This window comes from Arthrobacter sp. zg-Y844 (assembly GCF_024385465.1).
Classification (GTDB): Bacteria; Actinomycetota; Actinomycetes; order Actinomycetales; family Micrococcaceae; genus Arthrobacter_B.
Window position 1 is genome coordinate 1 of sequence record NZ_JANFLS010000004.1, and the last position, 57,229, is coordinate 57,229.

Here is a 57,229-nt window from a genome sequence, read left to right on the forward strand (position 1 = left end):
GCCGCCGCGCAGGACTGATGTCCTGCGCGGCGGCCGCGCTTCTCCTGCTCTCCGGGTGCAGCGGCACAGCCGCCCCGGAGACCGGACCACTTACAACAACCACGACGACGGCGGCCTCCCCGGATTCCACGGCCCCCGCGCCAAGCCAGCCTGCAGCCCCGCAGGCTGACTCTCCTCCGGTGCTGGCACCCTCCGCGCCGGTGTCCTTAACTATCCCTGCCACCGGCACCGAATCCCGGCTCCTGCGTCTAGGACTGCGGGAGGACGGTTCCTTGGAAGTTCCGCCGGAGCCTCCCGGATCGCCGGCGAGCTGGTACACGGGATCGCCCACCCCGGGGGAGCGCGGGCCCGCCGTGCTGCTGGGACATGTCAACGCCACCGGCGGGGGCGAGGGAGTCTTTGCCGGCCTGCGGAACCTGGTGCCCGGCGACCGGCTTGAAATTGCCCGGGAAGACGGGACCACCGCGGTCTTCTCGGTGGACCGGGGAGAGCAATACGGCAAGGACGAGTTCCCTACGCTCGCGGTCTACGGCAATACCGCCGGTGCGGAGCTGCGCCTGATCACCTGCGACGGTTTTGACCCTTCCACCGGAACCTTTGACGACAACTACGTTGTTTACGCCAGTCTCACCCGCTGAACCTGCCCCCCAACCGAACCAAGGCCCGTGCTAGGGTCTAGTGCCGTACGTATCTGTTGGCTCGGGGGGACCATCACTTACTCCTTCCGGGTCCTTGCTGACATCCTGGGGGAGTCTTGAAACACTGCACGTCCTGCGGCGCTGAACTGCAGCCGCATTGGAAATTCTGTACCAACTGCCAGGCGCCTCAGCCGGCACAGTCGGGCGGCGAAACCACCGCACCTCAGGGCACGGAAGCCAATGCGGCCCCGAATTCCGGAACGCACCGCACCGACTCCCCGCAGGACGCAGCCCCGCAGGCAGCCTCCCCGCAGGCAGCCTTCCCTCAGACCGAGCCGCAGGCCGTCGACTCCCAGAGTCCGGCCGAGCAGCCGACGCAGCGCTTCGACCAGGCTCCGGCCGAGCAGCAGACGCAGCGCTTCGACCAGGCTCCGGCCCAGCAGCATCCGGCCCAGCAGCACAGCGAACAGCAGACCGCAGCCATGCGCGCTCCGGGAGCACCGACTTCAGTTTTCGACCCGCCCTTTGTCTCGCACGCCGCATCCCAGCCCGGCACCGGCTACGCCGGCTCAGGTCACGCCTCCGGAGGCCCGGAGGCAGGCGGTCCTAACTCAGGCGGTCCGACTTACGGCGCTCCCAACGACGGCGGCCCCGCCGGCCCGCAGGGACCCACCGGACCCGGCGCGCCGTCGTCGGGCGGCAAGAAGCCTTCCCGCAAGCTGACGATCATCCTGGTCTCCGTACTGGCACTCCTGGTCATCCTGGGGCTGGCGGCGTTCTTCATCGTGCAGAACATGGTCCGCGGAGGTGCCGGGTCCGCCGAAAGCGCAGCCGACAAGGTGGTGGAGGCCATCGAGTCCAAGGACATCATTGGACTGGCCACCATGGTGCCGCCGGAGGAACGCGAACCGCTCCAGCGCATCCAGGAACAAGTGATGGACAAGGTCGAGGAATTCGGCCTGGAGGAAGCGATTAACAAGGTCGCCGACGAAGACGCCGACGTCGACGACGAACTGACTTTTGACGGCATCAGCATCACCTTCGAGGGTGTCGATCCCGAGGTCACCGAGATCGACGACTCCACTGCGCTGATCACGTACACCACCGGTGAGGCACGGATCCAGCTGGATCCGGCGGAAACCACCGGAGCCATCCGCTCCGGTCTCGAGGCAGGCGGCTACGAAGACGAAGAAAAGATCGATGAAACCGTCCAGCTCAACGAACTTGGAGCGGACGGCTCTCCGCTGACCCTGGTGGCCACGGAACGTGGCGGCCGTTGGTACGTGAGCCCGATGTACAGCATCGCCGAAATCATCAACGAGGGTGAAGGGAATGACCGCGGCAGCGTTCCCGAAACAGCGGGCGGCAGCGACAGCCCGGCTGCAGCAGCGCAGGCCGCAGTGGAGGCGGTGCCGGAGGTGGTTTCCGAGGGAAGCCTGGAGCCGCTGGCCGGGACGCTGTCCATCCACGAAGGCAGCCTGCTGTACCTGTACCAGGACCTGTTTGACGACATGATGGCCGGGGCGGGCGGCGAAGAGCTGAACATCAGCGACGTGCGCTTCACGGACGGTGACAAGGACGGCGACCGTGCCGTCGCCGTCGTCGAGAACATCACCGTTGAAAGCGAATACGGCGACAAGATCACCCTGACCAGCGATTGCATCGAAGGCGAGCGGGAGTCCGACAGCATCTGCTTCGGCGATTCCGGTTACTCCATTGAGCCCTCCGTGGAGATGCTGGGCGGGGCGAAGATCATGAGCCTGGCCACCATCGAGGAGGACGGCAAGTGGCGGGTGAGCCTGGGACACACCGTCGCGGACTGGATCATCAACTGGACCGATTCCCTGACCCGTGAGCAGGCCCTGGCCCTGATGCAGCTCGCGAACACCGAGGACGCCACCGGAGATATCAGCGTGGACGAATCCACCGAGGTGGAGTTCAACTCGGCCGGCTTCGCGGTCCTCAACCTGACGGTGGACGAGGACATGGCACTGCAGGCAGAAGACGGCGACTTCGGCGACATGCTGGTGTACTCCGAGGACGGCAAGGAGCAGATCGCGGACCTCGGATGGGGCGATGAGGTCGAGGCAGGCAACTACAAGCTCGTGGTCTTTGCCGGCCCGGAATGGCAGGAAGAGTTCGCTGAAAAGGGCACGGACTTCGAGTACTCCGCCGACCTGACCCTGGTTGAGGGGAAGGGATACGACTTCTCGAAGGGGTCTTACTCTGACTCGGATTACTCTGCGGGCTCAGTGCCTTCCGGTTCGTACATCAGCAGCGATTACGGTGTGCTCTCCACCGGTGCCTCGTCAGAGTCCGTGAAGAGCCACACCCTCTCGAGCACCGACGTCGAAGCCGATCTGGAGATCAGCGCACTCGGGTCAACGACTTCAACGATCGTGATTGGGGTCACGCTGGACGGTAAGGAAGAGAAAGTTGAAATCCCGGCAGGGGAGCGGACTGAATACTCCATCGCTTACCCCGCTGACGGGAAGGACCACGAGCTGAAAGTCCAGATACTGTCCTCGACTCCCGAGAGCGACTTCGCTCTTGTGAGCTATACGGTCGCGGTCAAGACGAAGTAGCACCGCTTCCCGGCGGCGGTTCAGCCCGCCGCCGGGTCTGCCGGACCACCGGCGTAAATGATTCTTGAAGATCCAAGGAAGGCGTTATGAAATTCTGTCCCGAATGTGGGAAACAACAAGAACCGGGGGGCCGGTTCTGTGCGGAGTGCGGGTATGCCATAGGTGCCGCGCCCGCTTCTGCAGCCTCCGCGCCGGGTACGGAACCTGCCGCCCATCCCGCAGCACCAACCGCCGGATCGGTGGAAGACCGGCAGCTCGCCGCAGTCGGGGCAGGTCAGCACGGTTACGGCCAGCCCGGCCAGCCCGGCCAGGCCTACGGCCAGGGTGGGTACGGTCAGCCGACCCAGCAGCGTCAAGAGCAGCAGTATCCGGGTAACCCCGGCTACGGCCAGGCCCAGGCGCAGGCTTCCTCCGGCACCAAGCGTCCGTCCCCCTTTGCCGGGGTTCCGGTCAGCGACTACGTCCGGGACGGCATCGCGTTCCTGGCCCTCTTCGCCTCGCTGTTCATGACGTGGACCATCAGTACGAGCAGCTACGACGACGGCACCAAAGCCGGTGCCCGCGTCGACGTACTGCTGATTACCCTCCTGAGCATCCTGTCCCTGGGCATCAGCTACCTGTGGCGCGGCGGCGTCTTCGGCCCGACGGTCGGCTACCGGAAAATCCAGGACATTCGTCTACTGGCCAACCTCCCGTACATCATCCTGGTGCTGGTGTACTTCGTCCTGAGCCTGGTATCGGGCTTCGGGGATGACAGCTACCGCTACCTGGGCGGCGCCGTCGCCGTCGGACTGGCCGGTGCCCTCCTCGCTGCACAGCCCCGGAAGGGTGAAATAGCCCCGGGCGACGTCGATCATGCCCGCCACCGGCGCTGGCTGTTCGTCATGCTGGGCATTGCGGGCTTTGCCGCAGTCGTCACCATCGTGCAGATCATCCTGTTTGTTATGGACGCGCATGACTACTACACAGGCGCCGGAGCGTGGCTGTTCCTGATTGCGCAGATTGTTGCTGCGCTCCTTGCAGTAGGGGTCCTGGGGCTTGTTGCCCTGAAGGTCTTCCGCGGCTCCGACGCCTGGCGCTTCGCCGGTGCGGCACTCGGTGTGGGCGCGGCTTTCCTCACCATGCTGGCACTCATGGGTGTGGATTCACTTGGGGAGGGCTTCTTCCCGGGGGTTGCCGGGTTCTCCACCTTCTTCTGGATGGCCTTCGGCGCTGCGGTTTCCGCTCCGTCCGTCGCCCGCACCACGCACCGGACCGCAGTTGCCCCTGCGGACCGGCTCACTGCCCTCCGACCCCTGCTGCTCCTGACCCTGATCCTGGCGTCGGCCCTGGCCGTCTTCATGGTGGTCGGGCTGGTGCAGACCCTGTTGGAGGACCTCGACGGCGTCGCCACGTGGTCCGTGGGCCTGGTCCTTGCGCTCCTGCTGGTGGCTGCCACCGTAGTGGTCCGGAAGCTTGCCGCCCGTGACGAGCGGTCCGCCTTCGTGATGGGCAGCGTGTATGCGGGTGCCCTGTTTGTCCTGTCGCTGATCCTCATGATCCTTTTCGAAGTCCAGGACCTGGATTATTCGACGACGCGCACCGCGCCGTTGCCGATCGGAACGGTCATGTCCCTGATCATGGTGCTGACCTGGGTTATGCCCTTCGCGGTTCTGGCCGTGCTTTGGCTGGACAAGGCTGCGCGGGCACACTTCAAGTCGCTGCCCGCTTCCGGAAACTCGGGCACCGGTTTCGCCTTTGAAGGGGCTCCGGCCCGTGCACAGGTTCCCGCCATTCCGACGCCGGCCACTTTCGTCGGGGCTCAGCAGCCGCAGTTCCCGCAGCAGGGCCAGCCCGCTGGACAGCCCGTTCAGCAGCAGGCACCGGTTCAGCCCCAGCAGCAGGCGCCGGTTCAGCCCCAGCGGGCTCCCGTGCAGGAACCGGTGGTGGAACAGGCTCCCGTCCAGGCGCCCCAGCACGCAGCTCCCGTCCAGGAACCCGTGCAGACTGCGGTAACCGAGTCGCCGGACCAGGACCAGGACCCGGACCAGGGCCAGGACCAGGACGAGGAAGTGTCCGAGGACACCGTTCGGCGTACGCCGGCCGCTGACCCGGATGCCGCCCTCCTGGCCGAAGCTGCCGATCCGGCCACACCCCTGGTCCGGCTCCAGGAGCTGGCTACCCACCCGCGGGCCCGGGTAGTCGTGGCAGCCAACCCGTCCACCTACCCGGCACTGCTGACCTGGCTGAGCCAGCTCGGCGATCCGGCCGTGAACGAGGCGCTGGGCCGCCGTCGGTAACCGGCCCTTAGTAATAGGTATGAAGCGGCGGCCGACGTCGTTGGTACGGGTTATCACTGCCAACGACGCCGGCCGCCGGCCTTTAACTTCCACCCGCTCAAGGATTCAGGGGCGCTCATGAAAAACTCCGCAGGCCCTGGCGCGAAGCGGCGTGCAGCAGCCGGCATCGTGGGGGCCGCAATACTGCTCTCCGGGTGCTCGACCGCCCCTGCCGCGGGACCGCCGTCGGGCAGTACGACGACGGCGTCGGCGGCCAGCCCCGATCCCACCCCGAGCCCAACCCCCACGCCGTTACCGCCCCGGCCCTCGGGCTGGCTCGCGGAGGTAACCGGCGACGCCGGACGCCTGGCTATCCTCGGTGACTCCTTCGCCGCGGGAGAGGGGGCCGGCGATTACCAGCCTGCGGTACCCGGCGTCCGGGATTCCTGCCACCGCAGCCTCCACCCGCCCGCTGCGGAACTGTTTGCCCCGCAGAACATCGCGAACCTCGCATGTTCCCGGGCCACCACCGGGCACCTGACCGCTCCGCAACGACTGGCCGCCCTGGATCCCGGAGCCGGACCGACTACCGACCCCGGCACGGTCCCGGCGCAGCTGGAGCAGCTGCAGGGCTTCGAACCGACCTTGGTGGTGCTCTCGGTGGGCGGCAACAACCTCGACTTCGCCGGAATCCTGCAGGCCTGCCTGCTGGAAACCACTCCCTGCAGCGATGACCCGCAGCTGGCCGCCCACGCGGCGGAGCAGCTGTCCGGCCTCGAGGCCGACCTAATGGACGCCTATGCCAGCGTCGCGACGGCCGTCCCTGCTCCCGTGCTGGTGCTTCCGTACCCCCAGCTTTTCGATGAGCCAGACGGCGACTGCGGCCGGCTCAGCACGGAGGAGCAACGCTTCGGCCGGGACCTCATCAATGACTTGAACGCCGTCATCCGGTCCGCCGTGGACAGCTCCTCCGCGCCGAACGTCTACTACGTGGACGCCGTCGAACAGGCCCTGGCCGGACACGGCGCCTGCAGCCCGGAACCGTTTGTCCATGCCGCGGATGTCTCCGGGCTGCTGCAGGCCGCCGATTCGGTTACCGCCAGCCAGGAGCTGCTGCACCCCACCTCTGCGGGCTACCGTGCCATGACGGCGGAGCTGGTCCGCTGGGCCGCAGGGCACCCCGTGCCGCAGTGAGCCGCATCACGGCAAAGCCCGGCGGCTGCGTAATACTAGGACTGCCGGCAAGGACGCCGGCCAGCAACGAGAGGACGGTCGCACCGTGACGGAACCCCCGCAGCAGACCCAGGCATTCGCAGGATTCGCCACGCTCCGGGTGAGCGAGGGAGCGGACCGGGTCCACGTCCAGCTGCACCGGCCCGAGGTCCGCAACGCCATTGACGCGGCCATGGTGAAGGAACTGCATGCGGTCTGCGCCGAACTGGAGCGGCAGCCGCGGGTCCTGATCCTCTCCGGTACCGAGGCCGGCGGAAAGGGGTTCTTTGCCTCCGGGGCGGACATCACCGAGCTGCGCGAACGCCGCCGCGATGACGCCCTGGCCGGCATCAACTCCGGCCTCTTCACCCGGATAGCCGCCCTGCCGCTGCCGGTCATCGCCGCACTGGACGGATTTGCCCTGGGCGGCGGAGCGGAACTGGCCTACGCCGCGGACTTCCGGCTGGGCACACCACGGCTGAAGATCGGCCAGCCCGAAGCAGGGCTGGGAATCATGGCGGCTGCCGGAGCCACCTGGCGGCTGAAGGAGCTGGTGGGGGAGCCGCTCGCCAAAGACATGCTGCTGGCCGGACGGATCCTGTCCGGGGAGGAAGCACTGGCCGTCCGGCTGATCACCGAACTCCACCACCCCGCCGGCCTGCTGGCCGCCGCCCACGCGCTCGCGGACCGCATCACCGCCTCCGATCCGCTGGCCCTCCGCCTGACCAAAGCGGCCTTCGCCGCCCCGCGGGAAGCGCATCCGCTGATCGACAACCTCGCCCAGGGAATCCTCTTTGAATCCGAGGCCAAGTTCGACCGCATGCAGGACTTCCTCGACCGCAAGGAGAATTCCCGTGGCCCTCGAGAGCGCTGACACCGGCACCGTTCCGGCACGGGTAGGGGTGCTGGGCGGCGGACGCATGGGAGCAGGTATTGCCCACGCCTTCCTCCTGGCCGGAACGGAGGTGGTGGTGGTCGAACGGGACCGGGAAGCCGCCGACGCCGCCCGCACCCGGATCGCCGGGTCCCTCGCCAAAAGCGTGGAACGCGGGGATACGGACGCAAGTGCCCAAGAGCTCGCCGACCGTGCAGCCTTCGCCGTGGATTACGGACAGTTTGCGGTCTGCGGCCTGGTGGTGGAGGCGGTACCGGAGGACTTCGCGCTGAAGTCCGCGGCCCTGCGCGCTGTGGAGGAACAGCTTGACGACGGCGCCTGGCTGGCGACCAACACGTCCTCGTTGTCCGTGGACCGGCTGGCTGCGGGTTTGAAGCGGCCGGAGAACTTCTGCGGCCTGCACTTCTTCAATCCCGTGCCGTCTTCCCGTTTGGTGGAACTGGTCCTCGGCGCCCGGACGTCGGAGCAGCTGGCCGCCAGCGCACAGGAATGGATCGAAGCCCTGGGCAAGGCCGCCGTCGTCGTCCGCGATGCGCCCGGCTTCGCGTCCTCCCGGCTCGGCGTCGCCATTGCCCTGGAGGCCATGCGGATGGTCGAGGAGGGGGTGGCGTCCGCCGAGGATATCGACGCCGCCATGACGCTGGGCTACCGCCATCCCACCGGCCCGCTGCGCACCACGGACCTGGTGGGACTGGACGTCCGGCTGGGGATTGCCGAGTACCTGCACTCGACACTGGGGGACCGCTTCGCGCCGCCGCAGATCCTCCGGGAGAAGGTGGCCCGCGGCGAACTCGGACGGAAGACCGGGCAGGGTTTCTTCAGCTACGAATAGCTTCGCCCGGAGCCACCGTGTCCAGGAAGGTCCGGACCATGGCGGGGTGGTCCAGCGCCATGGCCACCGAAATCACCGGTGCCGGGGCGAGCAGGCCGTGCACCGTGTCCTCGCCGGCGATTCTCCGCCGGTCCACCAGGGTCTGGCCGCGGCTGTGCCCGGCAAGCTCCACCCGCACCGGGTAATCCTCCAGCACCACGGTTTCCGGTGCGGCAATCAGGCAGGCGGCACCGGCGTCGCCGATGGTCATGGGGTCCAGGGTGCCGTCATTGGCGCTCACCGTGGGAAGCGGCTCCGCGCCCAGGACACCTCCGGCCGCCCGGGTCCGGGCACCCAAGGCCAGCAGCGAACCCACGAGCCGGGCACCGGGATCCGCGGAGGCTTCCAGCTTTAGGTACTGCGGCGCATCGAGGGTCGCGAGCATAAAGACGTCCAGCCCGTACATGGTCACGGGAACACCGCTCTCCAGCACCACTGCCAGCGCCTCGGGATCATGCCAGGCATTGAACTCGGCATGCGAGGTGGCATTACCCATCCCGGCGGATCCGCCCATAAACACGATCCGTTCCAGCTTCCGGGCCGTGAGCGGGTAGGCCCGCAGGAACACCGCCAGGTTGGTCAGCGGGCCGATGCCCAGCAGGGTCACCGGTTCCGGAGACTCTTCGATGGTGCGGTGCAGCAGTTCGACGGCGGCCAGGGGTGAAGCCGATGCGCTGGCGGCGGGCAGCTGCAGCCCGCCGATCCCGTTGGCGCCGTGGAAGGCGTGTGCATTGCGGGGCTCGTTGATCAGCGGCCGCTCCGCCCCGCGGGCCACCGGAACGTCCGGCCGTCCGGCGAGGTCCAGCACGTCCAGGGTGTTGCGGAGCACCTGGTCGACGTCGGTGTTCCCGGCTACGCAGGTCACGGCGCGCAGGTCGATGCGCGGGCTGCGGGCCAGGAAGGTCAGGGCCAGGGCATCGTCCACGCCGGTGTCGACGTCGGCAATCACCGGGATGCGGCGCGGTTGATCGGGGGAGGAAGAAGAATGCACGGCGCCGTCTTTCGCTTAACCTGCTGGAAATTACCTGACAAGGTAACCAGAGAATTAAACCCTGCGGTACTTCATGAAGGGGGAAGGCATGCCGACCACGCTTCCGCGGGATACCGTCGCCGTCCTGGGCGGCGGTGTGCTGGGACTTTCCACTGCGGTGCAGCTGCTGCGCGGCGGTGCGGACGTGCTGCTGGTGACGGAAGCGGAGGTGGGCAGCGGAGCCTCCGGGCGCTCGCTGTCCTGGCTGAACGCCGGCGGCGGTTACGGCGAGGATTACTACCGGCTGCGGATGGCCGGTATCGACCGGTACCGGACCCTGCTGGCGCAGAACCCCGGCATCGAATGGCTTGCCTTCGACGGCGGCCTGTACTGGGATGACGACCCGTTCGTTGTCGTCGAGCGGCACAACGGTCAGACCCGGCAGGGCTACGACGCCCGGATGCTGGAACGCGAAGACGTTCCGGCAATGGTGCCCGGCGTGGACCCGGGGGTGTTGCCGCACCGGGTGCTGGTCAACCCGGGCGAAGGCTGGGTGTCGCTCCCGCACCTGGTCCGGTACCTGGCCGAGGAATTCACGATGCGCGGCGGCACCCTGATTGAATACGCCGGCAGGTGCACGGTTACCCGCGCGGTTCCGGGCGGCGCCGGGCCCGACGGCGGCATCAGGGCGCGCGGGATCCGCACCGCCGGCGGGGAAGAATACGGGGCCGACGCCGTCGTCGTCGCCTGCGGAGCCGGCACCCCCGCAGTACTCGCCGAGGCCGGCGTCCACCTGCCCGATGCCTCCGACCCGGCCATGCTGGTGATCAGCGAACCGGTGGACCACGGACTGCGGGCCGTGCTGAACACGCCCCGGATTTCGCTGCGCCCGCACCCCGGCGGACGGCTCGCCATGGATTCCACCTGGTACTTGGACCGGGTGCAGCGCCTGGAGGACGGCAGCTGGAGTGTGGATCCCGAGGTGTCGGCCGAGCTGGCGGCGGAGGCGAGCCGGGTGCTGGCCGGGCATCCGGAGGTGGTGCCGCAGAGCCGGCAGCCGGGGTTGAAACCGGTGCCGGGGGACGGCGAACCGGTGCTCGGTGAGCTTGCCGCGCTGCCCGGCTGCTGGACCGCCTTCACGCACTCCGGGGCCACGCTCGGCCTGATCGCCGGGGAGCTGGTGGCCGCGGAAATCCTCACCGGCCGCCGGCACCCGCTGCTGGAACCGTTCCGGCCCGAGCGTTTCACTTTCGGCTGGGACTCCTAAGCCGACGGGTTTCTAGGCCGGTTCCTAAACGGCGCGCGGCGCGGCCAGCACCGGAGCGAAGGCCAGCTCCGCGGCGCCGACCAGCAGCAGTTCCGAACGCAGCGCCGCCCGGCGCAGCAGTACCCGCCGGCCCAGGCCCGCCACCGCCTCGGCGGCAACGGCGTCGGTCAGCCGCTGGGGGTTGGAAGCAAACAGGGTGCCGAGGAAACCGCCCAGGACAATCGTGTCCGGATTGAAGATGTTCACGAAGTTCGTCAGGGCCACTGCCAGCTGATCCAGCTGCCGGTCCGCCTCGGCGCGGACTGCAGCGGTCTGCTGTTCGGCCATCGCCGCGTCCAGCGTGTCCTGGTCCGCACGGTCCAGGCCCAGCACCTCCAGCAGTCCGGCCAGGTTCACTTCCGTTTCCAGGCAGCCGCGCCGGCCGCAGTGGCACCGTTCACCGTCGCTGCGGACCAGCGTGTGTCCGAGCTCGCCCGCGTAGCCGTCCGCTCCGCGCAGCGGCCTGCCGGCGACGATGATCCCGCCGCCGATCCCGCTTGCACTGCCGTTGAGGTACACGGCATTGTCAGTGTCTACGGCGGCACCGAAGAGACTCTCGGCCACCGAACCCAGGGTGGCGTCGTTGCCGGCGAAGACCGGCAGGGCCAGTGCCTCGGCCAGGGGAGCGGCCAGCGGCTCGTTCCGCCAACCCAGGTGCGGTGCCAGCAGCACCTGGCCGTCGGAGGTGCGGGTGAGCCCGGGAACGGCCACGCCGACCCCGGCAATCCGGTCCATTCCGGCCAGGTCCGGAGCCATCCCGGCCAGCACGGCGCGGGTGATGCTTACCGTCTCGGCCACGCTCGGCCGGGAAACCGTGTCGTGGCGGACCCGGCGGTGTACCCGGCCGCCCAGTCCCACCAGGCCGACGGTCACGGCGTCGACGTCGGGATGGACCACTACGGCGGCCACCCGCTCGTTGGGGTGGACCAGCGGGCTGGGCCGGCCGACCCGTCCGGCGGGCGGATCCGTCTCGTAAGCCAGCCCCATGCCGGCCAGTTCGCCGACGAGGGCACCGATGGTGGAGCGGTTGAAGCCGGTAAGCCGGGTCAGGTCCGCGCGGGAGAGCTGCCCGTTCCGGTGCAGCAGGGTCAGGATGCGGGAGAGGTTGGCGGACCGCAGGTTATCGGTACCGCGGCCTGCCGGTGCAGGGGCGCTGATAATGCCGCGTTCCACGTCTTTGTTTCCTCCCCGGTTACTGGTCATCCTCCAGCCTACCTGTCGACGTCACGATTTGGTTGGGGGCGGCAACAAAATATCCTCCGGCAGCCCGCACCGCGTGCGGGGCGGAAGCTTTTTCGTCCGGGAACCATTGACACCGGACCGCTGCCCGAATATGTTGTTGCTTCCAACTAATACTTGATCTGGAGCTATCGTGACAATGACGCCATCGCCTTCCGACCGCTTTACCTTCGGCCTCTGGACCATCGGCTGGACCGGAACCGACCCCTTCGGCACACCGACGCGGGCCGCACTGGATCCCATCAAGGGCATGCACAAGCTCGCTGAACTGGGCGCCTACGGGGTGACCTTCCACGACAATGACCTGGTTCCCTTCGACGCCACGGCGCAGGAGCGGGACATCATCATCAAGAACTTCACCAACGCCCTGGCCGAAACCGGCCTCAAGGCACCCATGGTGACCACCAACCTGTTCACGCACCCGGTGTTCAAGGACGGCGGCTTCACCTCCAATGACCGCTCCGTCCGCCGCTTCGCGCTGCGCAAGGTGCTGCGAAACATCGACCTCGCCGCGGAGCTCGGCGCGGAAACCTTCGTGATGTGGGGCGGCCGCGAAGGCAGCGAATACGACGGTTCCAAGGACTTCTCCGCAGCCTTTGACCGCATGCGTGAGGGCATCGACACCGCTGCCGGCTACATCAAGGAGAAGGGCTACGGGCTGCGCATCGCCATCGAGCCCAAGCCCAACGAACCGCGCGGCGACATCTTCCTGCCGACCATCGGCCACGGCCTGGCATTCATCGCCCAGCTCGAGCACGGTGACATTGTCGGCCTGAACCCGGAGACCGGGCACGAGCAGATGGCCGGGCTGAACTTCACCCACGGCATCGCCCAGGCCCTGTGGTCCGGCAAGCTGTTCCACATCGACCTCAACGGCCAGAAGTCCATCAAGTTCGACCAGGACCTCGTCTTCGGGCACGGCGACCTTACCAGCGCCTTCTTCACCGTGGACCTGCTGGAGAACGGTTTCCCCAACGGCGGACCGCGCTACGAAGGCCCGCGGCACTTCGACTACAAGCCCTCCCGCACCGAGGGCTACGAAGGCGTCTGGGAATCCGCCAAGGCCAACATGGACATGTACCTGCTGCTCAAGGAACGTGCCCTGGCCTTCCGCGCCGATCCCGAGGTACAGGAAGCCATGCAGTACGCCGGCATTACCGAGCTGGCACAGCCCACGCTGGCTGCCGGTGAATCCGTCACGGACCTGCTTTCCGATTCCGCGTCCTTCGAGGACTTCAACGCCGACGCCGCCGCGGACCGCGACTTCGGTTTCGTGAAGCTGAACCAGCTTGCGCTGGAACACCTGATGGGTGCCCGCTAGGCTACCTGCGCACGACGCGCAAAACATCACCGAATCGTGCTGCCGCCGGGCCCTGGGGGACCGGCGGCAGCACCCGTTGAAAGGCTCGACATGCCACTCGTTGCCGGAGTCGACAGCTCCACCCAGTCCTGCAAGGTAGTCATCCGCGATGCCCAGACCGGCGCGCTGCTGCGCGAAGGCACGGCCCGCCACCCGGCTGGTACCGAGGTGGACCCGGAAGCATGGTGGGCAGCCTTCCTGGAAGCTGCGGCGGCTGCCGGGGGACTGGACGACGTCGACGCCGTCTCGGTAGGCGGGCAGCAGCACGGCATGGTCTGCCTGGATGAAACCGGTGCCGTGGTCCGCCCGGCCCTGCTCTGGAACGATGTCCGCTCCGCCGCTGCCGCGGACAAGCTCGTTGCCGATGCCGGGCCCGACGGTGCCCGGTACTGGGCCGACACCACGGGCTCGGTGCCGGTGGCCTCGTTCACTGCGACGAAGCTGCGCTGGCTGGCCGAAAACGAACCGGAAAACGCCGCCCGCACCGCCGCCGTCTGCCTGCCGCACGACTGGCTGAGCTGGCGCCTGGCCGGTTACGGGCCGGGCAGCGGTGCGGAAGGGCTGGCCGCTCTGACCACCGACCGGTCCGACGCCTCCGGCACCGGCTACTGGTCCCCGTCCACCGGCGAGTACCTCCCTGAAATCCTGGAGCAGACCCTCGGCCACGTGCCGCAGCTGCCCCGCGTCCTGGGCCCGCTCGAAGCGGGTGCCCGCACTCCCGCCGGTGCGCTGATCGGGCCCGGCGCCGGTGACAACGCCGCTGCCGGACTGGGTGTCGCTGCCGGGGTGGGGGATGTGGTGGTCTCCATCGGCACCTCAGGCACCGTGTTCGCCGTCGTCGACAATCCGACGTCGGACGCCACCGGCCTGGTGGCCGGCTTTGCCGACGCCACCGGTCACTTTCTCCCGCTGACCGCCACCCTGAACGCGTCCCGCATCCTGGACGCCACCGCCGCCCTGCTCGGGGTGGAACTGAACGAACTGACACGGCTGGCCCTCTCCGCTCCGGCCGGTGCCGACGGCCTGGTGATGGTGCCCTACTTCGAAGGGGAACGCACCCCTAACCTGCCGGACGCCACCGGGTCCCTGCACGGCATGACGCTGCGGAACTTCACTCCCGCCAACCTGGCCCGGGCCGCCGTCGAGGCCGTGGCCTGCTCGCTCGCGGACGGTTTCGCGGCGCTGAAGAACACGGGGGTCTCCGCGCAGCGGGTGATCCTGGTGGGCGGAGCTGCCCGGTCCGAGGCGATCCAGCAGGTCATCGCCGCTGTCTTCGAGCTTCCCGTCACCGTCCCGCGGCCGGGGGAGTACGTGGCCGACGGCGCCGCCCGGCAGGCCGCAGCCATCCTCACCGGTGAGTGGCCTGCGTGGAACGACGGCGCGTCCGTGGTGGTCACGGCGGATCCCACGCCCGGGGTGCTGCAGCGTTACCGGCAGGCTGCGGGAAGCCCTGCGCTGCCGGCTGCCGGATAGGATCGGGCCCATGACTTCCACTTTCGGGCCCAACGGCCATCCGGTTTCCCTGGCCGCCGGGGATTACCGGGCCACCATCCTGCCGGTGGGTGCCACGCTCGCCGGGCTGACCTTCGGCGGCCGGGACGTGGTGCTGCCGCTCGCGGAGGACGAAATTCCGGAGGCCTTCACCGGCAAGGTACTGATGCCCTGGCCCAACCGGATTGCCGGCGGCCGCTACACCTTTGGCGGCACCGAGTACCAGGTGCCGGTCAACGAGCCCGAGACCGGCATGGCCCTGCACGGGCTGGTGGCCTGGGATGCCTGGGACGTTGTCGAAACCTCGCCGGAGCGCGCGGTCCTGCGGCACCGGCTGATGGGACAGCCCGGCTATCCGTTCCAGCTGGAACTGCAGGCGGTCTATGCCCTGGATGCCGACACCGGACTAAGCGTGGAGTTGTCCGCCGCCAATGCGGGCACTGCGCCCGCACCCTACGGAGCCTCTGCCCACCCCTACCTCACTGCAGACCGGGTGCCGGTGGACCGGTGCGTGCTGGACGTTCCTGCCGCGCAGGTCCTCGGTGGTCCGGAGCAGTCCGGCAGGCCCCTGGATTTGAGCGAACTGCGGGACACCAAGGGGACCGTGCTCTCCTTCTCCGCTCCGGAACCGATCGGCGCACGCACTGTGGACCATGCCTTCACCGGCCTGCCCGACGGCGACTGGCAGGCCACGCTCACCGACCCGGAGACCGGCTTCGGCGCCGTCCTGTCCGCCAGCGGCAAGGAGGCACCGTGGCTGCAGGTCTATTCCGGCGAGAAGATGGACCGCCTGGGCGTGGGCGTGGAGCCGATGACCTGCCCCCCGGATGCCTTCAACTCCGGGGAGGGCCTCATTGTGCTGGCACCCGGCGAGGATCACCGGCTGTCCTACCGGATCGCGGCCGTTTCTGAGAGGTCGCGGCAGTAGACTTCCCGGATGCGGACTCTGGAGACCGATCGACTGACCCTGCGCCCGTTCACGTCCGAGGACGCGGCGTTCGTCCTGGACCTGTACTCCCGCATGGAGGTGCAGCGTTTTCTGGGCACCAACCCCAAGCTGATGCAGGACCGGGCCGAGGCGCTTGCACTCATTGAGGCGTGGGCCGGCAGGGACGACGGAACCTGCGGCGTTTGGGCGGTGCAGGACAAGGACACCGGTCAGCTGGCCGGGACGCTGCTGCTCAAGCCCATCCCGGCGTCGGGCCCGGAACGGAAGCCCTCGGACGATATTGAAATCGGCTGGCACTTCCATCCAGACAGCTGGGGCAAGGGCTATGCGTCGGAGGCGGGGGCAGCCGTGCTGGCACACGCGTTCGCGGCGGGCCTGCCGCAGGTCGTGGCCGTCACCAACCCCGCCAACACGGCGTCGATGCGGGTCTGCGGGAAAATCGGGTTGCAGCACCAGGGCAGCACGGACCGGTATTACAACACCGTCTGCGAGCTCTTCACCGCCGAAAACCCGGGCTAGGGTTACGCGAACTGCTTCTGCAGGAACGCCAGGGCCAGGACCTCGTCCTCGATGCCGCCGGCCTCATGCTGGTTGAACGGCCACACGGACAATTCCTTCGGACCGGCGTAGTTGTTGTACGCGGCGTAGACCGTGGACGGGGGAGTGGTGGTGTCCATCAGCCCCACCGAGAACAGGGCGGGGGCCGTGGCGCGCGGCACCAGGTTCACGGCGTCGAAATAGCGCAGCGTTTCCATGACCCGGTTGGCGGCACCTCGCTGCATGGACAGGAAATCAACGATTTCACGGTACGGGTAGCCGTCGGTGACGGTCAGCGCCCGCGGAAAGTCGGAAAGGAACGGCACCAGGGCGACGACGGCGGCCACCTCCGGGCACAGCGAGGCGGCAGCCAGGGCCAGCCCTCCACCCTGGCTCTGTCCCAGCACGGCCACCCGCGCCGGATCGACCGGTGCCGCTCCGCTGCCGGCCAGCGAACGCATAGCCTCCACCGCCCGGACGGCATCGGTGATTAGGCGGCGGTAGTAATAGGTCTGCGGGTCGAGCACCCCTCGCGTCATCACCCCCGGAACCTGCGGACCTGCACTGCCGCTGGCGTCCGGCGTCGCACCCGTGCTCCACCCCGCGCCCTGCCCGCGCGTGTCCATCTGCAGGTGGGCAAAGCCGGCGGAGGCCCAGAACAGGCTCTCGCGGGCGTCCCCGCGCCCGCCGCCGTAACCGACAAACTGTACGACGCCGGGCAGTTGCCCATCACCTCGCACGCTCCGGGCGGGCAGCCGCAGCCACGCCTGGATGGGTTCACCGCCGAAACCCGGGAACACCACGTCGTAAACTTCCACCGTCCGCAGCCCGCTGGGGTAGGGGGTGACCCCTACCGCCAGCGGGTGCTGCCGGGCCTCGTCCAGGGTGTCCGCCCAGAACCGGTCCAGGTCCTCCGGAGCGCTGGTGCTGCCTCGATAGGCGGCAAGCTGGTCAGCGGGCAGGTCGTAGTACATGCGTTTCCGGCTCCCGGGTTGAAGGTGCGCGTTGCGTGCGGTTGCGGGTGCTCAGCCCAGCGGTGCCACGTCCGCCGGACAGTGCAGCCGCCGGGTGTGGTCCACTACCCGGACGGTTCCCGTCAGGGTAACACCGGCGGTTGCCCGGATATCAGTGCTGGAAGCCCCGAGCCGCAGCTCCAGCTCACCGGGCTCCACAATGCGCTGCCCGTCCCGCCCGGTGAAGGACGCGGCGTCGGCCGGAACCGTAAACCGCACCTTCGCCGCTTCCCCCGAGCGCAGCGGGACGCGGGCGAACCCGGCCAGCCGCTGCACCGGACGCACCACCGAGGCCACCGGATCGTGCAGGTAGAGCTGGACGATCTCGACACCGTCGCGCTCGCCGGTGTTGGCCACGGTCACGGAAACGGACGTTTCGCCGTCCACGCCGAACTCTGCCGGACCGTCCAGGGCGATACCCGACCAGTCGAAGCTGCTGTAGCCCAGCCCGTGGCCGAACCCGAAGGCCGGCGTCGGGTCGATGCTGGACACGTCGCTCAACTGTGCGAGCGGAGCGGCCAGATAGGTGGACGGCTGGGCGCCGGGGGAGGCCGGAACGCTGACCGGCAGCCGGCCGCTGGGATTCACCCTGCCGCTCAGCACACCGGCGATTGCCGGCCCGCCCTCTTCGCCGGGGAAGAACGCGTGCACAATGGCGGCGGCTTCCGTGACTGCGCGGCCCAGGGCATAGGGGCGCCCGGTCAGCAGCACCAGTACTACGGGTTTGCCGGTGTCCAGCAGTTCATCCAGCAGCTGCTGCTGCACTCCGGGCAGGACCAGCGATTCGGTGTCGCAGCCTTCGCCGCTGGTGCCGCGTCCGAAGAGTCCGGACCGGTCGCCCAGCACGGCCACGACGACGTCGGCCTCCCGGGCGGCGGACAGTGCGTCGGCGAATCCGTCCGTCTCAGGCCCGTCCACGCTGCAGCCGGCGGTCACGGTCATTGCGCTGTCCGGGAACTCGCCGCGCAGCGCTGCCGCGACGGTGGGCAGCTCGATTCCCGCTGCCACCTCCGGGTGCTGCACACCCACGTGGGCGGGGAAGGAGTAGCAGCCGAGGAACGCCATCGGGTTGTCGGCGTTGGGTCCAACGACGGCGATCCGGCCCGGCGCTGCCAGCGGCAGGATTCCGTTGTTAGCGGTGAGGATCAGTGCCTGCTCTGCGACCTCGGCCGCTAGGGACCGGTTCTCCGGACGGTCCAGGTTCACCGAACCCAGCACGCCGGGCGAGTCCGTGAGGTCCATACCGGCCAGGGCCGAGGGCACCGCGGACCAGTCCGGATCCAGCAGCCCGAGTTCGACCTTCTGGGTCAACACCCGCAGCAGTGCAGTGTCGATGACGGCTTCATCCAGCCGTCCGGACTCCAGTTCTTCGATGAGCTGCTCGCCGAAGGCATCCACGGTGGGAAGTTCCACGTCCACGCCGGCGGTCAGCGCCGCCGCAGCCGCCTCGCCGAGCGAACCGGCCACCCGGTGCAGTTCCTTGAGGAAGCTGATTCCGAAGTAGTCGGCCACCACGGTGCCGTCGAAACCCCACGTCTCGCGGAGCAGGCCGGTGAGCAGCGAGCGGTCCGCAGCGGAGGGGACGCCGTCGACGTCGGTATAGGCGTGCATCACCGAGCGCACCCCGGATTCCCGCACGGCCATTTCGAAAGGCACCAGCAGGACGTCCGCGCGTTCGCGCATGCCGACGGAGACCGGGGCCAGGTTGCGGCCGGCCTTGGATGCCGAGTAGCCGACAAAGTGCTTCAACGTGGCCACCACGCCCGCACCTTCAAGTCCGCGGATGTAGGCGGAGGCGATGCTGCCCACCAGATACGGGTCTTCGCCGATGGTCTCCTCCACCCGACCCCAGCGGGCGTCGCGGACGACGTCGAGCACGGGAGCGAGGCCCTGGTGCACGCCGACCGAGCGCATGTCGGTGCCGATAGCCGCACCGATCCGGCCGATCAGTTCCGGGTTGAACGTGGCACCCCAGGACAGCGGCACGGGATACGCCGTGGCACCCCAGGCTGCGAACCCGGCCAGGCATTCCTCATGTGCCATGGCCGGGATGCCGAACCGGTTGGACTCGGCGATCCGCTGCTGGGTGCGCATCAGGGACAGGGCGCCCATGCCGGCGTCGACGGGCAGGGTGCCGAACGGCCGGGTGAGCTGTCCCAGCCCGTTCGGCAGGAGATCCTCCAGCGGCACCGGTTCCTTCATGTCGTGCTGGTGGGGTGCCACCTGGCCGCCTTCGCTGGAGGCACCGACCCAGACGCCGAAGAGCTGGGCCACCTTTTCCCGCAGCGTCATCTGCTCCGCCAGCCGGGCGGCGCGCTCGCGGGCGGTCAGGGAGGTGTCCCGCCAGGGGAGGTGCTGGACTGTTGTTTCTGTCATGTCTACTTTCCGCCAACGCCCATAAGGCCCTGGACCAGTGCGCGGCGCGCAAAGAGGTACACCAGCAGGACGGGAACCATGGAGAGCATCACAGCGGCGAGGATGCCCGGCACGTTGATCCCGTACTGGGTTTGGAAGTTGAAGAGGCCAAGCGTGATCACCTTGGTGGATTCCGACTGGGTCAGGATCAGCGGCAGCAGGAACCCGTTCCAGCCCTGCAGTGCGGCGAACACCGCAATCGTGGACAGCCCGCCCTTGGACAGCGGCAGCACCAGGCGCAGGAAGGTGCGTGTGGTGGAAGCTCCGTCCACGGACATGGCTTCGTAGAGTTCGGGGGTGATGTCCCGCATGGTCCCGGAGAGGATCAGCGTGCAGATCGGCAGTGCGAACGCGGCAGTGGGGAGGATGATGCCCAGCAGGGTGTCATACAGGCCCACCGAGTTGATCAGGTAGAACATCGGCACAATCACTGCCTGGACCGGAATGGCCAGCCCGAGCAGGAAGAACCGGAAGATCAACGTTGTGGAGCGGGACTGGCTGCGCACAATTGCGTAGGACAGCGGCGGCACCACCAGCAGGACTATGCCCACCACACCGGCCGTAACCAGGAAGGTGTTCAGGAAGTACTTGCCGAAACCGCTGTCGAAGACCAGCAGGAAGTTCTCGAAGGTCAGGCTTGTGGGCACGGACAGCGGGCCGTTGGCGCTGAACTCGGCACGGCTCTGCACGCTGGCGGCAACCATGACGTACAGCGGCAGGGCAACGATCAGGAGCCAGACGGTGACCGCGGCTCCGGCAATGTAATTGGGGCGGGTACGCATCAGACTCCCTCCATGGTGCTGCGCATTTTGTCGTAGCCGGAGGCCTTCACCATGATCAGTGAGATGGCGGTGGCCACCACCACGAGGACCAGTGCGATGGCGGAACCCATGCCGAAGTTGTAGCGGCGGAAGGCTTCCTCGTACATGTAGAACGCGGTGATGGTGGTGTCCGTCCCGGGTCCGCCGTTGGTCAGGATCAGCACCGTCTCGAAGGTGGTCAGCCCGCCCACCACCATCAGGATCACCGAGGTGATGATGCTGTTGCGCAGCTGCGGCAGGGTGATGGAAAAGAACTGGCGTGCCCGTCCGGCGCCGTCGATTTCCGCGGCCTGGTACAGCACCGGCGGAACGGACTTGGCGGCTCCCTGGTAGATCAACGTGTGGAAGGGGGTGAACTGCCACATACCCACGAAGATGATCACGCCGATGGCAGTGGACTGGTTGCCGAACAGGTTGCCGTCCCCGAACAGCCACTTGAGCTGCGCCGGAACCCCGAAGTTCGGATCCAGCAATGCGCGCCACAGCACCGAGATGGCGGCGGAGGAGAGCAGCAGGGGGAGGAAGAAGATGGCGCTGAGCACGGCGCGGTTCCGCTGCGGTCCTGCTGCCCAGACACCGAGCAGGATGCTCACGGGAGTCTGGGTGGCAACACCCAGCACAATGAACAGCACACTGAGCCACAGGCTCTTGAGCATTACCGAATCGCCGGCGAGCGTTTCCCAGTTCTCCGTGCCGACAAACTTCGGTTCGCCCAAGCCCGTCCAGGTCATAAAGGACAGGACGACGACGGCGATCAGCGGGACCACGGCGAAAAGCAGGAAGAAGACGGTGGCGGGCAGGGTCCAGGCGACGCCCGGACGGTTCAGCCGGGCCCGGCCGGCCCGCACCGGACGTCCCTTGGAGGGGTTGTCCGGTGCGGCCGGCGGCCGGGGTGGAAGCAGAGTGGTCATGGTCTCGGCAATCGGTCCGGCTATTTCTTCAACGACTGCATGGCTTCAATGAAACCGTCTTCGTCGATGCTTCCGGCGAAGAAGTCGGCAACAGCGCTGTGGATGGTGGGTGTTGCGGCCGGCGGGTAGGCCTGGTCCCAGGACAGCTGGAAGTTAGGCGCATCCTCTACCAGTCCGAACTGGAAGCGGGCGTAGTCCGGGTTGGTCGCCTGGTCCAGGAATCCCTCGGTGCTGGTGGTGGTGGGCAGGTTGCCGATGGCCATCTGCTCCTGGACAAACTCGTCCGAGTACATCAGCTTCAGGAAGTCACGTGCGGCTTCCGGGTAGCGGGTGTCCGCCAGGACGGAGTAGTAGTTGTTGGTGTTGCCGACCAGGTTGGCAGGATCTCCCTTGCCGCCCTCGATCTCGGGGAATTCGCTCCAGCCCAGGCCGCTGGCTGCGAACTCGGGGTTGACGTCCTGGATGGTGGAGTACTCCCAGGAGCCCATCAGTTCGAAGCCCGCCTGGCCGCTGGAGAGCAGGGTGTGGGAGCCGCCGTCGGTGAACTTCACGGACTGGAAGTTGGTGCCGAAGGCCCCGGTGTCCACCAGTTCACGCAGCATGCCCAGCGATTCCCGGCTTTCTTCGGAATCCCAGACGTCGGTGTCGCCGTCGATAGCGGACTGGAAGAGTTCCGGTCCGGCTACGCGGTCATAGACGTAGGAGAACCACATCTGGGTGGGCCATTCGTCGCCGCCGCCGAGGGCGATAGGGGTCTTGCCTGCAGCCTTGAGTTTCTCGACGGCGTCGAGCAGTTCGTCCCAGGTCTGCGGTGCTTCCTCGATGCCTGCCGAGGCGAGCACTTCCTTGTTGTGGAAGAGCATCACGGGCTGGGTGCCGCGCATCGGCACTCCGTACGGGGTGTCATCCACCGTGGCGACGTCGAACACCGAGGGAAGGAAGGCGTCCTTCAGCTGCGGATCCTCCTCGATGAAGTCATCCAGCGGCATCAGCAGATCTGCATCGACGAAGTCGGAGATGCTGCCTCCGCCCCAGTTGAAGAAGATGTCCGGTGCAGCGTCGGTGCTCATGACCGTCTGCAGCTTCTGCTGGTATTCGGCGCCGGGGATGGTATCCAGCACCACCTTGACGTCGGAGGTCTCATTGAAGCGTTCGACCATGGCGGATTCGACGTCGTTGCTCGCGTCTCCGTAAACGAGGACATGGATCTCATTTTCGGGACGGTCCGAGGCAGCGGAGTCGCCGCCTCCACAGCCGGCCAGGGTGAGGCTGAGCGCCAGTATGCCGGCGGCAGCCAGGACCGGGGTCCGGGACGAGGGTTTGTTCATCGTTGAACACCTTCCGAAAGTTTCGGTATATTGGTCGAAAGTTACTAGACGCCGTCAGCATAAGATGCGCGTAATGTGATGCGCAACACTTTTCGATAAACTGTTGTCCGCGCTGGCTCGAACACCCGAAGGACTACCTATGCAGTCATCACTGCCGCAGAACCCGGTCACGCTGGCGGACCTGGCCTCCGAGGCTGAGGTTTCACTCTCGACAGTTTCGAAAGTTCTCAACGGCAGAACGGACGTTTCGCGGAAAACGCGCGCGAAAGTCGAGGCGTTGCTGGAGGAGCACGGCTATCGCCGTAAAGGCGGGGCCAAGTCGCGGCTGCTGGAACTGGTGTTCCACGAACTCGAAAGCGCCTGGGCACTGGAGATCATCCGCGGCGTGGAGAACATTGCCCGGGAGAAGGGCCTGAGCGTGGTCCTGACGGAGAGCGGCACCCGGCACGCGCCGTCGCCCGAGTGGGTGGAAGGGGTCATCGCCCGCCGGCCAGTTGGCGTCGTACTGGTCTTTTCCGACCTGGCGCAGGACTCACGCCGGCAACTCGAAGCGCGGTCCATTCCGTTTGTGATCATCGATCCGGCGGGGGATCCTGCTCCGGATGTGCCGTCCGTGGGGTCGGCAAACTGGTCCGGCGGCATGATGGCCACCCGCCATTTGATCGATCTGGGGCACACCCGGATTGCTGCGATCACGGGGCCGGAGGACATGATGTGTTCGCTGGCGCGGATTGACGGCTACCGATCTGCGCTGAACAACGCCGCACTGCCGCTCGACCGGGATCTGATTCGGTACGGAAACTTCCACGTTGACGGCGGCCGCGATCACGCGCTGGAGCTGCTGTCGCTTCCGGACCGGCCTACTGCCATTTTTGCCGGCAGCGACCTGCAGGCGCTGGGGGTGCTCGACGCCGCCCGGCAGCTGGGTATCAGCGTCCCGGATGAGCTGTCGATTGTCGGGTATGACGATCTGCAGGTGGCGCAGTGGTCCAGTCCTGCGCTGACCACCGTGCACCAGCCGCTGATCGAGATGGCCGAAGAAGCTGCCCGGATGGCGGTCCGGTTGTTCGAGGGGGAGCGGCCGAACAACCTGCGCCTGGACCTGGCCACCTCGTTGGTGGTGCGGCAGAGTACTGCCCGGGTGCCTGCGGCCGTCACCTCATAGGCCCGGCTGGGTCCCGGCTGGGTCTCGGCTGGGTCCCGAGGCGCCCGGGTGCCCACTGCTGCCAGCGTCTTTCCGTGAGCCCGTGAGCCCGTGAGCCCGTGAGCCCCGTGACGCGATGACGCGGTGAGGCCGTGAGGCCGTGAGCCGGTGCGCCCACGACCCGAGGCGCCCGTGCGCCCGTGACGCCGTGATCCTGTAAGCCGTCCCGACACAAGGACGCCAGGATCTCATGCCGCCGTTTTGCACTCCGCTCAAAACGGCGGTGGGGCTTCAGGAATGTTTTTCTCATGGTCTGTCGTCGCGTGCGCCGTCCCTAGGTCCGGGAGCCGCTGCTTATGATCCGTCCGCGGGTCCGTCGGCTGCTGAGAAACCAAATCGAGAAACGGCTCTGCGCGATAGACTCGGCCGGTCGGCGAAGTCCACTCAATCACCCCGGGGATGGGCTGGCACGCTTTCCAATAGCCCAGAGTCTTGAACCGGTGGTGCCGGCGGCAGAGGTGTTCAAGGTTCCCGTGGTCCGTGGGACCGCCGCGCGCCCAGTCGATGGTGTGGTCGATGTCCGCATTTGCGGTGCTGACCCGGCAGCCGGGAAACCTGCAGGTTCCGTCCCTTGCGCGGAGCCAGCGGCGAAGCCCGGCAGGGACCTTTCTGCGCCGTCCCACGCCCAGGATCTCTCCGGTGTGCGGGTTTTGGGCCAGTCCGGTCCATCCGACGGCGTTGCGGGCCAGTCGGCGGGCTTCTTCGGCGCTGATGGGGCCGTAGCCGTGCAGTTCTGCCGGCTGGTCGTCGGCTCCGAAGAGGGTCTCTGCGCTGATCAGGACCATGATTTCCGCCCTCGGGACGATTCCATCGTCCGGTCCTGTTGGGCGATCGGGTGCGCCCTCCGGGCCGTTGCCAAAGCCGGTTCCGTCCTCGTCCCGGGTGGCTGCGCCAGTGTCATTGCTGGTGTGGCCGGTGCCGGGCCGGGTTCCGGACGCGTCTCGGGAACCGGCCTTGTCTCGGGCTCCGGCAGTCGCGAAAAGTCCCCGGCTGCCGCCCATCAGCAGCTGCGCCAAAATATCGGCACGCAGCTGGTCCGTGGTCCGAGGATCCCCTCCCGCCTGCTCACCCCGCGCCGCAGTGCTGAGAGCGGTATAGATCTGCTGCGCTTCCGCCGCACGCAGATGAGCCGACAGGCAGGACATACCGTCTTCTTCGCGGTCCAGGGTGACCATGCGCTGCTCGAACGCAGTCAGGTGCCTTTTGCTGACCGTCTCCGGGAACGTCTTTTCGCGCAGCCGCCGGGCCTTGGCCGAAAACTGCGCCCGCGTCTGACCCTCCGCAGCCTTCAGCAGGTCGGCCTCGAACCCTGGGAGTTTCTCCGCAGGAACGTTCTGGCACTGCTCCAGGACCACCTGGGCATGCTGGTACGAGAACCGCCCCTCCTCCAGCCCGGTCAGGGTCGCCGTATGGGTGCCGCACAGCTGCCCGGCCTCACTCAACAGCCGCTGACCGGTCACCTGCGGAACATTCAGGATGGCGGCACATTCGGCAGCCGCGAGGCTGAAAGCAATCCCGGGTTTATCCCGCTCCGACGGGTCGAAGAACTTGTCCCGGAAGATTTCCTCCATCCGGTTCAATAGGCGGGACCGCTGCGCCTGTCCCCAGGAAATCAAATGCTCCACCCGGACCAAAGCCTCACCGACCGTGGCTTCGTCAAAGGCTTCGAGGTTCTGCAGGGCCAGTGTGCCGGTGAAACCGTCCGGGTAAGCATCAGCAGTGTCCCCGGCGGCGCGGCTTTCAAAGGCCCCGTTCCGAAAAACCTTTTCCACCGGGTCGGCTTCGGCGGAGAAACCAGAAGGGGCAGCCGTGGAAGTGGAGGCTGGTCCGGTCGTGCCGGCGTCGGGCTTCCCGCCGTCACCGACAGTCACTGCCAGCGCCGCGCAAAACACCGCGAGAGTTACGGGAGAGCAGGACGCCTCCGCGTCACCAGCCGGCCTTGTCGGCGGCTGGTCCATGCCTGGCTCTTCAGTTGTCGGTTCGGTGTTTCCGAGCTGATCCATACCTCAGGATTTCATCCGGCACTGACATTTCCGGGCCCAAACCAGCCCCTAACTGGCCTCCCCGGAAATCGAAAATACCTGTCTTTTCTGCAGCACTACCTACCCCGGGAGCCTGGCTCCGGGAGTGCCCGCCGGAGGAGCCCCAACGCCCCCCCAACGCCTCTCAGCACCGACATCTCAGCACCCAGGTTCGACGGACCACCTGATCATGGCTAAGGTCAGCGGGACCGATACACCGGAGAGAGAGCCGCCCCGCTATGCCGCAAAGTGTTGAAGACGTCCGCGATGAAATCCTTTCGGCCGCTTCTGCCGTCCGAGCCGCAGCGAGGATGGACGACGACGAGTGGCGGAGTGGGCTGGCAAACCGGATTGAGCACATGTTTGCCGGCATTACTGAAGTTTCCGACCTGCGGGAGAGGGCCGCTGACTGCCTGCGCCTGTACGGAGGGATGGGCTCCTTTGCGGACGTCGGCACCGAGGCCATGGCTGGCGCGGTCAACAAGCTGCGCGTGCCTTTGGTCCGTGCGCGCACTTTCGCGTTTGACTAGACAGGCCCGCCCCGCACCGTCGGACCGCCCTGCACCCGGTACGCCGGCAGGATCAGCCCGCAGGCGGTGAAAGGATTTCCACCCGGTTCCCGAACGGGTCCCTGCAATGGAACCGCTCGTAACCCTCGAACGTGTGCCGGTCAGCCCAGGAGACATCGAAGCCGTGCCGCGAGAGCCTGGCTCCCAGTTCCTCGAGTGCATTAGCGGAATCCAGCAGCAGGGCAGGGTGTGCCTTCCTGGCAGGAACAAAGGGGGAGTCCACTCCCAGATGAATCTCCGCGACGACGTCCTCGCCGTCGAACGCCCGGAACCAGCAGCCTCCCCGGCCGGCGAGCGACGGCGGCTTGTCCACCTCAGTCAGTCCCAGTGCCTCACCGTAAAACCGCCGGGCCTGGTCCTCCCCGCCCGTGGGTATTGAAACCTGTACATGGTGCAGCCGCATGAATCCCCCGAGTCCCGACTGATTACAGTAACGGACCTGATTGTGCCAGAAGGTGCCGTTGACCGGCTCCGGGGCGGGTTCCAGACTGGGAGCAGCACGTTCGCCGTCCACCACCGAGCGTCCGCCACCGAAGCCAGCCACCGCCACCGAAGCCACCGAAGCCACCGAGCCACCGCCACCGAGCCCCCGACCGAAGGCGCTTCCCATGGACAAAAACTTCCTGAACTACCCGGACTGGCAGGCCACCGCCGATACCCTGCACCTCTACCTGCAGGTAGCGGGCAAGGTGAAACTGGAGCACAGCTACCCAGAACCGGAATGGGGCCACGTACGGATGCCCCTCACCGTCCAGGGCATCGGGACCGGCATCATGCCGGGACCCGATACGAACTTCGAGATTTACTTCAACCTGCGCCAGCATCATGTGGACGTGCAGAACAGCAACTACATCCGCACCCGGATCGAACTCACCGACGGCCTCAGCGTGGCGGACTTCTACCGTCAACTGATGGGGGCGCTGGAATTCATCGATGCGCCCACGGTCATCAACACCGACCCCCAGGAATTCTACGATCCGGTGCCTTTCGACGCCGACACCAAGCACTCCACTTATGACAAGCACGCGGTGGAACTTTTCCTGGACAACCTGCACTTCGCCCACCGAAGCCTTGGGCAGTTCCTCGGGCCGGTGCGCGGAAAGGTCTTCGCACCGTCGTACTGGTTCGGCACCATGGACCTTTCCGGAACCATCTTCAGCGGACAGTCGGAGCCCTACCCCGGAAACGGCGTGATCGCCGTGAACTGTTTTGATGAACGGTTCTGCGAGTTCGGCTTCTGGCCCGGCGACCCGTCCTCCACCGAACCGGCGTTTTACGTGATGCCTTATCCGTTCCTCTCCAACATCGGCAGCTACGGGACCATGCTGGCTCCGGCCAAGGCAGAATTCCTCACTCGGTCCAGCGAGTTCATCCTCACGCTCAAGGACGCCTTCAGTTATGACGATCCGCAGCAGGCCGTGGTGGACTTCTGCCGAACGAGCTTCGACATAGTGCAACGGTTGGATCCGTGGGACGACATCGACTGGATCACCGAACCGCTGGCTTACTGACGGTAGCCCGGCGGCGCGGCACCCAGACCTCTTACGCCACGCGCGAGCAGCTCGAAAAAGCGCACGCCTGACCCGTCCGGCTTCGGCAGGAGGCTGCCGTGACACGACCCCGAACCCCGGGGCATCGTGTCGCGGCAGCCTTTTCTGTGGCCGGGCATCGACGGCGGTCCCGGGCCCGGGAGCAGATTCGCGCCACCCGCTGGCATGCTGACATACTGTTGGTAAACCCGAAATGAAGGCGGACCCCCTCGATGTCACCCCGCAAACTGTTCCGCACCCTCGCCCTGGCCGAAGCCGTGACCTGGACCCTGCTCCTGATCGGCATGTTCGCCAAGTACGTGCTGGATTTTGAAGCGCTCACGCCCATCTTCGGCGGCCTGCACGGCTTCGTCTTCCTGTCCTACGGCGTGGTCACCCTCTTTGTCTGGGCCAACCAGAAATGGCCGGCCCGCACCGGCATCCTCGGCCTGGCCACCACGGTGATCCCGTGGGCCACCATTCCCTTCGAGAAGTCGGTGGACCGCCGCGGCATGCTGAAGGGCGGCTGGCGGATGGCCCCCGGCGGCGAAGAGCCCACCAACGGCGTGGACCGGATTGCCGCCCTGGTGCTGCGCCGGCCGATCGCCGCCGGGATCGTGGCCCTGGTTGCCGTGGCCGTGGTCTTCAGCGTCCTGCTCTACCTCGGCCCGCCCGTTCAGCTGGGGTAACCGTTCCGCTGGCCCGCCCGTTCAGCTGGGGTAAGCCCTAGGACTCCGTGGCCAGCGGGGCGCCCGGCTCAGCCGGGGCCGCGGGCTCAGCGGCACCGGAACGCAGCCGACGCCGGCCCGGACGGTTGGAGCCGCCGCCGCGGTACGCCGTCGTCGCCGTGGCCAGAATAAGGACAATCAGGGCGGCACAGCCGATGATCACAGAAACCATGGCCATCGCCCCGCCGCCGAGAATGCCGACCAGCGGGCTGATGATCCCGGCCAGGCCCACCTGGAGGGCACCGATCAGTGCCGCGGCACTTCCGGCCATATGCCCGTAGTCGTTCAGGGCGAGTATGGAGGAGTTCGAAGCGATGAAGCCGTGCATCGCCAGGACCAGCCACAATCCGGCGGTCAGGCCGGCGGCGCCGCCCAAGCCGGTCAGCACAATCACCGGCAGCAGGACGGTCAGCCCCAGCAGCAGGACCACGGCCAGCCGCAGGATCCCCATGGGGGAGTAGCGGCCCACGAGCCACGCGTTGAGCTGCGCGGAGATGACCATGCCGACGCCGTTGATCGCGAACACTGCGGCGTACTGTGCCGGGCTGAGGCCGTATTCGTCCTGGAAGACGAACGGCGAACCCACCACGTAACTCATGATCACTGCCATGCCCAGGCCGGGAATGGTGGCCAGCGCCAGGAACTGCCGGTCCTTCAAAAGGACCCGGAAACCGCTGAAGGTGCTGGCGCCGCCCTTGGTCCGGCGCCGTTCCGGCGGCAGCGTTTCGGGCATCCACTTCAGCACGATCGCACCGAGCACAACACCGATCAGTGCCAGCGCCAGGAACACCGCCCGCCAGTTCCACAGGCCTGAAACGGCCTGCCCGATGCTGGGGGCCAGCAGCGGGGCCAGGCCGATGATCAGCATCAGCCGGGAGAGCATCGCGGCGGCGGAGGAGCCGGTGAACCGGTCACGGACCACGGCGAGGGCCACCACGCCGGCGGCGGCGTTGAAGAAGCCCTGCAGCAGGCGCAGCACAATCAGCGCGCCGATGTTGGGAGCCAGGAAGCACAGCAGCGAAACCACCACGTGCAGGGCAATGCCGATGATCAGCGGCAGCCTTCGCCCGAAGCGGTCCGAGAACGGTCCGATGACCAGCTGCCCGACGGCGGCACCGAGCAGGGTGCCCGAGAGCGTGAACTGCGCGGCGGCGGCGCTGGTGTGCAGGTCCTCGGCCACCTCCGGCAGGGCGGGAAGGTACATGTCCGTGGTCACTGCCGGAAGCGCGGCCAGGGCGCCGAGCATCAGGATGTATTTGATGCTCGTGCGGGTTGCGGTGCGGTTTCGTGTTCCGTTTTTGGGCGGGGTATCGCTCACAGGCACTCCTGGTGCGGTTGTGGTTCCTAAATTCTATGGATGGCGTGCGCCGGCACCGGCCAGCACGGCGCGGTAGCCTTCCCGGTACGTGGGGTAGGCGAAGTCGAATCCGGTTCCGCGCAGGCGCCGGTTGCTCAGCCTGCGGTTGCCGCCGCGGCTGCTGGAGGTGTCGCCCGCCGGCGGCAGCTCGCGGCCGAGCTCGGCAGCCAGGAACCCGAGCACTTCGGCCAGCTCCACCGGCTCCATATCCACTCCAACATACAGCGGCGCGGGATGGAAAACCCGGGTGGCCAGATGCACGATGGCCGCGGCTGCGTCGTCCCGGTGGATCCGGTTGGTCAGCTGCGTGCCGGCAGGTACGACGGCGGTTCCGGCGCTCACGGAGTCGATCAGCCGGGTGCGTCCCGGCCCGTAGATGCCGGAAAGCCGCAGCACCACCGCGTCGGGGCGGCGGGCATGCAGCAGCTGTTCGGCCTCAAGGATGACGGCCCCGGTGGCCGACGCCGGGCGGGCCGGGGTTTCCTCGTCCACCTCGCCGCCGTCGGCATCCCCGTACACCGCTGTGGAGGAAACGAACAGGATGCGGCGCGGCTCCACGCCGTCGCGCTCCAGCGCGTCCAGGACGTTGGCGGTGCCGGTGACGTAGGCGGCACGGTAGGCCTCCTCGGTCCGCTGATCGGCGGCCACCGCAATGACGACGACGTCGGTGTCCGCCGGAATGCGCGGCAGGTCGCCTGCCAGATCCACGGTCTGCCCGGTGATCTCCTTCGGCAGTTTCTCCGGGGAGCGCCGCCAGCCGAGCACGGAAAAGCCGGCCGCAGCGAACCGCAGGCCGGCCTCCGTGCCCAGATCGCCGCAGCCGGCGATCAGGACCGTCATGTTCTACTCAGCCAGGGCGGAGATGACGGCCTTGGCCACATCCTCGCTGGACTGGGGGTTCTGGCCGGAAATCAGGTTCCGGTCGCGGACCACGTAGCTGGTCCAGGCGGGACCGGTTTCGATCACGGCGCCCTTGTTCCGCAGCACTTCCTCCACGAACCAGGGGGTGTTCTCCCCGGTGCCGCCGTTAAGCTCTTCCTCGTCCGTGAAGACGGTGAGCTTGCGGCCGGAGAAGATGAATTCGCCGTCCTCGGTTTCGGCGGCCAGCAGGCCGGCCGGGCCGTGGCAGAACGGGGCAATGATCTTGCCCGCGGCATCGGCCGCGATGAGGATCCGGCCCATGTCCTTGTCGAAGGCCAGGTCCGCCATGGGGCCGTGCCCGCCCGGCATGACCACGGCGTCGTACTCTGACATGTCAGCGTCGGCGAGCACCAGCGGCGAGGAGAGCTCGGCGTCAATGTAGGCAATGTACTGGGTGAAGGCAGCGGCCTTTTCCGGGCTGCCGGCGGATTCGGGAGCCAGGCTGACCTGGTCCACGGTGGGCTTCATGCCGCCGGGGGTGGCGATGCGGACGGTGTGTCCGGCTTCGCGCAGCACGCGGTGGGATTCAACCAGTTCCTCGGCCCAGTAGCCGGTGGGGTGTTCGCTGCCGTCCTTCATGGTGAGGGAGTCTGCTGCGGATACAACCATCAGGATATTTGCCATGCGTTCTTTTCTCCTTTGCTTGGCGGGAAAAGCGGAAAGTGTTGTTACTTGGCCGGTGCTGCGGCGGCGCCGGCGGCGTCCAGCTCAGCGAAGGTGGCGTCGTCGAGTGAGATGTCTGCGGCACCCAGGTTGTCCTCGAGGTGCTCGATGGAGCCGGTGCCCGGGATCGGCATCATGACTGGGGAGCGGCGCAGCAGCCAGGCCAGGGCAACCTGCGAGGTGCTGGCGTTCAGGCGCTTCGCTGCTTCGTCCACGGGACCGCCCGGCCGGGCCAGCTCGCCGGCGGAGATCGGGGCCCACGGAATGAAGCCGATGCCGTTGTCCTCGGCGTACTTCAGCACGTCCTCGGAGGAACGGTCGGTGAGGTTGTAGCGGTTCTGCACGGTGGAGACGGTGAAGAACTTCGACGCGGCTTCCAGCTCGGCAACGGAGACCTGGGACAGGCCGAGCGCCTTCACCTTGCCCTCCTGCTGGAGGTCGCGCAGGACGGCGAACTGCTCTTCGGGATCGACCTTGGGGTCGATGCGGTGCAGCTGCAGCAGGTCCAGGGAATCGACCCGCAGCTTGCGCAGCGCGAGTTCGGTCTGCTGGCGCAGGTATTCGGGGCGGCCCACCGGTACCCAGACGTCCGGGCCGGTACGGACGAAGCCGACCTTGGTGGCGATGCGGACGCCGTCCGGGTAGGGGTAGAGCGCCTCGGCGATGATTTCTTCGCTGATGTTCGGTCCGTAGGAGTCTGCGGTGTCAATGAAGTCGACGCCCAGCTCGACGGCGCGGCGCACCACGTCGACGGCGGTTCCGCGGCTTTCCGGCTCGCCCCAGACACCGGGTCCCACAATCCTCATGGCGCCGAAGCCAAGGCGGTGGACAATGCCGAGGTCCTTGAGGTCGATGGTGGGGGACAGGGCGGGAGAGGTTTCCGTCGTATCAGTCATGTAGGCGTCAACAAGGCCTGTCGCCGGGTTTATTCCTCAGCATCCTTACTTAGGTGCCGGCGGCCCCCTTTCGGACCCTGTTGTCCGGACCCCCGCTGTGGGCTACCTTGTACCCACCGTGGCAGGGCATTCGAAGCTTCCGGCCGGCGGATGCAGCAGCAGCAGCAGCAACACAGAGAGGTGTTGGCGATGACGAAGACTTCCGCCCAGGTGGTGACCGGGCTGTACATCAACGGCGAGCCCCGGAGGACGCAGGAAACCCTGGCTGTCGCGGATCCCGCCAGGCCCGGGCAGGTGGCAGGCCACGCAGCGGCCGCAACCCCGGAGGACGTGGCGGACGCCGTCAGCGCCGCGAAGGCGGCCTTTCCCGCCTGGTCGGCGCTGTCCGCGCAGGAACGGGCGGCGCAGATGGCCGACGCGATTGCAGGCATAGCCGACCTGCGGGATGAGGACGCGGCCATCCTGTCCCGGGAGAACGGCAAGATCGTTATGGAGAGCTGGGTGGACGCCCTCGTTTTCGAGCTCCGCTGGCAGCTTGCCCTGTCCCTGGCCGATCAGGTGGACAGCGACGCGATCCTCGAACCGGCGCCGGGCATTCCCGTCACCACCACCGTGTCCTATCAGCCGCTGGGCGTGGTGACCGTGATTGTGCCCTTCAACTGGCCGGTCGCAATCCTCGGCGCATCCCTGCCCCACGCCCTGCTGGCGGGGAACACCGCCATCGTTAAACCGCCGCCCACCGCGCCGCTGGCAACCACCCGGATTGTGCAGCGCGTGGCCGAAAAACTGCCGCCGGGAGTGCTGAACGTCGTCACCGGCCGGGACAGCGACATGTCCGGCCTGATCCGGAACGACGACGTTGCCAAGGTCTGTTTCACCGGCAGCGTCAACGGCGGCAAACGGATTATGGAAATGGCCTCCGGGTCACTGACCCGGGTCACCCTCGAGCTCGGTGGAAACGATGCGGCCATCATCCTGGACGATGCACTGCTGGATGACACCCGGCTGGACCGGCTGCATGCCGCGGTCTTCGATACAACGGGCCAGATCTGCATGAACGCCAAGCGGATCTACGTTCACCGCTCCCGCATCGACGAACTGGTGCAGGGACTGTCCGCCCGGTTGGAAAACGCCGTCATCGGCTACGGCCTCGACGAAGGAACAACCATGGGGCCGCTGCATTCACCGGCGCAGAAGGCCTTTGTGGCAGACCTGATCGAGGAGGCAGAGGCCGCCGGCGCCGAGGTCCGCCGGTTCGGCACCCTTCCCACGGATCCGGACCTGCGGGACGGCAACTTCCTGCGCCCGGCGCTGGTCCTTGATCCGCCGCCGGAACTGCGGGTGGTCACCGAGGAGCAGTTCGGGCCCGTGATTCCAATCATTCCGTTTGATTCCGAAGACGAAGCCGTTACCTGGGCGAACGACAGCTGGGCGGGGCTCTGCGGCTCGGTCTGGACCGAGGATCCGGCAAGGGCGAACGCGGTCGGTTCGCGCCTGGCCTGCGGCTACGTGTGGGTCAACGACCACGGAGCAACCCGTCTGGACCTTCGCGCCCCGTTCGGCGGCATGAAGCAGTCCGGTATGGGCCGTGAACAGGGAATCCAGGGCGTCCGGGCTTTCCAGGACACCCGATCCATTGCCCACCTTGACGAAGTTGCAGCCGCGGCTGCCCACTGAGGCCCACGAAAGGAACCGAATATGTCCCCCAATTCCCTGCAGGAGGTTCTGGACGCGTCCGGAAACGCCGTGGATTACCTGCGCAATGTGCAGGTGGGCGCCTACGTTTACCCGGTCGTCGCTGCGGAGTTCACCAACTGGCGCAACGAGGTCCGGGCCTGGCGCGAATCGGCAGTGCTGTTTGACCAGTCCCACCACATGGACAACCTGAGCATCTCCGGACCCGGAGCCCTGCAGCTGATGTCCGATACCGCCATCAACTCGATGGCGAACTTTCCCGTCGGCAGGGCCAAGCAATATGTTCCGGTCACCCCCTACGGACACGTCATCGGGGACGGAATCCTGTTTCGGGAAGCGGAGACTGAATTCGTCTTTGTCGGCCGCTCGCCTGCCGTGAACTGGCTGCTCTACAACGCGGAACAAGGCGGATACGACGTCGAGCTGAAGACCGACCGGCGCTCGCCGTCACGCCCCATGGGAAAACCCGTATTCCGGGACTACTGGCGGCTGCAGATCCAGGGACCCCGCGCCTGGGACGTCATCGAGAAAGTGAACGGCGGCCCGCTGGAGCAGCTGAGATTCTTCAGCATGTCCCATATGAACGTGGGCGGAACCCGGGTACGGACCCTGCGCCACGGCATGGCGGGAGCGCCCGGCCTGGAACTCTGGGGTCCGTACGAGGACTACGACCGGATCCGGGACACCATCCTCAGCGCCGGCGCGGAGTTCGGGCTTGAACCTGCCGGCGCGCGCGCCTACTCCTGCAACACCCTCGAATCCGGGTGGATCCCCTCACCCCTGCCCGGCATTTACAGCGGGGAACAGCTGGCAGGCTACCGCCGCTGGCTGGGCGCCGACAGCTTCGAAGCTCACTCCGCCGTGGCCGGGTCCTATCTGCCGGACTCAGTCGAGGGGTACTACACCACCCCCTGGGAACTGGGCTACGGATCCTTCATCAAGTTCGATCACGACTTCATCGGCCGGGACGCGCTGGAGGCCATGGACCCGCAGGCCCAGCGCCGGAAGGTCACGCTGGCCTGGGACGGCGACGACGTGGCAACCATCCACGCCTCGATGTACCAACAAGAGGAACTGCCCTACAAGTTCTTCGACCTGCCCAATGCCAACTACGGTGCCTCGAATTTCGACACGGTTCTGGACGACTCGGGCCGGGTGGTGGGCATTTCCATGTTCACGGGTTACAGCTGGAATGAGAAGCGTCCGCTTTCGCTGGCCGTGGTGGACCCGGACGTGGAGATCGGGTCGCGGCTGTCGGTGGTCTGGGGCGAACCGGACGGCGGGACCCGGAAATCGTCGGTGGAACCGCACCGGCAATACAACGTCGGCGTGGACGTCAGCCCGGTGCCGTACTCCGAAGTGGTCCGCCGAACGTACACGGACGGCGGCTGGCGGAAAGCGGCGACGGTCTAGCCGGTACCGGTGCGACGGACAGCTGCGGTCCGGACTGGCCTGCCGGACGAGGACAGAAGCTGTCCGCAGCACCGTTCCACGCCGACGTCGGCGGCCCTAGCGTGAAGGCCATGGACTGGAAAATTGAACTAGTGCCCGTGCCGGTGTCCGACGTCGACGCCTCCAAGAACTTCTACGTAAACCAGGTGGGTTTCAACGCCGACCACGACGAACGCATCGATGAAAGCCTGCGCTTTGTGCAGCTGACTCCGCCCGGGTCTGCCTGCTCGGTGGTGATCGGTCCCGGCACCACCGACATGGTCCCCGGTACCCAGCGGATCCAGGTGGTGGTTCCCAGCGCGGCCGATGCCCGGCAGCACCTCGTGGACCACGGCGTGGCCGCCAGCGAGATCACCCCGCTGGACTGGGGAACGTTCGTTTACTTCAGCGATCCGGACGGCAATCAGTGGTCGCTGCAGGAAATGCCGGAGATCCCGCCCACCCTGCCGTCACAGCTGTAGGGCAGGCCTGCCCGCCGTCCGGCAGGCGCTGACACCTGCCGCGCTTGACCTCAACCGCACTTGAGCTTGTTGACTTCGAGCAGCACATCCGGAATCAACATCCTCAAGGAGCATTACTTTGCAGGCCGAACACAAGGTCAACACCGGGCGCGACCGCGCCGGTTTCTGGTCCCGCCGTTACCTCCCGACCAATGTAGGGCTCTTTACCCTTGCCTTCCTGTTTGCCTTCGAATCCCTCGCCGTGGGCACGGTCATGCCGGTGGTTGCACGGGAGCTGGACGGGCTGTCCCTCTACGGCCTGGCCTTCGGTGCGCCGATGGCCACCGCCGTCGTCACCATTGCGCTGGCCGGCGGCTGGACCGACGCGCGGGGACCCGCCCCGGCGCTGCGGACCGGCGTCGTCCTGTTTTCCGTGGGCATTGCCGCCGCAGCACTGGCGCCGTCCATGGTGATGCTGGTCCTTGGCCGGTCGCTGCAGGGACTGGGGGCAGGACTGGGGCTGCTGCTGACCGTCTCGGCAGTGGCCTGGTTCGCCGGATCGCTGGCCGCGGCCAATCTGGCGGTCCTGGCGAACAAGGTGGCGAGGGTCCGTTTGGGGGCACTCTTCCTGGCCGTAGGCATCGGTGCGGCGGCATGGAGCGTGGACCCCCAGATGAGTATCCTGCTGCCCGTGCTGGGCTGGGCAGTTGCGGGTGCCGGCATCGGGATGGCGTTTCCCACCTTGTCGGTACTGATGCTGGACTTTTCCGCCGAGGGGGAGGAAGGCACCAACAGTTCTTCCCTGCAGGTCAACGACAACCTGGTGCAGTCGCTGTGGCTGGCTCTGGGCACGGTGGCTTTTGCCCTGATGCTGCCGGTGACGCCGCTGGGTGCGTTCATCGGAGCCTTTGCCAGTGCCGCCGGCCTGGCCGCCGCAGCGCTGGCCCTATCGGGGCGGCTGGCATCGCCTCGGTCCGCGCGGTCCTAGAGCTCGGCGGCTACGGCGTTCAGGACCTCGGCCAGGTCCGCTTTGCCCTGGCCCCAGTCCATCAACGTGGTGGGAACCGCCGGTGTACTCGTGGCCACCACGCGCGTAGTGCCGGCGTCCACCGGTTCAAAGGTGAGCACAATGTTGGATCCGTAGGATTTCCAGGTCATTCCGACCGAAAACTCGGCCCGTTCCTGCCACACCCCGGTGAGGGTCATCTTGGGTAACCGGTGTGCGGCCCGCTCGACGGCGGGCGGCAGGGCAGCCACAGGTGCGGAGATCACCAGTTCGCCCCGGCCGCGGGCGCGCTTGGAGGTTATGTCGAGACTGATTGTTTTTGCATTCCCCATGTTCGTCATGCAACAGAGAATAGCGCAGCGGTGATTGCCCTGCGGGAGGCCGGGAGGGAGGGTGCTGGGGGCCGATCGCGAACTTCACCCGCAGCAGGCATATCAATCGACGGAGTTATATTGAAAGATGGTTCCACCCGAGGAGGTGCAGCGCCGCACTTCCGCTGAAAGGCAGCCATGAAGATTGCTTTGTTCGCCACCTGCATTGTGGACGCCATGTATCCCTCCACGGCCCGTGCCACGGTCTCCATCCTGGAACGGCTGGGGCACGACGTCGTGTTCCCGGCCGGCCAGGCCTGCTGCGGGCAGATGCATCTCAACTCCGGGTACTTCCCGGAAGCGGTGCCCGTGGTCCGCAACCACGTAGAGGCTTTTGAGGCAGAGGAGTACGACGTCGCCGTGGCGCCGTCGGGCTCCTGCGTCGCCTCGGTGAAACACCAGCACGCAATGCTGGCCCGATCCGTGGGCGATCCGGACCTCGAATCCCGGGCCGCCGCAGTCGGCGCACGGACCTACGAACTCTCCGCCCTGCTGACCGATGTCCTGGGCGTGACGGACGCCGCTGCGCAGCTGGGCTCCTGGTATCCGCACCGGATCACCTACCACCCCAGCTGCCACGGCATGCGGCTGCTGCGGCTGGGGGACCGGCAGGCGAACCTGCTGCGCACAGTGGAAGGCCTGGAACTGGAACCGCTGCCCGAAGCCGACCAATGCTGCGGCTTCGGCGGGACGTTCTCGCTCAAGAACGCGGACGTCTCCTCGGCCATGCTGGCGGACAAAAACGCGAATATCGCCGCCACCGGCGCGGAACTCTGTACCGGCGGCGACGCCTCCTGCCTCATGCACATTGGCGGGGGCCTCTCCCGCGAAGGCAGCAGCATCACAACCCTGCACTTCGCGGAGATCCTCGCCAGCACGCACGACCACCCGGCACCGCCGCCGGGTGCCGGGCAGGACAGAGCCCGGAGCACCGCTCGCCTCACGGGAAAGGCCGGACAATGAGTTCCACGTATCTGGGCATGCCGGCGGTTCCGGTTTTCGGCAGCGGCAACCTGCACACCACTGAGCCCTTTCCGGTCGCAGCGCGGCGGGAACTGGACAACGCGCAGCTGCGTGCCAACCTCGGCCACGCCACCCACACCATCCGGGACAAGCGGCTGCGCGTGGTGGCCGAACTGCCGGACTGGGAGGAACTGCGCGAAGCCGGCAGTGCCACTAAGGCCGCTGTCATGGCGCGGCTGCCCGAACTGCTTGAGCAGTTCGAGGGGAACTTCACCGCACGCGGCGGCGTCATCCACTGGGCGCGGGACGCCGCGGAAGCCAACAAAATAGTGCGGGACCTGATCCGCGACGCCGGCGCGGACGAAGTGGTCAAGGTCAAATCCATGGCCACCCAGGAAATAGGCCTCAACGAATACCTCGAAGAGCACGGCATTTCCGCGTTCGAAACCGATCTGGCGGAGCTGATTGTCCAGCTGGACCATGACAAGCCCAGCCACATCCTGGTGCCGGCCATCCACAAGAACCGCAGCCAGATCCGGGACATCTTCCTGCGCGAGATGCCGGATGTTGATCCGGACCTCACCGACACCCCGGCCCGGCTGGCCGAAGCGGCGCGGCTGCACCTGCGCCGGAAGTTCCTTTCCGCGAAGGTGGCCATCTCCGGCGCGAACTTTGCCCTGGCCGACACGGGCACGCTCGCCGTCGTCGAATCCGAAGGCAACGGCCGGATGTGCCTGACCCTCCCGGAAACCCTGATCACCGTGATGGGCGTGGAGAAGCTGCTGCCCTCGTGGACGGACCTGGAGGTGTTTATGCAGCTGCTGCCCCGTTCCTCCACGGGGGAGCGGATGAACCCCTACACCTCCCTCTGGACCGGAGTCACGGCAGGCGACGGGCCGCAGAACGTGCATCTGGTGCTGCTGGACAACGGGCGCAGCGCGGCGCTCGCGGATGAGCGAGGGCGTTCGGCCCTGCACTGCATCCGCTGCAGCGCCTGCATGAACGTCTGCCCGGTGTACGAGCGCACCGGCGGGCACGCCTACGGCTCCACCTACCCCGGACCTATCGGGGCGATCATTTCGCCGCTGCTGACCGGGATCACCTCCGAAGAGAACGCGTCCCTGCCGTACGCCTCCTCGCTCTGCGGCGCCTGCTACGACGCGTGTCCGGTGAAGATCAACATTCCGGAAATCCTGGTGCACCTGCGCTCCGAGGATGTTCAGAGCCGCCGCGGGACGAAGAAGGTGCCGGGGCAGATGGACGTTGCCATGAAGGCAGCGTCCTGGATGATGGGCTCGGGGCGGCGGATGGCCCTGGTGGAGAAGGCCCTGCCGTTGGGAAAGCTGGCGGCCGGACCGGATAGGAAAATCAAGAAGCTTCCCGGCCTCGCCGCCGGGTGGACCAGGAGCCGTGACATTCCGGCTCCGCCTGCGCAGTCCTTCCGGGACTGGTGGGCCAAAGAGCACGAAGACACTGCGTCGAAAGAGCAAGCATGAGCGCCCGTACGGAAATCCTGGACCGGCTGCGGTCCGCCCTCCACGATGCCCCGGAAGCACCGGAAATCCCACGGAAGTACCGGCACAACTCCGGCATGAACGAGGACGAACTCATCGAACTGCTCAGCGACCGGCTGTTGGATTACAAGGCCGGCGTCAGCGTGGTGGATGAAGCATCCGTGCCAGCCCGGGTGGCCGAACTGCTGGCAGGGGAGACTTCCTATGTGGTTCCCGCGGGACTCGATGAACGCTGGACGGCGCTGGCACCGGGACGGGTGGTGGATTCACCGGAGGAGCCGCTGAGCGTGGAGGAGCTGGACGGCATTGACGCGGTAGTGACCGGCTGCGCGGCGGCGGTGGCGGAAACCGGCACCATCATCCTGGACGGCAGCCCGGGGCAGGGCCGGCGGGCGTGTTCACTGGTCCCGGACCACCACGTGTGCCTGGTCCGGGCCCGGGACATCGCCGGTGTGCTTCCCGAAGCGGTGCGGCGCCTGGACGTCACCCATCCGCTGACCTGGATCAGCGGTCCGAGTGCCACCAGCGACATCGAACTGCAGCGGGTGGAAGGCGTGCACGGGCCGCGGCGACTGGACGTGGTGATCATCCGGTCCTGACCTTGCAGCCCGGCTAGGCGGCGAGCAGCCCCTTCGTGCGGGACAGGTCCTCCAGGAGGTCCTTGCCCCGGGAGATCACCTTCTGCGGCGGCTGCCCGGGCAGGGCGGATACGCCCGTCACGTCCGCCAGGAAGGCAACCGTCGAGTGCAGCGATTCCATCGCCTCGGGGCGGTGCAGCTGGAACTGATACTCGTGTCCCAGCCTTGGCTTGTACTCCTTTGGCCAGAACCTGCGGCGTACGGGCACCCCGAGGTCCTGGAGCCGGTCTGCCAGGGGCATCGACTGCTCGCGGGTCAGGTTGTCGCCGTTTCCACCGGAAATATAGGTGGGCGGAAAGCGGTGATCCACGTGTTTCGGGATGCACATGTGGTCTGCGGCAGGGGTGGCTGCCCAGTTCCTGGACCCCGTGTAGGCCCACAGGGCTTTCCGGAGTCCCCAGCCCACCGGCCCGGCCATGCGGGCCACGGATTCCAGATCGAAGACTCCGCAGTTCAACACGATTCCGCACAGCTGCCCGGGGCCCGCCGCAGGAATAACCCCTGTGTCCCGGGCGTACTCCGGGTTGGTGATGACCAGGGCCAGCTGTGCGGCCAGCTGAGCGCCGGCGGAATCGCCGGCCAGCACAATCCGGTCGGGATCCAGCCCGTAACGGTCCGCGCGTTCGCGGATGAAGCCCAACGCAGTGTTGAGCTCTTTCACCGCGGTCGGATAGACGGCTTCGGGTGAGATCGAATACCCAACCCCCAATACGGCGTAACCGTATCCGGCGAGGACCTTGAGATACGGCGCCACATCTTCCTTGGAGCCGGAAATCCATGCACCGCCGTGGATCCACATCACCACCGGGAGCGGTTTCCGGGCCGGATCGTCGGGAAGGAACAGGTCAAGGGAGGGTTTGCCGGCGGACCCCAGATAACGCAGGTCCCGGTGTCTGGTCACTGTGAACCGGGGGATATGGGGAAGGACCTTCTTCACCGGGACCTTGCCTGCACCGGCGAAAACCCCGCGAATGAGCAGTGCAGCCGGCCGGGGACCCCGCTGCAGCACGGCAGCGGCACTGATACCGGCAGCGGCGACCGCCCCGGCCAGGAGCCCCGCCGCAGTAAGCGAGGAGAGCTTCATCCTCTTAAGTTAAATCCCCGGAAACCGGCCCCTTTCGGCGGGTTCCGCGCCATTGAGCGGCTCAGGGCCGGCAGCTGCGAGGAATCTCATGGCCGGTGGTGTTGGACGGCACTGCGGGGACGCGCTGTCCGGATTCCGGGCAGCGTGCCCAGGCGTGCCGGACGCTGCAGCGGGTTCCGTAAGGTCCCCGGCATCTGCAGCGCCCGGCGCGTCCCTTCTCAGGCCGGGCTGTTCCCCGTCCGCCAGCCGCCCTTGTACTCCTTGCGGACCGTTTCGGAGAACGGCACCGGACTCACGGTTGCGCGCACATCAAGCTGCCGGTGCGGTTCCACCGTTGTCTTGGCGCTGCCGCCGTCGGGCTCGCCCCAGACCACCCGGAGTTCGGCACCCAGGGGCACCGACGGATCCACCGTTGCCAGCGAGAGGCCGCGGCGCTCGTTCGCCGAGTACCCGGTGAACATGGAGAGGCCCACTACGTTCCCGTCCGCATCGATAACCGAGTCGTAGTTGGAGGATCCGTAGTTGGCCAGCGGAAGGTCAAAGTGCTTGTAGGGTTCCTCCGTGCCCAACGGAGAGGCCAGGATCTTCCCCAGGTCTTCGGCGTTCCAATCCAGCGTCACTTTGCGGCGCTGTGCCGACGGGTCCATCTGTTCCAGGGCCTCCCGGCCAATGAAGTCGTGGTCGAACTTCACGAAGGACCCGTAGCCCAATTCCCACGGGGTCAGGTAGTAGTCCTCGATGTTCGGGCTGACAAAGCTGCCTGCAATGGCGTTGGAAGCTTCGTAGCTGTCCGCTCCCAGCCACTCCCTGTACGGCCGCAGCTCCTCACCCGTGTAGATGGCCGGCAGCGGAGAAGGGATCCAGCCGGACTCGAGCGTATTGGACGGATAGGCGCGGGCGCCGACGGCGGCCATCCCGTACTCCGCGCCGACGTCCATGATGGTGTCCCGCACTTTCTCGTAGGACCCGTAATCGCCCCAGATCTCCAGCCCCGGAGCTCCGGCCATGCCGTGGCGAAGCGTCCGAACCCGTTCGCCCGCAATCGTCATATGGTCCATGTTGAAGAATTTCAGCTGCTCCACCGAGGAGCCGTTCAGCTTCTCGATGATCTGCCAGGCATTGGGGCCCTGGATCTGGAACCGCCAGTAGCGTCGGGATACCGGACGGCCCATCGGCCGTGAGGGGGAACGCCGGTCGACCTGCACCTCGAGGTCATAGTCCCCGGTTTCTGCGTTGAACAGCAGCCAGTTTGCCGCGGGCGCGCGTCCCACGTAGATGTATGCGTCGTCGTCCTCGTGGAAGAGGATGCCGTCACCGATCACATGGCCTGACGGGCCGGTGGGGACATACTGTTTCGCCTTGTTGACCGGAAAATTCGCCACGCTGTTGACCGCGGTGTCGGAGATCAGTTTCAGGGCGTCCGGGCCCTTGATGAACAAGTTGTCCATATGGTGGGACTGGTCAAACAGCACGGCCGTCTCGCGCCAGGCCCGCTGTTCGCTGCGCCAGTTGCTGAACTCCGGCGCCACGACGGGATAGATGTACGCCCCGATCTGGGAATTACGGAGTCGATCCACAACATTTCCGCTCGAATCCAGAACGTCCTGCAGATTCTTAGGTGCCACGTTGAACCTCTTCTTCGCTGGGATAATGGAACGCTTTTCTCCGCAAGCCGCGCCTCCGCCGGCGGACCACGGAATCCACTTGCCGTCCCTCGCCCACCCGCGGAGAAGCAGCACGGATTGACCTGACCCTAGGGCCATCTTCGAGTGCTGTCGAGAGTCGACACCCGGAGCCCCCGGCGGCAGGGTTCCCGCGGCCCGCCGAATACCTCGCTGGCCGAGCAGGCTAAACACGGCTAGGGTGCAGCTACCGACAGGGCGGCCGGGACCTGGCTTGCCTCCGGCTAGTGAAAACTGGAGGGCACGATGAGGAAAACCGGTGTTGCTGCGGTCCTGGCAGCGGGCCTATTGGGCCTTACGGGATGCGGCGGAGGTTCGCCGTCGTCCGAGACTGAAAACGAAACCGGAGCCAGCGAGGACCTGGTGTCCATAGAAGTGGGGGTCATTCCCATTGTGGACGTGGCGCCGATCTACCTGGGGGTGGAGCAGGGATTCTTCGAGGACGAAGGCTTGGAACTGACCCTGACGCTTGCGCAGGGCGGCGCGGCGATTGTCCCGGCAGTCACCTCGGGACAGATGGCGTTCGGCTTCTCCAACGTAACCTCCATGATCGTGGGTAAGTCCAAGGGCCTGCCGCTCCAGATGGTGGCCCCGGGCGCCAGCACCACCGGCGACGTCGATGCGGATTTCGCGTCGGTGATGACGCTTCCCGGCAGCGGGATCGAGGAGATCGAGGACCTGGCCGGCAAGCGGGTGGGCGTGAATACGCTGAACAACATTTCAGACTCCACCATTTCCGAAGCAGTGAAGCAGGCCGGCGGTGACTACGAGAGCATCGAGTTTGTCGAGATGCAGTTTCCCGACATGCCGGCCCAGCTCGATGGCGGCAACGTGGACGCCATTGCCGCAGTGGAACCCTTTGTGACCATCACCGAGGCGCAGGGCGCCGTTCCGGTGTTCTCGAACTACGCGGAGCCCATCAAGGACCTCACCGTGGCCGTTTATTTCACCTCGGACCAGTACGCGCAGGAGAACCCGGAGACCGTGGAGAAGTTTGTCCGTGCCATGACGGCTTCGCTGGAATATGCCGATCAGAATCCTGACGAGGTACGCGCCGTCCTGCCGAGCTACACCTCGCTGGAACCCGACGTCATCGAGGAGTTGACCCTGCCCAGGTACTACGGCGAGATCAACCAGGATTCGCTGGAGGAGGTCATGCGCATCTCGCTCGACCGCGGACTAATCGAGGAGGAACCTAATCTGGAAGAGCTCCTGCCACGGTCCGGGTGAGTTCAGCGGCGGTACCCATGTACCCAATCCGCCGTAGCCTTGATCCCGCCGAAGGTGTAGAAGTGCAGCCGGACATCACCGTGGACTGCGGGTGAAAGAGCCTCGGCCAGGTCCTGGATGAACCGGTCCGGGCCTGCCGTGCCCAGCAGATTGGTCAGGGAAAACCCGTACTTGTGGGCGATCCCGGCCGAGGAGGAAACCCCGAACCGGCGGGCGTAACCGAGGAGGCGCTTCACGCCGGCGGGTCCGGGGACGCCGATCCGGACGGGTGCACTCACTCCGCGGCTGCGGAGTTCCTCCAGCCAGGCAAGGACAGGAGCCACGTCGAAGCCGAACTGCGTGGTGATCGAAGCGTCCAAACCGGTCTCATCCAGCGCCTGGATCTTGTCTTCCAGGGCGGTCCAGAGGGTGTCGGTACCAATGTCCGGATGACCCTCGGGATAGCCGCTGATGCTCACTGCCCGGACACCGTGCCCGGGCAGCAGTCCGCTGCGGATCACGGACAATGCGTCCGGAAAGGGGCCGAGCGGGGACACCGGGTCTCCGCCGACCACAAAAAGCTCACGCGTTGCGTCCGCTTCCTCGAGTGCCACCAGGAACTTGCCGAGGTCTTCCCGGGATTCCAGCCGCCGCGCGGAAATATGCGGAACGGGAACGAATCCGCCGGCCCGGACGGCCGCAGCGGCGGCGACGCGCATCGGGAGGTCCTCATTACCCAGGAACGTGACGTTGATCCGCGTCCCCGAGGGAATGGAAGGCTGCGCTTCCTGGAGTGCGCCAATGTCCTTCCCTGTCATCTCGAGCGAAAAATCCGCGAGTAGCTGCGCGGGGGCGGAAGGCGTTTCGGCGGGGTCCGGAGTCATGCGCGTTACCCTAGCGACCGCGGAAACCGGTGTCCATGGTTCCGCTCCGGACCCGGAACCGTCCGGTTCCCAAGAGGACCCCGGAGGAGGACCCCGGAGCTACGGCAGCATCCACTCCAGGACGGGGGTGGACTGCAGATACACCAGGATGCACAGGGCGAGCAGCAGCAGCACGCTCCAGCCGATCACCTTGCGAAGCAGCACCGATTCCTGCCCGCTCATATTCACCGCGGCAGCCCCGATGGCCAGGTTCTGCGGGCTGATCAGCTTCCCCATGACTCCGCCGCCGGTATTGGCGGCGACCATCAGCTGCGGATCCAGGCCGGCTTCAATTCCGGCTGTCTGCTGCAGCTTGGCAAAAAGCGCATTCGCGGAGGTATCCGAACCGGTCACCGCCGTGCCGATCCAGCCGAGCACGGGGGAGAGGAAGGCAAAGAAGCCGCCGGTTGCCGCGAGCCACGTACCGATTGATACCGTCTGTCCGGAAAAGTTCATCACGTACGCCAGGGCCAGCACGCCAAGGATGGTCAGCGCGGCGGAACGCATCCGCACCGCCGTCGTCCAGATTTCCCGCACCGCCGCTCCCATGGTCAGCGGATACCGGCCGTTTTCATTGAAGCGCGAGTAGACCAGGGCGACTATCAGGCCCGTGATCAGCAGCAGCGTACCCGGACTGATCAGCCATTCGAAGGAATAGATCGTGGAGGACTGGGTCTGGCCGTTGCTGTCCAGCAGGGCTTCGTGCAGCACCGGCCAGGGGATCTCGATGTTGGTCTTCGCGAGTGCTTCGGGCACGTCGACGCCCAGCGTCCAGAGGTTCACAAAGCCGAAAATGACAATGACCGCCACATACGGGAACAAGGCCATCCACGCCCGGGACGGGGTTAACCGGTCCGCGGCGGTGTCATCCGCCGCGGTCAGCACGTCCGACGCCGCGCCGGTCCCCGAGGGCGTCCATCCATCGGCCCGTGCCTCGGCCAGTTCCGCCTTCATCCGCTGGCCCGCCTCGGCTCCGTTGCGCGGATGCCAGATGCGCAGGAACCCCACGGCGGCCAGCATGGCCACGAGGGAGGCCACGATATCGGTGAGCTCGTAGGAGAAATAGTTCGAGCAAAGGAACTGGAAGATGGAGAAAACGACGCCGGTGAACAGGGCTACGGGCCAGCAGTCCCGGAGGCCGCGGCGGCCGTCCAGGATGAACAGCAGGATCAGCGGGACAAACAGTGCCAGCACCGGTGTCTGCCGGCCCACCACGGCACCGATCTCGTCGCCGGTGTAGTTGGTCAGATTGGCGGCGGTGGTGATGGGGATGGCCAAGGCGCCGAAGGCCACCGGGGCGGTGTTGGCCACCAGCACCGCCGTGGCTGCCCGGATCGGGGCGATGCCCAGAGCCAGCAGCATGGTCACGGTAATGGCCACCGGGGCGCCGAACCCGGCAAGCGCTTCCAGGAGTCCGCCGAAGCAGAAGGCCACCAGGATGGCCTGCACCCTCAGGTCCCCGCCGCCGATCGCGTCGAAGACCCTTCTCAGGTCCTCGAACCGGCCGCTGAGTACCGTCACCTGGTACAGCCAGACGGCCATCACGATGATCCAGACCACCGGGAACAACCCGAAAGCCGCCCCCTGTGTGGCGGAGAGCAGGGCGAGTCCAAGAGGCATGCCGAAACCGAAGACGCCGACGGCGAGGGCCACCAGCAGTGCCCACGCTCCGGCCACGTACGCCCGCGTCTTGGCGAAGGCGAGCAGGAAGAAAAAGGTCAGCAGCGGAAGCAGCGCCACGAGGGCGGAGAGGGCAACGCTGTTGAGCACGGGATCGGTGCTGGGAGTAAAGCTGTCCATAGGGGCCTCCGCGTCGAGCCGGAAGCGGGGCTCAACGGATGGAGCTTCCCGGCCGAACCGGAACACCGGTCAAACCTGGGAAGCGCTGGATCAAGCGTTCCTCCAAGCCTAAGGCCGGGTTCCCGGCTGGTAACCCCCGGAAGGCATCCGCAGCCCTGTACCGGAGAGGAAGTGTCCTTCCGGGGCCCGCCTTAGCCTGCCGAAACCCCGGCCGCGGCGCGTTCGCGGTGGTGGCGGACGTAACCGGTCACGGCCACCGTTATTGAGATGACGGCCGAGATGGTCAACCCCAGCCAGAGCCCGACCTGCAGGGCAGCAGCGCCGGCCACCGCCCCAAGCAGAATCAGGGCAATTGCGAGGGCACGGCGAATCCAGTGCTTGCTGTCCCCGCCGGCCAGCCGCGAATCCGAGGCGAGCCCGGTGATGGTTGAGGTCACCACCACTGTCGTTATCTCAGCGACCTTCAACCGCTTGGCGGTGGAGGCCTGGATCCCCATGGAGATGGCGAGAGCCGACGTCGTGACGCTGCCCAAAAGCGAACTGGCCTGCACATCCACCACGGCCGTGAGGACGGCCAGTGCGGTAATGACACCGGCGACCACCATCAGTGACAGAGTGGTCCGCCCGGACCAGCCCTCCGGCTCCCTGCGCAGCATCCGTCCGGCCAGGGCCGCACCCAGCATAAAGAAGACCAGCGCCAGGACAGGGCGCAGGATCGGCAGATCGGCACCGCCGGCAAAGGCCATGCCCAGGAGCACCACGTTGCCCGTCATGTTTCCGGTGAAGACCCGGTCAAGGCCCAGGTAACCGACGGCGTCGACCACCCCCGTGGAGAAGGTCAGGGCCAGCATCAGCCATAAATGCACCCGTTCGGTTGGTACGGCGTTCAATCGTTTCACTGGCGGAATGTCTCCTTAGGCAGCCGTCCGTATACGAACGGGTGGCGGAATGTCCGATTGTATTCAAAATTGCGCCAGATGATGCAAGGATTCCCCTACCTCCGTCGTCTGCTGAAAGCTGCCCCCTTTGACCTACACAGCGCCTGCTCCCTTCACCACCCGTCCCACCCTGCAGGGCACCTTCGGCATGACTGCCTCGACGCATTGGCTTGCCACGGCCTCGGCGCAGGCCGTGCTTGAGCGCGGTGGAAACGCCTTCGACGCCGCGGTAGCTGGCGCCTTTGCGCTGCATGTCGTGGAACCGCACCTCAACGGTCCGGGCGGGGACATGACCGGCGTTTTCGCGACGGCGGAGAACCCCGGCGAACCGATGGTGCTGATGGGCCAGGGACCGGCTCCCGCCGCAGCCACCCGGGAGCACTACCTCGCCGAAGGCCTGGAACTGGTCCCGGGCGCCGGTGCCCTCGCCGCGGCCGTTCCCGCCGCCGTCGACGCGTGGTTGTTGCTGCTGCGGGAGCACGGCACCTGGGAACTTGCCGACGTCCTGGCCTTCGCGGTGGATTATGCCCGCAGCGGCCACCCCGTCCTGGGCCGCGTCGGCGCCACCATCGAGTCCGTGGCGGAGCTGTTCACCGAGCACTGGCCCACCTCGGCCGCGCAGTGGATGCCTGAAGGGCGTGTGCCCCGGGAGGGAGACCTCATCCGCAACGAGGCCTATGCCAAGGTGCTGGACCGCCTGGTGGAGGCCGGCTCCGGCGCGGGCAGCCGGGCTGAACGGATCGATGCCGCCCGGCGCGAATGGCGCGAAGGCTTCGTGGCGCGCGCTGCCGCCGATTTCACGGCCGCACCGCACCGGCACTCATCGGGCACAGACCATGCCGGCGTTATTACCGCCGCAGACTTCGCGGCCTTCGAAGCGGGATTTGAACCTGCTGTCACCTTCGACTTCCGCGGCCACACCATTGCCAAAACCGGGGCCTGGGGGCAGGGACCGGCATTGCTGCAGACCCTGGCCATCCTCGCCGGCTTCGATGACGAGCGGCTGGATCCTTCCACCGTGCTGGGCGCCCACACCATTCTGGAGGCCCAGAAGCTGGCGATCGCGGACCGCGAGGCGTACTACGGTGACGCGCAGGTCCCCCTCGACTACCTGCTGGGCGAGGAATATGCCGCGGAACGCCGCGCGCTCATCACAGACCTCGCTTCCCGCGATTTCCGACCCGGCACGGTGCCGGGCCACACGCCGTTTGTGCCGCCGCTGCGCACCGACTACCTGCCGCCCGCCCTGGCCGGTGCGGGCGGAGCCGGTTTTGCCGGCGTCGGCGAACCGACAGTGATGCCCACCGGCGAGACCCGCGGGGATACCTGCCACATCGACGTCGTCGACCGGTGGGGGAACATGGTTTCCGCCACTCCGTCGGGAGGCTGGCTGCAGTCCTCGCCGACCATCCCGGAACTGGGTTTCTGCCTGGGCTCCCGGCTGCAGATGACCTGGCTGGAAGAGGGCGCGCCGTCCACCCTGGCGCCGGGGAAACGGCCCCGCACCACCCTGACCCCCACGCTGGTGCTGAAGGACGGCGAACCGGTGGTTGCCCTGGGTTCGCCCGGCGGGGACCAGCAGGACCAGTGGCAGCTGCTGTACCTGCTGCGCACCATCGTCGGCGGGTACACCCCGCAGCAGGCCATTGACGCCCCCGCCCTGCACACCACGTCCATTCCCGGTTCGTTCTGGCCACGCACCTGGACACCCGGCGGCGCAGTGGTCGAAGACCGGCTGGGGGAGGACGTGATTGCCGAGCTCGAATCCCGGGGCCACGTGGTGACCCGGGCCGGGGACTGGGCGCTGGGGCGATTGTCTTCGGTGGTCCGCGAGCCGGCTTCGGGCCTCCTGCAGGCAGCCGCGAATCCGCGGGGAGCGCAGGGGTATGCAGCCGGGCGCTGACGGCACCTCGCGCGTTCGGGACACCCTCCGGCAGGACATCATCTTCGGCCGCCTGAACCCCGGTACGCGCATCACGGAAGCGGCCCTGGCGGCGAAGTACGGCATGTCCCGGGTCCCGGTGCGTGAGGCGCTGCGGGCGCTGGAAGCCGAGGGATTCGTGGAATCGCGGCCCTACGCCGGATCAACGGTTTCAGCCATACCGGTGGAGGAGGCGGATGACCTTTTCGCAGTGCGCGCGGTGGTGGAAGCTGCGACCGCGCGCCGGGCCGCTGAGCGGGCTGCCCGCCAGCTCAGCGCCGGAGCACCGGATGAAACGTGGTGGGACGCGCGGCGCGGCATGGCCCGGATCCTCGACGCCGGCGATGCGGCCGTTGCCGCCGGACGCCTTGACCTGCTGCCGGACCTGAACGTGCGGTTCCACCTCGGTGTCGCGGCGCTCGCGGACAGCCGGTCCCTGACGGCGCTGCTGCGCCAGCTCGCCGGCAAGATCGAATGGCTCTACGCGGCCGACGTCGGCTCCCGCGGCAAGGACTCCTGGAGCGAGCACCGCCGGATCATGGCCGCCGTCGACGCCGGTTCCGCAGCCCGGGCTGCGGAGCTGATGGAAGCGCACATCCAGGCATCCCGTGCCGGTTACCTGAGCCGCTTCCGTCCCGCCCCGGACTGACGCCGGCTTCCCCCTTCCGCATGGGGGATGGGAGCTCCGGCCGTTCCGTTCGGGTGAGCCCCGAGCCTATAGTTCAAGAGGGGTTCCCTCCTACTGTGAGCGAGGCTTCAAGATGGCCAATATCACCACCCGACCCGTCACAAAACTTGGAATCGTGGGAGCCGGAAGTGTCGGCACCTCACTGGCGTACGCGGCGATCATCCGAGACACGGCCCGCCAGATTGCGATTTACGACATCGACGCCGTCCGGGCAGAAGCCGAGGGGCTGGACCTGGCGCACGGCACGCAGTTCACCGGCGCCAACACGGTCACCGGCGGAGGCAACGTCGAGGACCTGGCCGGGGCTGACGTCATAGTCATCACCGCCGGTGCCCGGCAACAGCCGGGCCAGAGCAGGCTGGACCTGGCCGGCGCGAACGTGCGGATCCTGGAGAACCTGATGCCGCAGCTGATGGAACAGGCTCCGGACGCGGTCTACATCATGGTGACCAACCCGGCCGACATCCTTGCCGTTGCGGCGCAGAAGATCGCAGGCCTGCCGCGCAACCGGATCTTCTCCTCGGGCACGGTTCTGGACACCTCCCGGCTGCGGCTGCTGCTGGCGCGCGAAGCACACGTACTGATGACCAGCGTGCATGCCACCATCATCGGCGAACACGGCGACAGCGAGTTCCCTGTCTGGTCCAACGCCACCATCGGGCCGGTGCCCATCCGGGATTGGAAGATCAGCGGAAGGCAGGTCTTTACCGACGAGTTCCTTGCCGCCGCCACGGACGACGTCGTCAACGCCGCCTACAGGGTGATCGAGGGCAAAGGGGCCACCAATTACGCGATCGGCCTGGCCGGAGTGCGGATCATCGAAGCGGTGCTGAATGCCGAAAATGCCGTCCTGCCCGTTGCGGCCACGCTGGAGGGGGAGTACGGGATCAGCGGTGTTGCGCTGTCCCTCCCGTCCATCGTGGGCCACAACGGGGTCTACAAGATGCTCGAAATGCCGCTGGACGAGGCCGAGACCGGGAAGCTCATGGCCTCGGCCGAGACCCTGCAGGGCACTCTGAAGTCACTGGGAATCTGACGGACCCGTAAGGCGCTCGGGCCTTACGGGTCCGGGGTTCCTAGCTGACTGCTGACGGCTCGGGTTCCTGTGCCGGTTCCTTCGCCAGCCGGACGGCGTCGTTGAATTCGGCGTCAATCTCCGGTGAGGGTTTGTGGGTCAGCAGGCTGACCACCACGGTCAGGGCCACGTTGATGACGAAGCCGGGAACAATCTCGTACAGGGTTCCCGAGAGCGCATCCACGCTGCCCCAGATGTAGGCGGTCACGGCACCGGCAATCATGCCGGTCAGGGCGCCGGCAGTGCTCAGCCGCCGCCAGAACAGGGCCAGCAGGATGGTCGGTCCGAAGGAAGCGCCGAATCCGGCCCAGGCGAAGCCCACCAGGTCAAGAATGGTGTCGTTGCGGCCCAGCGCAATGAGGATGGAAATCACGGAAACCACCAGGACGCCAAGCCGGCCGAGCATCACCAGGGACCGCGGGGAGGCCTCGCGGCGAAGCGCAATCCGGTACAGGTCTTCGACCAGCGCCGAGGACGTCACGATCAACTGGGAAGAGATGGTGCTCATGATCGCGGCCAGCACCGCGGCCAGGACAAAGCCGGCCACGAGCGGGTGGAAGAAGACCTGGGCGAGGCTCAGGAAGACCGCTTCCGGTTCGTCCAGGGTCAGATTGTTCTGCTGGAAGTAGGCCACGCCTACCAGCGCAGTGAAAACGGCACCGATCACGCTGAAGAGCATCCAGCCGACGCCGATCCGGCGGCCTGCTTTCGCATCGGCGGGGGAGCGCAGCGCCATGAAGCGGACAATGATGTGCGGCTGGCCGAAGTAGCCGAGCCCCCAGGCGAGTGCGGAAATGATGCCCAGCGCTGTGCCGCCGGCAATCGGGTCCAGCATGTCCGGGTTCACCTCGCGGAGGGAGTCGGTCATGCCGCCGAAGCCGCCCACGTTGACCAGGCCAACCACGGGAACCAGTACCAGGGCGGCCACCATCATCAGGCCCTGCACCACGTCGGTGTAGCTGGCGGCGAGGAATCCGCCGAAGAGCGTGTAGGCAATGGTGACGACGGCAACGATCAGCATGCCGGTTACATAGCTTGAGCCGAAGGAGCTTTCGAAGAAGACGCCGCCGGCGACCATGCCGGAGGAGACGTAGAACGTGAAGAAGACCAGGATGATCAGGCCCGACACCACTCGGAGGAGCCGTGAGCGGTCCCGAAGCCGGTTCTCGAGGAAGCTGGGCACCGTGATGGAATTGTTCGCGACCATCGTGTAGGCGCGGAGGCGGGGTGCCACGAACTTCCAGTTCAGCCAGGCCCCGACGGTCAGGCCGACGGCAATCCAGCCTTCCACCAATCCCGAAACGTAGATGGCGCCCGGCAGGCCCATCAGCAGCCAGCCGGACATGTCGGAGGCGCCTGCGCTGAGGGCCGCGACGCCGGGCTTCAGGTCCCGTCCCGCGAGCATGTAGTCGTCCAGGCTGTTGGTCTTGCGGTAGGCCCACCAGCCAATCGCCAGCATGGCGAGCATGTAGATCGTCATGGCGATCACTTTGTACGTCTGATCTGTCATTGCTTAGTTGCCGTTCCGTTGGTGCGTGTGGGAAGTACGGCGTCCAAGTATGTCAGGAATCACATCGATGTAAGTTCTCGCAGCCGCCAGGCGTTCCGGACCGCATGTCCGCCGAGGTCGTTATTGAAGTAGGCGTAAACGTCCTTGCCCGCGGACTCCCACTCGCGGATCCGGGCCGCCCACCACTGCAGGTCTTCCTCGGTGTAGGAATCGACGTAGAGCTGCTCGGGGTTCGGTCCGTGCAGCCGGACGTACACAAACGGGGCGGTGGCGCGCAGGGTGCACGGCAGGTGCGCCCCGCTCATGACGGTGTAGGCGGCGCCGTGGCGTTCCAGCAGCTGGAAGACCTCGTCGTCGTTCCAGCTGTCGTGCCGGAACTCCACAGCCACCCTGATGTTGTCGGGGAGTTTCGCCAGGAGGTAATCCAGGCGGTCGTCGTCGCGCTCCATATCCGGGGAAAGCTGAAGCAGGAACACTCCGCTGCGGTCTCCCAGCGCGGCGAAACAGCGCTCGATCCGGCCGACCCACTCATCCGGATCCCGCAGCTTGCGCCCGTGGGTCAGCCCCCGGGGAGCCTTGACCGAAAAAACGTACCCTTCCGGCAGCCGGTCCCGGTAGGCGGCAAACGCCTCCTCGCGGGGCCAGCGGTAGAAGCTGCCGTTAAACTCCACGGTGTCGAATTCGCTCGCATACCTTTCCAGCCATACCCGGGCCGGCACGCCCTTGGGGTACAGCACGTTGCGCCAGTGGGTGTAGGCCCAGCCCGATGTTCCGATATGGATGCTCACAGCATCCAAACTAGCCGCTGGCTGTGCACCGTTTCGGGATTGTGCGTGCCTCCCTCGGGTTCCACACTGGAAGGGGATCCCGCCGTGCCACCCCCCTGCAGGCAGGAGCGTCGAATGAGTGACCAATTTCCCGATAGCGTGCTGCCGGAGGAGGATTTCCTGCACATGGTGCGGGATCTGCCGTCCGGCCCCACCGCCATCTACGAGGCCTGGATCGATCTGGCCCGAATTACTTCCTGGTGGGGCGCGGCAGGTTTTATCGTCCCGCCGGACCGCATCTCCGCCAATCAGCACGTTGGCGGGGACTACCAGGCGTGCATGATCAATCCTGCCACCGGCGACGAACTCTGGTGGGGCGGTGAATACCTGGTCCTCGATCCGCCGCACCGATTGGGAGTGACGCAGCAGTGGCAGCAGCCGGACGGTGCTCCGGCGGGTCCGAAGCGGGTGCTCAATGTCGAGCTGCAGGCCATGGACGTCGAGGAAGGGCCCCCCGTGACCCGCATGACATTCCGGGAGGGTCCCTTCGGTGCAGGCAGGGACATCGAAGGATATGAAAGCGCGTGGAGCGAGTCCTTTAAGCGGCTGGCCCGCTATCTGGCCGGACAACGCGGACCGGCGTGACCCGGCCGTTGCTGCAGGCAGGCCCCCGGATGAAATAACCCGGGCTGTGTCGGGGTTGCTACTAGCGTGCCCGGACAAAAAGGTCCGGAGCGCAAGCAACTGAAAGGCACGCTTCAATGACTGTTCCGCTCTCCATTCTCGATCTCGCCATCATCGATGAGGGCGAGACCGCACGCGATTCCTTTGCTTCTTCACTGGCGCTGGCACAGGAAGCGGAAAAGCTCGGATATACCCGCATCTGGTACGCCGAGCACCACAACATGCCCACCATCGCTTCCTCAGCCACCAGTGTGTTGATCGGCTACATTGCCGCTCACACCCAGAGCATCCGGCTCGGCGCCGGCGGCGTTATGCTGCCGAACCACGCTCCGCTGACCATTGCGGAGCAGTTCGGCACCCTCGAAACGCTGTTCCCGGGCCGCATTGATCTTGGGCTCGGCCGGGCTCCCGGCACGGACCAGAAGACGCTGCACGCGCTGCGCCGGGACCACATGTCCTCGGACAGCTTCCCCCAGGATGTCCAGGAACTGCAGGGATACCTGAGCGGCAACACCCTCATCCCGGGCATCAACGCGACGCCGGGAGCAGGCACCAACGTGCCGCTGTACATCCTTGGCTCCTCCCTCTTCGGCGCCAAGCTTGCCGCGGCCCTGGGCCTGCCGTACTCCTTTGCCTCGCACTTCGCTCCGCAGGCACTGCAGGACGCAGTGACCATCTATCGCCGCGACTTCAAGCCCTCGGCCCAGCTGGCCGAGCCGTACGTGATTGCCGGCGTGAACGTGGTGGCCGCCGAGACCACCGAAGAGGCGCAGCAGATGTTCGCCGATTCGCAGCGCCGCCGCGTGACCCAGCTCTTCGGCCGGGGCCGTACCTTCACCGATGAAGAGGCGGATGCCATCCTTCAGTCACCGGGCGGACAGCAGGTCAAGCAGATGGGCCGCTACTCGGCCGTCGGCAACCCCGAGGAAGTCCGGGACTACCTCGACTGGTTCACCGGGCATGCGCAGGCCGATGAACTGATCGTTGCCACTCAGACCGCCACACTGGAATCGCGGCTCCGCTCCTTCCAGCTGCTTGCGGATGCGGCGCTGCCGGTCCGCGCCTGAACCATGCCTCATCCACGGTGGCCTGCGGCTGCTGTGCTAGATATGAAGGATGAGTTCTAAGCCCCACGTCATCCACTGTTCCGTCGGCATGCGCTGGGGGGACATGGATGCGTACGGCCACGTCAACAACGTGGAGATTGTCCGCATTCTCGAGGAAGCCCGCGTGCATGCCTTCGGCCCTCCCGGCGGAACGGGAGGGCCGGGGCACAAGCCGGCTGTTCCGCTGTTCAGCGATGTTCCGCCCGGTACCCAGTCCCTCGTCGTCGAACACCGTGTCCGGTACGTTGCGGAGCTGACCTACCGGAACATCCCGGCCGACGTCGACGTCTGGATCAGTGCGGTCAAGGGCGCGAGCCTCACGCTTTCCTACGTCATACATGACCCGGTGACACAGCAGGCCTGTGTCCGCGCGGAAACCACGCTGGCCTTCGTCGACGGCGCAACGGGTGCGCTGCAGCGGCTGACGCCGGCGCAACGGGAAATGGCGGCCGCCCACAGCGGAGCTTCCGTTTTCGCGTGAAGTCCCGGCCGACCCCCGGCGGCCCCTATGATCGGCCCGCCCCGGCCAATAACATCTTCGGTAGTCCCGGCAGGTCCCCACCGGAAGCTAAGGAGATGCGCCGTGTGGCACAACCTCGGCATCACCCCGTCCGAAGCTCTTTGGGTTGTACTGAGTGCCCTCGGCATTTACGCAGCCTTTTCCCTGTTGGTGCGCGGCTTGGGGCAGCGCGCGCTGGCTAGCTGGTCCACGCTGGACCGCGCCATCGTCATTGCACTGGGCGGTGTGCTCGGCCGGGTGGTCCTCGGCTACACGCCCACCCTGGCCGCCGGCGTTATCGGGTTGGCCACCATGTTCGGGATGCTGCGCCTGGAGGGCTACCTTCGCCGGAGCAGGCACGGAGCCTACCTGTCCAGCCGGCCGATCCTCCTGATGGCCGGAAGCGAAGTGGTGCAGGAGGGTCTGCAAAAGGCGCACATCTTGGAAGAGGAGCTGTTCTTCAAGCTGAGGCAGTCCGGCATCCGGAACCTGACCGAAGTGGCAGCGGCGATCCTGGAGCCCACGGGCGAGGTCAGCGTTCTGCGCCGGGGTGAGCTCATTGCTCCCCAGCTGCTGC

51 protein-coding genes (1 of these 51 cut by a window edge) are annotated in these 57,229 nt (G+C 66.7%); 30 read left to right on the forward strand and 21 right to left on the reverse strand.

The annotated features are described in order from the left end of the window. The 6 genes from NNX35_RS12460 to NNX35_RS12485 all read left to right on the forward strand — a co-directional run. Window positions 1-638: class F sortase (locus NNX35_RS12460; protein WP_255867946.1), on the forward strand; the 638-nt coding region annotated here is incomplete at its 5' end. Between the two features lie 116 nt (window positions 639-754). Continuing rightward, window positions 755-3,223, forward strand: a complete 2,469-nt coding sequence (locus tag NNX35_RS12465; RefSeq protein ID WP_255867947.1) for a hypothetical protein — start codon at window positions 755-757, stop codon at window positions 3,221-3,223. Window positions 3,224-3,462: 239 nt separating this feature from the next. Beyond that, complete coding sequence (locus NNX35_RS12470; RefSeq protein ID WP_255867948.1) at window positions 3,463-5,502, forward strand: hypothetical protein; 2,040 nt, start codon at window positions 3,463-3,465, stop codon at window positions 5,500-5,502. A gap of 117 nt (window positions 5,503-5,619) precedes the next feature. Then, on the forward strand, window positions 5,620-6,675 hold the full coding sequence (locus tag NNX35_RS12475) for an SGNH/GDSL hydrolase family protein (RefSeq protein ID WP_255863557.1): 1,056 nt from the start codon (window positions 5,620-5,622) through the stop codon (window positions 6,673-6,675). Window positions 6,676-6,760: 85 nt separating this feature from the next. Continuing rightward, window positions 6,761-7,567: an enoyl-CoA hydratase/isomerase family protein gene (locus NNX35_RS12480; RefSeq protein ID WP_255863556.1), complete on the forward strand. Its 807-nt coding sequence runs from the start codon at window positions 6,761-6,763 to the stop codon at window positions 7,565-7,567. Next, window positions 7,542-8,420, forward strand: coding sequence for a 3-hydroxyacyl-CoA dehydrogenase family protein (locus tag NNX35_RS12485; RefSeq protein WP_370647087.1), 879 nt, complete (start codon window positions 7,542-7,544; stop codon window positions 8,418-8,420). Before NNX35_RS12480 ends, NNX35_RS12485 begins: the two co-directional genes overlap by 26 nt. On the opposite strand, the gene NNX35_RS12490 is transcribed toward NNX35_RS12485, so the two are convergent. Further along, window positions 8,407-9,450 carry a nucleoside hydrolase gene (locus NNX35_RS12490; protein WP_255863554.1) on the reverse strand — a complete coding sequence of 348 codons (1,044 nt, stop codon included), beginning with the start codon at window positions 9,448-9,450 and terminating at the stop codon, window positions 8,407-8,409. The genes NNX35_RS12485 and NNX35_RS12490 overlap by 14 nt on opposite strands. Before the next feature lie 88 nt (window positions 9,451-9,538). Here NNX35_RS12490 and NNX35_RS12495 point away from each other — a divergent pair, with 88 nt between their 5' ends. Beyond that, entirely contained in the window at window positions 9,539-10,696 is a 1,158-nt protein-coding gene (locus tag NNX35_RS12495; RefSeq protein ID WP_255867950.1) for an FAD-binding oxidoreductase, read from the forward strand. 24 nt (window positions 10,697-10,720) lie between these two features. Here NNX35_RS12495 and NNX35_RS12500 read toward each other — a convergent pair whose 3' ends face one another. Beyond that, entirely contained in the window at window positions 10,721-11,908 is a 1,188-nt protein-coding gene (locus tag NNX35_RS12500; RefSeq protein ID WP_255867951.1) for an ROK family transcriptional regulator, read from the reverse strand. A 205-nt stretch (window positions 11,909-12,113) separates the two neighbouring features. Between NNX35_RS12500 and xylA the strand changes: the two genes are divergently transcribed. From xylA to NNX35_RS12520, 4 genes are all read left to right on the forward strand, one after another. Next, complete coding sequence (gene xylA, locus NNX35_RS12505) at window positions 12,114-13,295, forward strand: xylose isomerase (protein WP_257795155.1); 1,182 nt, start codon at window positions 12,114-12,116, stop codon at window positions 13,293-13,295. Window positions 13,296-13,385: 90 nt separating this feature from the next. Then, the gene (locus tag NNX35_RS12510; protein ID WP_255863551.1) at window positions 13,386-14,807 is read left to right on the forward strand and encodes an FGGY-family carbohydrate kinase; all 1,422 of its coding nucleotides are present in this window, start codon (window positions 13,386-13,388) and stop codon (window positions 14,805-14,807) included. A gap of 10 nt (window positions 14,808-14,817) precedes the next feature. Beyond that, window positions 14,818-15,753 carry an aldose-1-epimerase gene (locus NNX35_RS12515; protein ID WP_255863550.1) on the forward strand — a complete coding sequence of 312 codons (936 nt, stop codon included), beginning with the start codon at window positions 14,818-14,820 and terminating at the stop codon, window positions 15,751-15,753. 9 nt (window positions 15,754-15,762) lie between these two features. After that, window positions 15,763-16,293, forward strand: coding sequence for a GNAT family N-acetyltransferase (locus NNX35_RS12520; protein ID WP_255863549.1), 531 nt, complete (start codon window positions 15,763-15,765; stop codon window positions 16,291-16,293). Window positions 16,294-16,295: 2 nt separating this feature from the next. Here NNX35_RS12520 and NNX35_RS12525 read toward each other — a convergent pair whose 3' ends face one another. The 5 genes from NNX35_RS12525 to NNX35_RS12545 are packed head-to-tail and all read right to left on the reverse strand — an operon-like array spanning window position 16,296 to window position 22,799. Further along, window positions 16,296-17,285: an acetylxylan esterase gene (locus tag NNX35_RS12525; RefSeq protein WP_255867952.1), complete on the reverse strand. Its 990-nt coding sequence runs from the start codon at window positions 17,283-17,285 to the stop codon at window positions 16,296-16,298. Between the two features lie 51 nt (window positions 17,286-17,336). Further along, window positions 17,337-19,700, reverse strand: a complete 2,364-nt coding sequence (locus NNX35_RS12530) for a glycoside hydrolase family 3 N-terminal domain-containing protein (RefSeq protein ID WP_255867953.1) — start codon at window positions 19,698-19,700, stop codon at window positions 17,337-17,339. Between the two features lie 2 nt (window positions 19,701-19,702). Further along, complete coding sequence (locus NNX35_RS12535) at window positions 19,703-20,521, reverse strand: carbohydrate ABC transporter permease (protein ID WP_255766854.1); 819 nt, start codon at window positions 20,519-20,521, stop codon at window positions 19,703-19,705. Then, a complete protein-coding gene (locus NNX35_RS12540) occupies window positions 20,521-21,471 on the reverse strand; it encodes a carbohydrate ABC transporter permease (protein WP_255766855.1) in 951 nt (316 codons plus the stop codon). The genes NNX35_RS12535 and NNX35_RS12540 overlap by 1 nt, the downstream gene beginning before the upstream one ends. A 20-nt stretch (window positions 21,472-21,491) precedes the next feature. Next, on the reverse strand, window positions 21,492-22,799 hold the full coding sequence (locus NNX35_RS12545; RefSeq protein WP_255766856.1) for an ABC transporter substrate-binding protein: 1,308 nt from the start codon (window positions 22,797-22,799) through the stop codon (window positions 21,492-21,494). Between the two features lie 139 nt (window positions 22,800-22,938). Between NNX35_RS12545 and NNX35_RS12550 the strand changes: the two genes are divergently transcribed. Further along, the gene (locus NNX35_RS12550) at window positions 22,939-23,964 is read left to right on the forward strand and encodes a LacI family DNA-binding transcriptional regulator (protein ID WP_255766857.1); all 1,026 of its coding nucleotides are present in this window, start codon (window positions 22,939-22,941) and stop codon (window positions 23,962-23,964) included. 251 nt (window positions 23,965-24,215) lie between these two features. Here the strand turns inward: NNX35_RS12550 and NNX35_RS12555 are convergent, their stop codons facing one another. After that, window positions 24,216-26,006 (reverse strand): HNH endonuclease signature motif containing protein, encoded by a 1,791-nt coding sequence (locus NNX35_RS12555; RefSeq protein ID WP_255766858.1) that lies wholly within the window; start codon window positions 26,004-26,006, stop codon window positions 24,216-24,218. Between the two features lie 257 nt (window positions 26,007-26,263). Between NNX35_RS12555 and NNX35_RS12560 the strand changes: the two genes are divergently transcribed. Continuing rightward, complete coding sequence (locus tag NNX35_RS12560; protein ID WP_255766859.1) at window positions 26,264-26,554, forward strand: hypothetical protein; 291 nt, start codon at window positions 26,264-26,266, stop codon at window positions 26,552-26,554. A gap of 52 nt (window positions 26,555-26,606) precedes the next feature. Here NNX35_RS12560 and NNX35_RS12565 read toward each other — a convergent pair whose 3' ends face one another. After that, window positions 26,607-27,203 carry a VOC family protein gene (locus NNX35_RS12565; RefSeq protein WP_370647050.1) on the reverse strand — a complete coding sequence of 199 codons (597 nt, stop codon included), beginning with the start codon at window positions 27,201-27,203 and terminating at the stop codon, window positions 26,607-26,609. Here NNX35_RS12565 and NNX35_RS12570 point away from each other — a divergent pair. Together NNX35_RS12570 and NNX35_RS12575 are read left to right on the forward strand one after the other, a co-directional pair. Continuing rightward, complete coding sequence (locus tag NNX35_RS12570; protein ID WP_255766860.1) at window positions 27,202-28,104, forward strand: DUF5996 family protein; 903 nt, start codon at window positions 27,202-27,204, stop codon at window positions 28,102-28,104. The genes NNX35_RS12565 and NNX35_RS12570 overlap by 2 nt on opposite strands. A gap of 251 nt (window positions 28,105-28,355) precedes the next feature. Continuing rightward, a complete protein-coding gene (locus tag NNX35_RS12575) occupies window positions 28,356-28,811 on the forward strand; it encodes a DUF3817 domain-containing protein (protein WP_255766861.1) in 456 nt (151 codons plus the stop codon). 37 nt (window positions 28,812-28,848) lie between these two features. Here the strand turns inward: NNX35_RS12575 and NNX35_RS12580 are convergent, their stop codons facing one another. Genes NNX35_RS12580 through NNX35_RS12595 form a run of 4 tightly spaced genes read right to left on the reverse strand, consistent with a single transcriptional unit; the run spans window position 28,849 to window position 32,687 of the window. Beyond that, window positions 28,849-30,168: a multidrug effflux MFS transporter gene (locus tag NNX35_RS12580; RefSeq protein WP_255867954.1), complete on the reverse strand. Its 1,320-nt coding sequence runs from the start codon at window positions 30,166-30,168 to the stop codon at window positions 28,849-28,851. A gap of 33 nt (window positions 30,169-30,201) precedes the next feature. After that, complete coding sequence (locus tag NNX35_RS12585; RefSeq protein ID WP_255867955.1) at window positions 30,202-31,047, reverse strand: SDR family oxidoreductase; 846 nt, start codon at window positions 31,045-31,047, stop codon at window positions 30,202-30,204. A gap of 3 nt (window positions 31,048-31,050) precedes the next feature. Continuing rightward, the gene (locus tag NNX35_RS12590) at window positions 31,051-31,752 is read right to left on the reverse strand and encodes a type 1 glutamine amidotransferase domain-containing protein (protein WP_255766864.1); all 702 of its coding nucleotides are present in this window, start codon (window positions 31,750-31,752) and stop codon (window positions 31,051-31,053) included. A gap of 44 nt (window positions 31,753-31,796) precedes the next feature. Further along, window positions 31,797-32,687, reverse strand: coding sequence for an aldo/keto reductase (locus NNX35_RS12595; RefSeq protein WP_255863539.1), 891 nt, complete (start codon window positions 32,685-32,687; stop codon window positions 31,797-31,799). A gap of 189 nt (window positions 32,688-32,876) precedes the next feature. Between NNX35_RS12595 and NNX35_RS12600 the strand changes: the two genes are divergently transcribed. The 4 genes from NNX35_RS12600 (at window position 32,877) to NNX35_RS12615 (ending at window position 37,262) form a co-directional block, all read left to right on the forward strand. Beyond that, window positions 32,877-34,364 carry an aldehyde dehydrogenase family protein gene (locus tag NNX35_RS12600; protein ID WP_255766866.1) on the forward strand — a complete coding sequence of 496 codons (1,488 nt, stop codon included), beginning with the start codon at window positions 32,877-32,879 and terminating at the stop codon, window positions 34,362-34,364. Between the two features lie 21 nt (window positions 34,365-34,385). Further along, on the forward strand, window positions 34,386-35,795 hold the full coding sequence (locus NNX35_RS12605; protein ID WP_255766867.1) for an aminomethyl transferase family protein: 1,410 nt from the start codon (window positions 34,386-34,388) through the stop codon (window positions 35,793-35,795). Between the two features lie 110 nt (window positions 35,796-35,905). Continuing rightward, a complete protein-coding gene (locus tag NNX35_RS12610; protein WP_255766868.1) occupies window positions 35,906-36,295 on the forward strand; it encodes a VOC family protein in 390 nt (129 codons plus the stop codon). Between the two features lie 118 nt (window positions 36,296-36,413). Next, complete coding sequence (locus NNX35_RS12615; protein ID WP_255867957.1) at window positions 36,414-37,262, forward strand: MFS transporter; 849 nt, start codon at window positions 36,414-36,416, stop codon at window positions 37,260-37,262. Here NNX35_RS12615 and NNX35_RS12620 read toward each other — a convergent pair. After that, on the reverse strand, window positions 37,259-37,621 hold the full coding sequence (locus NNX35_RS12620; protein ID WP_255867958.1) for a hypothetical protein: 363 nt from the start codon (window positions 37,619-37,621) through the stop codon (window positions 37,259-37,261). The two genes, NNX35_RS12615 and NNX35_RS12620, sit on opposite strands and share 4 nt — an antisense overlap. Before the next feature lie 168 nt (window positions 37,622-37,789). Between NNX35_RS12620 and NNX35_RS12625 the strand changes: the two genes are divergently transcribed. The 3 genes from NNX35_RS12625 to NNX35_RS12635 are packed head-to-tail and all read left to right on the forward strand — an operon-like array spanning window position 37,790 to window position 40,727. After that, the gene (locus NNX35_RS12625; protein WP_255867960.1) at window positions 37,790-38,614 is read left to right on the forward strand and encodes a (Fe-S)-binding protein; all 825 of its coding nucleotides are present in this window, start codon (window positions 37,790-37,792) and stop codon (window positions 38,612-38,614) included. Continuing rightward, window positions 38,611-40,110, forward strand: a complete 1,500-nt coding sequence (locus NNX35_RS12630; protein WP_255867962.1) for a LutB/LldF family L-lactate oxidation iron-sulfur protein — start codon at window positions 38,611-38,613, stop codon at window positions 40,108-40,110. The genes NNX35_RS12625 and NNX35_RS12630 overlap by 4 nt, the downstream gene beginning before the upstream one ends. Next, window positions 40,107-40,727, forward strand: a complete 621-nt coding sequence (locus tag NNX35_RS12635) for a lactate utilization protein C (RefSeq protein WP_255867963.1) — start codon at window positions 40,107-40,109, stop codon at window positions 40,725-40,727. The genes NNX35_RS12630 and NNX35_RS12635 overlap by 4 nt, the downstream gene beginning before the upstream one ends. 13 nt (window positions 40,728-40,740) lie before the next feature. Here the strand turns inward: NNX35_RS12635 and NNX35_RS12640 are convergent, their stop codons facing one another. After that, window positions 40,741-41,850 (reverse strand): alpha/beta hydrolase, encoded by a 1,110-nt coding sequence (locus tag NNX35_RS12640; RefSeq protein WP_255863531.1) that lies wholly within the window; start codon window positions 41,848-41,850, stop codon window positions 40,741-40,743. A 218-nt stretch (window positions 41,851-42,068) separates the two neighbouring features. Next, window positions 42,069-43,475: an aminomethyl transferase family protein gene (locus NNX35_RS12645; RefSeq protein WP_255867964.1), complete on the reverse strand. Its 1,407-nt coding sequence runs from the start codon at window positions 43,473-43,475 to the stop codon at window positions 42,069-42,071. 303 nt (window positions 43,476-43,778) lie between these two features. On the opposite strand from NNX35_RS12645, the gene NNX35_RS12650 reads away from it, so the two are divergent. Then, a complete protein-coding gene (locus NNX35_RS12650; RefSeq protein WP_255867965.1) occupies window positions 43,779-44,762 on the forward strand; it encodes an ABC transporter substrate-binding protein in 984 nt (327 codons plus the stop codon). A gap of 2 nt (window positions 44,763-44,764) precedes the next feature. On the opposite strand, the gene NNX35_RS12655 is transcribed toward NNX35_RS12650, so the two are convergent. From NNX35_RS12655 to NNX35_RS12665, 3 genes are all read right to left on the reverse strand, one after another. Then, window positions 44,765-45,625 (reverse strand): methylenetetrahydrofolate reductase, encoded by an 861-nt coding sequence (locus tag NNX35_RS12655; protein WP_255863528.1) that lies wholly within the window; start codon window positions 45,623-45,625, stop codon window positions 44,765-44,767. Between the two features lie 99 nt (window positions 45,626-45,724). Further along, a complete protein-coding gene (locus NNX35_RS12660; protein WP_255867966.1) occupies window positions 45,725-47,464 on the reverse strand; it encodes an L-lactate permease in 1,740 nt (579 codons plus the stop codon). A gap of 191 nt (window positions 47,465-47,655) precedes the next feature. Further along, a complete protein-coding gene (locus NNX35_RS12665; protein ID WP_255867967.1) occupies window positions 47,656-48,363 on the reverse strand; it encodes a YoaK family protein in 708 nt (235 codons plus the stop codon). A 187-nt stretch (window positions 48,364-48,550) separates the two neighbouring features. On the opposite strand from NNX35_RS12665, the gene NNX35_RS12670 reads away from it, so the two are divergent. From NNX35_RS12670 to NNX35_RS12680, 3 genes are all read left to right on the forward strand, one after another. Beyond that, window positions 48,551-50,305, forward strand: coding sequence for a gamma-glutamyltransferase family protein (locus tag NNX35_RS12670; RefSeq protein WP_255868149.1), 1,755 nt, complete (start codon window positions 48,551-48,553; stop codon window positions 50,303-50,305). Then, entirely contained in the window at window positions 50,289-50,972 is a 684-nt protein-coding gene (locus NNX35_RS12675; RefSeq protein ID WP_255863526.1) for a GntR family transcriptional regulator, read from the forward strand. The genes NNX35_RS12670 and NNX35_RS12675 overlap by 17 nt, the downstream gene beginning before the upstream one ends. Before the next feature lie 112 nt (window positions 50,973-51,084). Further along, on the forward strand, window positions 51,085-52,047 hold the full coding sequence (locus NNX35_RS12680; RefSeq protein ID WP_255867968.1) for an L-lactate dehydrogenase: 963 nt from the start codon (window positions 51,085-51,087) through the stop codon (window positions 52,045-52,047). A gap of 40 nt (window positions 52,048-52,087) precedes the next feature. Here NNX35_RS12680 and putP read toward each other — a convergent pair whose 3' ends face one another. Further along, window positions 52,088-53,596, reverse strand: a complete 1,509-nt coding sequence (gene putP / locus NNX35_RS12685) for a sodium/proline symporter PutP (protein WP_255766883.1) — start codon at window positions 53,594-53,596, stop codon at window positions 52,088-52,090. A 59-nt stretch (window positions 53,597-53,655) separates the two neighbouring features. Further along, window positions 53,656-54,384 (reverse strand): DUF72 domain-containing protein, encoded by a 729-nt coding sequence (locus tag NNX35_RS12690; RefSeq protein ID WP_255766884.1) that lies wholly within the window; start codon window positions 54,382-54,384, stop codon window positions 53,656-53,658. Window positions 54,385-54,498: 114 nt separating this feature from the next. Between NNX35_RS12690 and NNX35_RS12695 the strand changes: the two genes are divergently transcribed. From NNX35_RS12695 to NNX35_RS16210, 4 genes are all read left to right on the forward strand, one after another. Further along, the gene (locus NNX35_RS12695; RefSeq protein ID WP_255766885.1) at window positions 54,499-55,008 is read left to right on the forward strand and encodes an SRPBCC domain-containing protein; all 510 of its coding nucleotides are present in this window, start codon (window positions 54,499-54,501) and stop codon (window positions 55,006-55,008) included. 116 nt (window positions 55,009-55,124) lie between these two features. Then, the gene (locus tag NNX35_RS12700; protein ID WP_255766886.1) at window positions 55,125-56,114 is read left to right on the forward strand and encodes an LLM class flavin-dependent oxidoreductase; all 990 of its coding nucleotides are present in this window, start codon (window positions 55,125-55,127) and stop codon (window positions 56,112-56,114) included. A gap of 49 nt (window positions 56,115-56,163) precedes the next feature. Continuing rightward, a complete protein-coding gene (locus NNX35_RS12705) occupies window positions 56,164-56,634 on the forward strand; it encodes a thioesterase family protein (protein WP_255766887.1) in 471 nt (156 codons plus the stop codon). Between the two features lie 102 nt (window positions 56,635-56,736). Continuing rightward, a protein-coding gene (locus NNX35_RS16210; RefSeq protein ID WP_255766888.1) for a YetF domain-containing protein crosses the window boundary here: on the forward strand, window positions 56,737-57,229 show its 5' portion. The gene runs 53 nt beyond the window's last position; only the first 493 of its 546 coding nucleotides appear in the window; the start codon lies at window positions 56,737-56,739; the stop codon falls past the right edge of the window.

Coding starts and splice junctions, on each gene's coding strand:
- NNX35_RS12655 (WP_255863528.1), bottom strand. CDS start 45,625: ATGACTCCGGACCCCGCCGAAACGCCTTCCGCCCCCGCGCAGCTACTC.
- NNX35_RS12700 (WP_255766886.1), top strand. CDS start 55,125: ATGACTGTTCCGCTCTCCATTCTCGATCTCGCCATCATCGATGAGGGC.
- NNX35_RS12555 (WP_255766858.1), bottom strand. CDS start 26,006: ATGGATCAGCTCGGAAACACCGAACCGACAACTGAAGAGCCAGGCATG.
- NNX35_RS12550 (WP_255766857.1), top strand. CDS start 22,939: ATGCAGTCATCACTGCCGCAGAACCCGGTCACGCTGGCGGACCTGGCC.
- NNX35_RS12545 (WP_255766856.1), bottom strand. CDS start 22,799: ATGAACAAACCCTCGTCCCGGACCCCGGTCCTGGCTGCCGCCGGCATA.
- NNX35_RS12705 (WP_255766887.1), top strand. CDS start 56,164: ATGAGTTCTAAGCCCCACGTCATCCACTGTTCCGTCGGCATGCGCTGG.
- NNX35_RS12520 (WP_255863549.1), top strand. CDS start 15,763: ATGCGGACTCTGGAGACCGATCGACTGACCCTGCGCCCGTTCACGTCC.
- NNX35_RS12605 (WP_255766867.1), top strand. CDS start 34,386: ATGTCCCCCAATTCCCTGCAGGAGGTTCTGGACGCGTCCGGAAACGCC.
- NNX35_RS12635 (WP_255867963.1), top strand. CDS start 40,107: ATGAGCGCCCGTACGGAAATCCTGGACCGGCTGCGGTCCGCCCTCCAC.
- NNX35_RS12670 (WP_255868149.1), top strand. CDS start 48,551: ATGACTGCCTCGACGCATTGGCTTGCCACGGCCTCGGCGCAGGCCGTG.
- NNX35_RS12510 (WP_255863551.1), top strand. CDS start 13,386: ATGCCACTCGTTGCCGGAGTCGACAGCTCCACCCAGTCCTGCAAGGTA.
- NNX35_RS12575 (WP_255766861.1), top strand. CDS start 28,356: ATGTCACCCCGCAAACTGTTCCGCACCCTCGCCCTGGCCGAAGCCGTG.
- NNX35_RS12525 (WP_255867952.1), bottom strand. CDS start 17,285: ATGTACTACGACCTGCCCGCTGACCAGCTTGCCGCCTATCGAGGCAGC.
- NNX35_RS12600 (WP_255766866.1), top strand. CDS start 32,877: ATGACGAAGACTTCCGCCCAGGTGGTGACCGGGCTGTACATCAACGGC.
- xylA (WP_257795155.1), top strand. CDS start 12,114: ATGACGCCATCGCCTTCCGACCGCTTTACCTTCGGCCTCTGGACCATC.
- NNX35_RS12495 (WP_255867950.1), top strand. CDS start 9,539: ATGCCGACCACGCTTCCGCGGGATACCGTCGCCGTCCTGGGCGGCGGT.
- NNX35_RS12595 (WP_255863539.1), bottom strand. CDS start 32,687: ATGACTGATACGACGGAAACCTCTCCCGCCCTGTCCCCCACCATCGAC.
- NNX35_RS12660 (WP_255867966.1), bottom strand. CDS start 47,464: ATGGACAGCTTTACTCCCAGCACCGATCCCGTGCTCAACAGCGTTGCC.
- NNX35_RS12650 (WP_255867965.1), top strand. CDS start 43,779: ATGAGGAAAACCGGTGTTGCTGCGGTCCTGGCAGCGGGCCTATTGGGC.
- NNX35_RS12570 (WP_255766860.1), top strand. CDS start 27,202: ATGGACAAAAACTTCCTGAACTACCCGGACTGGCAGGCCACCGCCGAT.
- NNX35_RS12675 (WP_255863526.1), top strand. CDS start 50,289: ATGCAGCCGGGCGCTGACGGCACCTCGCGCGTTCGGGACACCCTCCGG.
- NNX35_RS12625 (WP_255867960.1), top strand. CDS start 37,790: ATGAAGATTGCTTTGTTCGCCACCTGCATTGTGGACGCCATGTATCCC.
- NNX35_RS12535 (WP_255766854.1), bottom strand. CDS start 20,521: ATGCGTACCCGCCCCAATTACATTGCCGGAGCCGCGGTCACCGTCTGG.
- NNX35_RS12560 (WP_255766859.1), top strand. CDS start 26,264: ATGCCGCAAAGTGTTGAAGACGTCCGCGATGAAATCCTTTCGGCCGCT.
- putP (WP_255766883.1), bottom strand. CDS start 53,596: ATGACAGATCAGACGTACAAAGTGATCGCCATGACGATCTACATGCTC.
- NNX35_RS12530 (WP_255867953.1), bottom strand. CDS start 19,700: ATGACAGAAACAACAGTCCAGCACCTCCCCTGGCGGGACACCTCCCTG.
- NNX35_RS12610 (WP_255766868.1), top strand. CDS start 35,906: ATGGACTGGAAAATTGAACTAGTGCCCGTGCCGGTGTCCGACGTCGAC.
- NNX35_RS12680 (WP_255867968.1), top strand. CDS start 51,085: ATGGCCAATATCACCACCCGACCCGTCACAAAACTTGGAATCGTGGGA.
- NNX35_RS12640 (WP_255863531.1), bottom strand. CDS start 41,850: ATGAAGCTCTCCTCGCTTACTGCGGCGGGGCTCCTGGCCGGGGCGGTC.
- NNX35_RS12695 (WP_255766885.1), top strand. CDS start 54,499: ATGAGTGACCAATTTCCCGATAGCGTGCTGCCGGAGGAGGATTTCCTG.
- NNX35_RS12475 (WP_255863557.1), top strand. CDS start 5,620: ATGAAAAACTCCGCAGGCCCTGGCGCGAAGCGGCGTGCAGCAGCCGGC.
- NNX35_RS12565 (WP_370647050.1), bottom strand. CDS start 27,203: ATGGGAAGCGCCTTCGGTCGGGGGCTCGGTGGCGGTGGCTCGGTGGCT.
- NNX35_RS12515 (WP_255863550.1), top strand. CDS start 14,818: ATGACTTCCACTTTCGGGCCCAACGGCCATCCGGTTTCCCTGGCCGCC.
- NNX35_RS12630 (WP_255867962.1), top strand. CDS start 38,611: ATGAGTTCCACGTATCTGGGCATGCCGGCGGTTCCGGTTTTCGGCAGC.
- NNX35_RS12540 (WP_255766855.1), bottom strand. CDS start 21,471: ATGACCACTCTGCTTCCACCCCGGCCGCCGGCCGCACCGGACAACCCC.
- NNX35_RS12620 (WP_255867958.1), bottom strand. CDS start 37,621: ATGACGAACATGGGGAATGCAAAAACAATCAGTCTCGACATAACCTCC.
- NNX35_RS12590 (WP_255766864.1), bottom strand. CDS start 31,752: ATGGCAAATATCCTGATGGTTGTATCCGCAGCAGACTCCCTCACCATG.
- NNX35_RS12585 (WP_255867955.1), bottom strand. CDS start 31,047: ATGACGGTCCTGATCGCCGGCTGCGGCGATCTGGGCACGGAGGCCGGC.